Origin of the sequence: Pantoea sp. EKM101V, from assembly GCF_011800325.1 — a bacterium.
Classification (GTDB): domain Bacteria; phylum Pseudomonadota; class Gammaproteobacteria; order Enterobacterales; family Enterobacteriaceae; genus Pantoea; species Pantoea anthophila.
Window position 1 is genome coordinate 1 of the sequence record NZ_JAALFP010000020.1, and the last position, 40930, is coordinate 40930.

The 40930-nt window shown below is 56.8% G+C and carries 36 protein-coding genes and 3 tRNA genes; 26 read left to right on the top strand and 13 right to left on the bottom strand.

The window, feature by feature from the left end; genetic code table 11:
- Position 1: 1 nt before the first annotated feature.
- Positions 2-77 (bottom strand) — tRNA-Val (locus HFD92_RS20850).
- A 271-nt stretch (positions 78-348) separates the two neighbouring features.
- On the opposite strand from HFD92_RS20850, the gene gltX reads away from it, so the two are divergent.
- Positions 349-1764, top strand: a complete 1416-nt coding sequence (gene gltX / locus HFD92_RS20855) for a glutamate--tRNA ligase (protein WP_009088861.1) — start codon at positions 349-351, stop codon at positions 1762-1764.
- Positions 1765-1799: 35 nt separating this feature from the next.
- On the opposite strand, the gene HFD92_RS20860 is transcribed toward gltX, so the two are convergent.
- Together HFD92_RS20860 and HFD92_RS20865 are read right to left on the bottom strand one after the other, a co-directional pair.
- A complete protein-coding gene (locus HFD92_RS20860) occupies positions 1800-2153 on the bottom strand; it encodes a YfeC-like transcriptional regulator (RefSeq protein ID WP_009088863.1) in 354 nt (117 codons plus the stop codon).
- 111 nt (positions 2154-2264) lie between these two features.
- Positions 2265-3053 (bottom strand): formate/nitrite transporter family protein, encoded by a 789-nt coding sequence (locus HFD92_RS20865; protein ID WP_009088865.1) that lies wholly within the window; start codon positions 3051-3053, stop codon positions 2265-2267.
- Between the two features lie 359 nt (positions 3054-3412).
- On the opposite strand from HFD92_RS20865, the gene HFD92_RS20870 reads away from it, so the two are divergent.
- A tRNA-Ala gene (locus HFD92_RS20870) sits at positions 3413-3488 on the top strand.
- Positions 3489-3532: 44 nt separating this feature from the next.
- A tRNA-Ala gene (locus tag HFD92_RS20875) sits at positions 3533-3608 on the top strand.
- 281 nt (positions 3609-3889) lie between these two features.
- Here HFD92_RS20875 and HFD92_RS20880 read toward each other — a convergent pair.
- A complete protein-coding gene (locus HFD92_RS20880) occupies positions 3890-5080 on the bottom strand; it encodes a NupC/NupG family nucleoside CNT transporter (RefSeq protein WP_009088868.1) in 1191 nt (396 codons plus the stop codon).
- A 369-nt stretch (positions 5081-5449) separates the two neighbouring features.
- On the opposite strand from HFD92_RS20880, the gene HFD92_RS20885 reads away from it, so the two are divergent.
- A complete protein-coding gene (locus tag HFD92_RS20885) occupies positions 5450-6691 on the top strand; it encodes an Nramp family divalent metal transporter (protein ID WP_009088870.1) in 1242 nt (413 codons plus the stop codon).
- Positions 6692-6736: 45 nt separating this feature from the next.
- On the opposite strand, the gene HFD92_RS20890 is transcribed toward HFD92_RS20885, so the two are convergent.
- Both HFD92_RS20890 and mgrA read right to left on the bottom strand, forming a co-directional pair.
- Positions 6737-7141: a DUF2502 domain-containing protein gene (locus HFD92_RS20890; RefSeq protein WP_009088875.1), complete on the bottom strand. Its 405-nt coding sequence runs from the start codon at positions 7139-7141 to the stop codon at positions 6737-6739.
- Between the two features lie 170 nt (positions 7142-7311).
- On the bottom strand, positions 7312-8301 hold the full coding sequence (gene mgrA / locus HFD92_RS20895; RefSeq protein ID WP_150028918.1) for an L-glyceraldehyde 3-phosphate reductase: 990 nt from the start codon (positions 8299-8301) through the stop codon (positions 7312-7314).
- 219 nt (positions 8302-8520) lie between these two features.
- Here mgrA and ipdC point away from each other — a divergent pair, with 219 nt between their 5' ends.
- Together ipdC and glk are read left to right on the top strand one after the other, a co-directional pair.
- Positions 8521-10173: an indolepyruvate decarboxylase gene (gene ipdC / locus HFD92_RS20900; protein WP_167429634.1), complete on the top strand. Its 1653-nt coding sequence runs from the start codon at positions 8521-8523 to the stop codon at positions 10171-10173.
- A 160-nt stretch (positions 10174-10333) separates the two neighbouring features.
- Positions 10334-11299 (top strand): glucokinase, encoded by a 966-nt coding sequence (glk, locus tag HFD92_RS20905; RefSeq protein ID WP_009088878.1) that lies wholly within the window; start codon positions 10334-10336, stop codon positions 11297-11299.
- A gap of 123 nt (positions 11300-11422) precedes the next feature.
- Here the strand turns inward: glk and HFD92_RS20910 are convergent, their stop codons facing one another.
- On the bottom strand, positions 11423-12151 hold the full coding sequence (locus HFD92_RS20910) for a LytTR family DNA-binding domain-containing protein (RefSeq protein WP_009088880.1): 729 nt from the start codon (positions 12149-12151) through the stop codon (positions 11423-11425).
- Positions 12148-13818: a sensor histidine kinase gene (locus HFD92_RS20915; RefSeq protein ID WP_009088882.1), complete on the bottom strand. Its 1671-nt coding sequence runs from the start codon at positions 13816-13818 to the stop codon at positions 12148-12150. Before HFD92_RS20915 ends, HFD92_RS20910 begins: the two co-directional genes overlap by 4 nt.
- Before the next feature lie 278 nt (positions 13819-14096).
- On the opposite strand from HFD92_RS20915, the gene HFD92_RS20920 reads away from it, so the two are divergent.
- Together HFD92_RS20920 and alaC are read left to right on the top strand one after the other, a co-directional pair.
- Positions 14097-14621, top strand: coding sequence for a GNAT family N-acetyltransferase (locus tag HFD92_RS20920; RefSeq protein WP_033736493.1), 525 nt, complete (start codon positions 14097-14099; stop codon positions 14619-14621).
- A gap of 117 nt (positions 14622-14738) precedes the next feature.
- Positions 14739-15974, top strand: coding sequence for an alanine transaminase (gene alaC, locus HFD92_RS20925; protein ID WP_009088884.1), 1236 nt, complete (start codon positions 14739-14741; stop codon positions 15972-15974).
- A 51-nt stretch (positions 15975-16025) separates the two neighbouring features.
- On the opposite strand, the gene ypdK is transcribed toward alaC, so the two are convergent.
- The 3 genes from ypdK to HFD92_RS20940 all read right to left on the bottom strand — a co-directional run bounded on the left by ypdK (position 16026) and on the right by HFD92_RS20940 (position 18931).
- Positions 16026-16100, bottom strand: a complete 75-nt coding sequence (gene ypdK / locus HFD92_RS20930; RefSeq protein WP_099257831.1) for a membrane protein YpdK — start codon at positions 16098-16100, stop codon at positions 16026-16028.
- Positions 16101-16301: 201 nt separating this feature from the next.
- The gene (locus HFD92_RS20935; protein WP_167429635.1) at positions 16302-17330 is read right to left on the bottom strand and encodes an HlyD family secretion protein; all 1029 of its coding nucleotides are present in this window, start codon (positions 17328-17330) and stop codon (positions 16302-16304) included.
- 2 nt (positions 17331-17332) lie between these two features.
- Complete coding sequence (locus HFD92_RS20940; RefSeq protein WP_140922707.1) at positions 17333-18931, bottom strand: MFS transporter; 1599 nt, start codon at positions 18929-18931, stop codon at positions 17333-17335.
- A 149-nt stretch (positions 18932-19080) separates the two neighbouring features.
- Between HFD92_RS20940 and HFD92_RS20945 the strand changes: the two genes are divergently transcribed.
- The 5 genes from HFD92_RS20945 to HFD92_RS20965 all read left to right on the top strand — a co-directional run bounded on the left by HFD92_RS20945 (position 19081) and on the right by HFD92_RS20965 (position 23075).
- The gene (locus HFD92_RS20945; protein ID WP_046102323.1) at positions 19081-19866 is read left to right on the top strand and encodes an IclR family transcriptional regulator; all 786 of its coding nucleotides are present in this window, start codon (positions 19081-19083) and stop codon (positions 19864-19866) included.
- A gap of 7 nt (positions 19867-19873) precedes the next feature.
- Positions 19874-20326, top strand: coding sequence for a universal stress protein (locus HFD92_RS20950; protein ID WP_009088890.1), 453 nt, complete (start codon positions 19874-19876; stop codon positions 20324-20326).
- A 9-nt stretch (positions 20327-20335) separates the two neighbouring features.
- A complete protein-coding gene (locus HFD92_RS20955) occupies positions 20336-21142 on the top strand; it encodes a hypothetical protein (protein WP_009088891.1) in 807 nt (268 codons plus the stop codon).
- Between the two features lie 265 nt (positions 21143-21407).
- Positions 21408-21689: a lipoprotein gene (locus HFD92_RS20960; RefSeq protein ID WP_009088892.1), complete on the top strand. Its 282-nt coding sequence runs from the start codon at positions 21408-21410 to the stop codon at positions 21687-21689.
- A gap of 510 nt (positions 21690-22199) precedes the next feature.
- Positions 22200-23075 (top strand): SMP-30/gluconolactonase/LRE family protein, encoded by an 876-nt coding sequence (locus HFD92_RS20965; protein ID WP_009088893.1) that lies wholly within the window; start codon positions 22200-22202, stop codon positions 23073-23075.
- Positions 23076-23110: 35 nt separating this feature from the next.
- On the opposite strand, the gene HFD92_RS20970 is transcribed toward HFD92_RS20965, so the two are convergent.
- Positions 23111-24337, bottom strand: coding sequence for an OFA family MFS transporter (locus HFD92_RS20970; RefSeq protein WP_033736497.1), 1227 nt, complete (start codon positions 24335-24337; stop codon positions 23111-23113).
- A gap of 285 nt (positions 24338-24622) precedes the next feature.
- Here HFD92_RS20970 and HFD92_RS20975 point away from each other — a divergent pair, with 285 nt between their 5' ends.
- On the top strand, positions 24623-24856 hold the full coding sequence (locus tag HFD92_RS20975) for a hypothetical protein (protein WP_058958160.1): 234 nt from the start codon (positions 24623-24625) through the stop codon (positions 24854-24856).
- 36 nt (positions 24857-24892) lie between these two features.
- Here HFD92_RS20975 and HFD92_RS20980 read toward each other — a convergent pair whose 3' ends face one another.
- The gene (locus HFD92_RS20980; protein WP_167429636.1) at positions 24893-25792 is read right to left on the bottom strand and encodes a DMT family transporter; all 900 of its coding nucleotides are present in this window, start codon (positions 25790-25792) and stop codon (positions 24893-24895) included.
- Between the two features lie 178 nt (positions 25793-25970).
- Between HFD92_RS20980 and HFD92_RS20985 the strand changes: the two genes are divergently transcribed.
- The 12 genes from HFD92_RS20985 to HFD92_RS21040 all read left to right on the top strand — a co-directional run.
- Positions 25971-26840, top strand: a complete 870-nt coding sequence (locus tag HFD92_RS20985) for a helix-turn-helix domain-containing protein (protein WP_167429637.1) — start codon at positions 25971-25973, stop codon at positions 26838-26840.
- 608 nt (positions 26841-27448) lie between these two features.
- On the top strand, positions 27449-27946 hold the full coding sequence (gene tssB, locus HFD92_RS20990; RefSeq protein ID WP_140029675.1) for a type VI secretion system contractile sheath small subunit: 498 nt from the start codon (positions 27449-27451) through the stop codon (positions 27944-27946).
- 33 nt (positions 27947-27979) lie between these two features.
- The gene (tssC, locus tag HFD92_RS20995) at positions 27980-29527 is read left to right on the top strand and encodes a type VI secretion system contractile sheath large subunit (protein WP_167429638.1); all 1548 of its coding nucleotides are present in this window, start codon (positions 27980-27982) and stop codon (positions 29525-29527) included.
- A 17-nt stretch (positions 29528-29544) separates the two neighbouring features.
- Positions 29545-30885, top strand: a complete 1341-nt coding sequence (gene tssK, locus HFD92_RS21000; RefSeq protein WP_167429639.1) for a type VI secretion system baseplate subunit TssK — start codon at positions 29545-29547, stop codon at positions 30883-30885.
- A complete protein-coding gene (gene tssL / locus HFD92_RS21005) occupies positions 30882-31571 on the top strand; it encodes a type VI secretion system protein TssL, short form (protein WP_167429640.1) in 690 nt (229 codons plus the stop codon). Before tssK ends, tssL begins: the two co-directional genes overlap by 4 nt.
- Positions 31568-33280 (top strand): OmpA family protein, encoded by a 1713-nt coding sequence (locus HFD92_RS21010; protein WP_167429641.1) that lies wholly within the window; start codon positions 31568-31570, stop codon positions 33278-33280. Before tssL ends, HFD92_RS21010 begins: the two co-directional genes overlap by 4 nt.
- A gap of 4 nt (positions 33281-33284) precedes the next feature.
- Positions 33285-33776, top strand: a complete 492-nt coding sequence (hcp, locus tag HFD92_RS21015; RefSeq protein WP_167429642.1) for a type VI secretion system effector Hcp — start codon at positions 33285-33287, stop codon at positions 33774-33776.
- Positions 33777-33939: 163 nt separating this feature from the next.
- Positions 33940-36594 carry a type VI secretion system ATPase TssH gene (gene tssH, locus HFD92_RS21020; protein WP_167429643.1) on the top strand — a complete coding sequence of 885 codons (2655 nt, stop codon included), beginning with the start codon at positions 33940-33942 and terminating at the stop codon, positions 36592-36594.
- Positions 36591-38969, top strand: a complete 2379-nt coding sequence (locus HFD92_RS21025) for a type VI secretion system Vgr family protein (RefSeq protein WP_167429644.1) — start codon at positions 36591-36593, stop codon at positions 38967-38969. Before tssH ends, HFD92_RS21025 begins: the two co-directional genes overlap by 4 nt.
- The gene (locus HFD92_RS21030; RefSeq protein ID WP_167429645.1) at positions 38970-39755 is read left to right on the top strand and encodes a DUF4123 domain-containing protein; all 786 of its coding nucleotides are present in this window, start codon (positions 38970-38972) and stop codon (positions 39753-39755) included.
- A 57-nt stretch (positions 39756-39812) separates the two neighbouring features.
- Positions 39813-40346 (top strand): DUF3304 domain-containing protein, encoded by a 534-nt coding sequence (locus HFD92_RS21035; protein ID WP_167429646.1) that lies wholly within the window; start codon positions 39813-39815, stop codon positions 40344-40346.
- A gap of 108 nt (positions 40347-40454) precedes the next feature.
- Positions 40455-40930 (top strand): DUF3304 domain-containing protein (locus tag HFD92_RS21040; protein ID WP_167429647.1); only part of this gene is annotated, 476 nt, incomplete at its 3' end.

Here is a 40930-nt window from a genome sequence, read left to right on the forward strand (position 1 = left end):
GTGGTGGGTGATGACGGGTTCGAACCGCCGACCCCCTCCTTGTAAGGGAGATGCTCTACCAACTGAGCTAATCACCCCCGCTGTGTGGAGTCGCATTATAGGGATAGTTGATTTTGAGTCAACGCTTTTTAAAACATAAATGTTCGTTCGGTTTATTTTTAAACATCCTGTCGCGCTTTTAGCCAATATGCTGGTTTTACTGGCAGAAAAGCGCCTTTTCACGGCCGGCAACCGGCTGGCATCCATTGAGGATTCATGGGCAGATGCTAGAATGTGCCCACTGTTTTTCGCGTCTAACCTGTTTTTTGTCATCCAGACAACGAACCCGCGCATCTAAGGCAATACTCAATGAAAATCAAAACACGCTTCGCGCCCAGCCCGACCGGCTACTTACATGTCGGTGGCGCTCGTACCGCACTTTACTCCTGGCTTTTTGCCCGTCATAACCAGGGCGAGTTTGTGCTGCGCATCGAAGACACCGATCTGGAGCGCTCCACGCCGGAAGCCATTGAAGCCATCATGGATGGGATGAACTGGCTGAGCCTCGACTGGAATGAAGGCCCTTACTACCAGACTAAACGTTTTGATCGCTACAACGCGGTCATTGATGAAATGCTGGAAGCGGGCACCGCCTATAAATGCTACTGCTCTAAAGAGCGTCTGGAAGCGCTGCGTGAAGCGCAGATGGCCAATAATGAAAAGCCGCGTTATGACGGCCGCTGCCGTGACAGCCATGAACATCATGCCGATGATGAGCCCTGCGTCGTGCGCTTCCGCAATCCGCAGGAAGGCTCGGTCATCTTTGACGACCAGATCCGTGGCCCGATTGAGTTCAGCAACCAGGAGCTGGATGACCTGATCATCCGTCGTACCGACGGGTCGCCAACTTACAACTTCTGCGTCGTCGTGGATGACTGGGATATGGGTATCACCCACGTTATTCGCGGTGAAGACCACATCAATAACACGCCACGCCAGATCAACATCCTTAAAGCGATTGGTGCACAGGTTCCGGTCTATGCGCACGTTTCGATGATCCTGGGCGATGACGGTAAAAAACTCTCCAAACGTCACGGTGCGGTAGGGGTTATGCAGTATCGTGATGATGGCTACCTGCCGGAAGCGCTGCTGAACTACCTGGTGCGTCTTGGCTGGTCACACGGCGATCAGGAAATTTTCAGCGTAGCTGAAATGACCGAGCTGTTTACCCTGGATGCGGTCAGCAAGTCTGCCAGTGCGTTCAATACTGAGAAACTGCAGTGGCTGAACCATCACTATATTAACGCGCTGCCGCCTGAATATGTGGCGACCCATCTGCAGTGGCATATTGAACAGCAGAACATTGATACCCGCACCGGCCCGGAACTGGCGAAGCTGGTGGGTCTGCTGGGCGAACGCTGCAAGACGCTGAAAGAGATGGCGGAATCGTGCCGCTACTTCTATGAAGACTTTACCGAATTTGATGCGGATGCCGCGAAGAAACATCTTCGTCCGGTGGCGCGTCAGCCGCTGGAAGTGGTGCGCGATAAGCTGGCCGCAATTGCTGAGTGGAACGCTGAAAACGTGCATCAGGCTATTCAGAGTACGGCAGATGAGCTGGAAGTCGGGATGGGCAAAGTCGGTATGCCGCTGCGTGTTGCGGTGACCGGTGCTGGTCAGTCTCCGGGTCTGGATGTCACCGTGGAGGCGATTGGCCGCAGCCGCAGCGTGGCGCGCATTGAGCAGGCTCTGGCCTTTATCAGTGAGCGGGAAGCGCAGGCTTAATTCACACAGCCGGAAGCATCACGCTTCCGGTTTCTTTACTCCTGGCTGATGCCCAGTCGCTGCAGAACGCCTTTTATCCCTTCACGTAAGATTAACGCAGTGAACTGATCCTGCTCTTCCTGACTCATTTGCTGGACGGAACTTATTAATAACGCAGGTAACGAATTGGCTGCGGCACCGTAGGTTGCCACCGGTTCGTGGAGATTGCGGGTAGACTGTATAAAACTTTTCACACGCTCATCAATATGGATGAGACGCGCTTTGCCGCCTTGCACACCGGGCTTCGGTGTCGTCGTCCAGTTCTCACGCTTAATCCATTTATTCACCGTTTGCCGACTGTAACCCGTTTCTGCAGCCAGCTCTTCGGGAGTAAGCCATTCCTTTTTCACGATGCTATCCCTGTTAAATACATTAGCGGTACATATTACAGCAAAACCTAACGCGTGAAAGTAACTGAAGCAGAAATTGCCTTTTGTCGCTCGACAAAAGGCAAAAGAGGATTATTGCGGGTTGCTGGCAGGTTCAGCGGCAGGACGGAAGGCAAGGAAGTAGGCCAGGCCGACGAAGACGGCGCCCCCAACGGCATTACCTGCGAAGACGGCAACGAAGTTAGGGAAGTATTCCGCCCAGCTCAGCTGACCGGCAAAAATGGCGGCCGGAATAATGAACATGTTCGCGACGACGTGCTGGAAGCCGATGGCCACAAACGCCATGATCGGGAACCACATGCCAAAGATTTTGCCCACCACATCTTTACTGGCAAACGCCAGCCAGACCGCCAGGCAGACCAGCCAGTTGCAGCCGATGCCGGAAATAAAGGCGTGCAGGAAATCGGCGTGAACTTTTGCCGAGGCGATGGCTACGGTCTTCTTCAGATAATCGCCTTCGGTCATGCCCAGGATGTGGCCAAAGAACCAGGCGACAGCCACGCTGCCAAGGAAGTTAGCCAGGGTTACCCAGAACCAGTTGCGCGCCACGCTCATAAAGCTGATGCGGCGGGCGAACCAGGCGACAGGCAGGGTCATCATATTACCGGTCAGCAGCTCACCACCGGCCAGTACCGTCAGAATCAAACCGACCGGGAAAACGGCTGCGCCGAGCAGGCCGCCAAAGGAGCCCCAGTCTGCAGGCAGGGAGTTGATGACATGAAGATCCAGCAGGAAGCCGGTCGCGATAAACGCGCCCGCCAAAAAGCCGAGAATCAGAAGGATGCTGACAGGCACACGGCTTTTAGCCACGCCTGCCTGGATCGCCAGTTGTGCGATTTCTTTAGGTGTATGCAGCGACATAGTATCTCAGTAGTTTTTTATGAATAATGGGACGATAAACGCCTGGTGGACGCGCGGCGCGCGGGAGAGGGTCCCGGCATCCGCTAAATTAGCGGGCTAAGTTTTGCATGCGTAAAAGATGAAGACAAGAAAATTCCTATAACATATTTAACCATGAATTAACCTGACCTCAGGGTAAATAACAGCCGTTGTCGCCGTATGAGGTCAGCGTCACGGTTTTCCGCTGCGCCATGCTGCTGAAACTTCGCAGGTTGCCGCCTTTTTCAGCGATCAAACCGAGAATGTGATTTTGCCGTTGACACCCCGGGGGCGGTTTCATATTATGCCGTCCGTCGCTTAACACGACAGTTTTTCGGTTCGGGGCTATAGCTCAGCTGGGAGAGCGCCTGCATGGCATGCAGGAGGTCAGCGGTTCGATCCCGCTTAGCTCCACCAAACTTCTTCCCAAAAGTTTGGTACTGAAAAATGATTCCAGATGTGGGGGTATAGCTCAGCTGGGAGAGCGCTTGCATGGCATGCAAGAGGTCAGCGGTTCGATCCCGCTTATCTCCACCATTTTCTGACACATCGCTGTCAACATCCTTTCTGTAGTACGTATTCTTCGCCTTTTCTGCGAGTCTCACTTTCTGTTGCTGTTTCTCCCGCTTTGCTATCGTTAACGCTTTCGGCCATCAGGGTTGTTTTACGCCATGCTGCTGCCTCTGCACGGCTGTTAAACAAAGAGGACAGGCCTGAGCAGGCAGGCGGAAGGCGAGCGAAGGAGATAAGTTAAAGCGATGCAGGGAAGAGAAGGGTAAAGCAGAAGAGAAGGGCGAGACCGGCTCGCCCTCTGAAACTTAAAACGCCAGCACCAGCCCGGCGATAGCGGCGGAGAGCACGCTGACCAGCGTAGAGCCGTACAGCAGCTTCAGGCCAAAGCGGGAGACCACGTTGCCCTGTTCTTCGTTCAGGCCTTTAATCGCACCGGCCACGATGCCGATGGATGAGAAGTTAGCAAACGACACCAGGAACACCGACAGGATACCTTCTGAGTTTGGCGACAGCTGACCCGCAATTTTCTGCAGATCCATCATGGCAACAAACTCATTGGAGACCAGCTTGGTCGCCATAATACTGCCAACCTGCAACGCTTCACCGGACGGCACACCCATCATCCACGCAAACGGATAGAAGACAAAGCCAAGCACGCCCTGGAAGGTGACGCCGAAGATGAGGTCAAACAGCGCATTCAGGCCTGAAATCAGCGCGATAAAACCAATCAGCATGGCCGCAACGATAATCGCGACGCGGAACCCCGCCAGAATATATTCACCCAGCATCTCAAAGAAGCTCTGACCCTTGTGCAGATCCTGCAACTGGAGGTCTTCTTCGTTCTCAACGCGATAAGGGTTAATCAGCGACAGCACAATGAAGGTGCTGAACATGTTGAGCACCAGCGCCGCGACCACATACTTTGGCTGCAGCATGGTCATGTAGGCACCGACGATAGACATCGAGACGGTCGACATCGCGGTTGCTGCCATGGTGTACATGCGGCGGTTAGACATTTTGCCGAGGATATCTTTATAGGCAATGAAGTTTTCTGACTGTCCCAGAATCAGAGAACTCACGGCGTTGAAAGATTCCAGTTTTCCCATGCCGTTCACTTTCGACAGCACGGTGCCGATACCGCGAATCACCCACGGCAGGATACGGAAATGCTGCAGAATGCCGATCAGCGCAGAGATAAAGACGATAGGGCAGAGGACGTTCAGGAAGAAGAAGGCCAGACCTTTGTCGTTCATGTTGCCAAAGACAAAGTTGGTTCCCTGGGCAGCATACTTCAGCAGATGGTCAAAGAAGCCTGCGAAACCTTTGACGAAGCCCAGTCCCGCTTCTGAGTTCAGGAAGAACCAGGCGAGGACTATTTCAATCACTAGTAGCTGTATGATGTAGCGGATGCGAATGCTTTTACGATCGTGACTGACCAGCAGGGAGAGTATCCCGACCACCACCAGTGCTAAAATAAACTGCAAAATATGGGACATAGTTGCTCCAAATTTGAGGAGGATTGTATTTTGCTGCGTATTCTATGTAACGCGTTACTTAAAAACGAGATCTGAACCACAATATAAGTATTCGCTATCGCTATATTTTCCAGAAAAGTTTCCGTGATCACGTCCTGTTTACAAATCATTTACCTCTTATAACCACATAATTATTGTCTATATTTTACACAGAGCGTAAAGTGACATGCTTGCTCACATTTTTAGCAGTCACTTCCTTTGCTGTAATGTATAGCAATGGCTATACTTTATAGCAGTATCTATTACACCGATAACAATAAACGAATTTCACTTGCTCATGCCAACCCCTAAGCTGCCGGGGCAGGCACATGTTCAGACAGGGTACCGGATATGTTTGAAAGTCGTACCGCCGAGCGCGCCGCTCGCGGAGTCAGAAAAGTCAAACTCGCACTGCTGGGGCCCGCCTTTATCGCCGCTATCGGCTATATCGATCCGGGCAACTTTGCGACCAATATTCAGGCGGGCGCCGCTTACGGCTATAAGCTGCTGTGGGTCGTGGTGTGGGCAAACGTCATGGCCATGCTGATCCAGCTGATGTCCGCCAAGCTGGGTATCGCCACCGGTAAAAACCTCGCTGAACATATCCGCGATCGTTTTCCCCGGCCCGCCGTCTGGTTCTACTGGGTGCAGGCAGAAATTATCGCGATGGCGACCGACCTGGCGGAGTTTATCGGGGCCGCGCTGGGGTTCAAACTGCTGCTCGGCATCTCGCTGATGCAGGGCGCAGTGCTGACCGGTGTCGCCACGTTCCTGATCCTGATGCTGCAGAGCCGGGGGCAAAAGCCGCTGGAGCTGGTGATAGGAGGGCTGCTGCTGTTTGTGGCGGCGGCCTATATCGTCGAACTCTTCTTCTCTCAGCCTGACGTTAAAGAGCTGGTGACCGGGATGGCACTGCCCGCGCTGCCGACATCCGATGCCGTCTTCCTGGCGGCCGGTGTGCTGGGCGCCACCATCATGCCGCACGTTATCTATCTGCACTCTGCCCTGACGCAGGGTAAAAGTGAGGACAGCAAAAGTCAGCGTTACTCCTCGACCAAGCTGGACGTGGCCATTGCGATGACGATTGCCGGATTCGTCAATCTGGCGATGATGGCGACTGCGGCAGCCGCCTTTCACTTCAGCGGTCACAGTAAAATTGCGGAACTCGATCAGGCCTACCTGACGCTGCAACCGCTGCTGGGTCAGGCAGCGGCGACGGTCTTCGGTCTGAGTCTGGTCGCCGCGGGATTATCCTCGACCGTGGTGGGCACCCTGGCGGGACAGGTGGTGATGCAGGGCTTTATCCGCTTCCATATTCCGCTCTGGTTACGCCGCACCATCACCATGCTGCCCTCGTTTATTGTCATCGCGGCAGGCTGGGACCCAACCCGGGTTCTGGTGATGAGTCAGGTGCTGCTGAGTTTCGGAATTGCACTGGCGCTGATCCCGCTGCTGGCTTTTACCGGCAATCGCGAGCTGATGGGGGAGGATATGGTTAACTCCCGCCTGATGCAGAACACCGGCCGCCTGATTGTGCTGCTGGTGATTACGCTGAACCTCTATTTGCTGGTGGGAGAGGCGCTGGGACTGTAACGCGCCCGACAGATAAAAAACGCCCGGTTATGCCGGGCGTTTTGTTTAGTGACGGTCGTGGCCGTGCGGGCCCGGTCCGTGAGGCCCGAACCCATGCGGCCCCGGACCACGACGGTCATGATGATCCCAGTCACGATCGCGGCGATGCTGATGTTCCCAGCGACGCTCACGGTCGCGCTCATGCCAGCGACGTTCACGCTCCCACTGCTGATGACGCCGCCACTCTTCGTGGCGCCACCAGCGGCGTTCATTATAAGAATAACGATCGTTCCACCAGCGCGGTTCACGCCAGCGACCGCCATCCCAGTAGTAGCCACGGCGATCGCGGTCACCCAGGTTCAGGGTTACGCCGGGGGCCAGTGTAATTGAGGCTCCAGAGGCCTGGGCGGTCTGGTGTGCCAGTGGCGACAACAGGGCCAGCAGGGCAGCAAATATCAGGGCTCTTTTCATTTTTTTCTCCTCATCAACAGTCTGATGCTGTTGCGGCGCAGTCTGTGCCTGCGGATTGCTGTTGTTACCCTATCATTGTGTCGGAAGATTGTGAGGAAATTGGGGAGAGAAAGGGGATTGAGACAATTCTGGCCCTGAAACTGCCCGGTGAGCACCGGGCAGGGCAGGGATCACATCAGGGCCGCGTCAATGGCTGCCAGCTCGTCGTCGCTGAATTCACGGCGGGCCAGCATCGCCACGGCATCATCAATCTGCGCCGTTTTACTGGCACCAATCAGTACCGAGGTGACGCGCTCATCGCGCAGCACCCACGCCAGCGCCATCTGCGCCAGCTTCTGCCCGCGCTGCTGCGCCAGGGTATTCAGCCTGCGCACCCGCGCCATTTTCTCCTCCGTCAGCTGGTTCTCATCCAGGAAGCGGCTGCCGCTGGCCACACGCGAATCGGCCGGGATGCCCTGCAGATAGCGATCGGTGAGGACGCCACCCGCGAGCGGGGAAAAGGCGATACAGCCGACGCCCGCCTCGCCGAGCGTCTGAATAAGTCCCTGCTCCGGTGTGCGTTCAAACATCGAATAGCGCGGCTGGTGGATCAGACAGGGCGTGCCGAGATCGCGCAGGATCGCTATCGCGTCAGCCGCGAGCCCGGCCGGATAGTTCGAGAGGGCGGCGTAGAGCGCTTTGCCCTGACGCACCACATGATCCAGCGCGCGCATCGTCTCCTCCAGCGGGGTGTCCGGATCGGGGCGGTGATGATAGAAAATATCTACATACTCCAGTCCCATTCGTTTCAGGCTCTGGTCCAGACTGGCGACCAGATACTTACGCGATCCCCAGTCGCCATAAGGCCCCTGCCACATGGTGTAACCCGCTTTAGTGGAAATAATCAGCTCATCGCGGTGGGCCCGAAAATCTTCCCGCAGAAGCCGGCCGAAGTTCTCCTCTGCCGAGCCGGGCGGCGGACCATAGTTATTCGCTAAGTCGAAGTGCGTAATGCCACGGTCAAAGGCATGGCGCAGCAGTTCACGGCTGTTATCGACGCGGGTGCTGTCACCAAAGTTATGCCACAGCCCCAGCGAAATGGCGGGCAGCTTAATGCCGCTGCGGCCGCTGCGCCGGTATTCCATCTGCTGATAACGGTCGGGATGGGGGAAAGAGGACATTCAGCGCTCCTGAGTAAAAACGAGAAGATATGCCAAAAGTCTATCAGTGTATACGGTTACACTTAGTGGCAATGCGCACCAGTTCGCAATTTTACAGAATATTCCGCCAGCGTAACGCCCGCTTTCCGCACATTGCGGCGGCTGAAAGCCACCCCTTATCTCGCTAATTTCAACGGCTGTCAGATACTTAAGCCGACTCTTCCCTGAAAGGAATGCGCGATGTCTACATTTACCGTTGGCGATTACCTGCTAAGCCGTCTGCAGGAGATTGGTATAGAGCATCTGTTTGGTGTGCCGGGCGACTATAACCTCCAGTTTCTTGATCGGGTCATTGCCCATCCCACCCTCAGCTGGGTGGGGTGCGCCAATGAACTTAACGCAGCCTATGCGGCGGATGGTTATGCGCGCTGCAACGGCGCAGGGGCACTACTGACCACCTTTGGTGTCGGCGAGCTGAGCGCAATCAACGGCGTCGCAGGCAGCTATGCTGAATATCTGCCGGTCATCCACATCGTGGGTGCGCCTGCGACAGGCGCACAGTCGCAGGGTGACTGCGTTCACCATTCGCTGGGCGATGGCGATTTTCAGCATTTCATTCGCATGGCCGGGGAGGTCAGCGCCGCAACCGCCCGGCTTACCGCGGACAACGCCACGGCTGAGATTGACCGGGTGATAACCGATGCGTTGCAGGCTCGTCGTCCGGGTTATCTTTCGCTGGCGGTTGACGTCGCGGCGACGGAAGTCCCGCCGCCCGCCCGGCCGCTGATTATCCGGCAAACCTCTTCGCCCGACGTCCGCCGTGCTTTCCGCGCTGCGGCGGAGCGGATGCTGGCTACGGCGCAGCGCGTGTCACTGCTGGCGGATTTCCTTGCGCTGCGCTGGCAGCAGCAGGCGGCACTGGCCGCGCTGCGTGAACAGCGTGCGATACCCTGCGCCACGCTGCTGATGGGTAAAGGCGTACTGGATGAACAGCAGCCGGGGTACGTCGGCACCTATGCCGGTGAGGCGAGCGCCGGACAGGTGCGTGAACAGATTGAGCAGGTGGACGTGGCGATCTGCGTCGGCGTCCGTTTTACCGATACGATCACCGCGGGCTTCACGCAGCAGTTCGCCCCGGAGAAATGTATTGACCTGCAGCCGCACAGCGCCCGCGCAGGCTCGGAACAGTTTGCGCCGCTGTCGATGGCCGATGCGTTAAGCGAGCTCCAGTCGCTGTTCGCGCAATATGGGCAGCAGTGGCAGAGTGGCGACACGCCCACCGTCGCGCAGCCCGAAGCGCCAGCGGCGATCATCAGTCAGCAGGCGTTCTGGCAGGCCATGCAGTCATTCCTGCAACCCGGCGACCTGATTCTGGCCGAACAGGGAACGGCAGCCTTTGGTGCAGCGGCCCTGCGACTGCCTTCACAGGCACAGCTGGTGGTGCAGCCATTGTGGGGCTCGATCGGCTATACTCTCCCGGCAGCCTTTGGCGCGCAGACGGCCGCGCCGGATCGCCGGGTTATCCTGATCATCGGTGACGGCTCGGCGCAGCTGACCATTCAGGAACTGGGCTCAATGCTGCGCGACCAGCAGTCGCTGATTATCTTTCTGCTGAATAATGAAGGTTATACCGTCGAAAGAGCGATTCACGGTGCAACTCAACGTTATAATGATATTGCAAAGTGGAACTGGACCGCCTTACCGCACGCTTTCAGCCTGCAGGGCCAGGCGCAGAGCTGGCGCATCAGTGAAACGGTGCAGTTAAACGAGGTGATGGCGCGGCTCTCACGGCCTCAATGGCTGTCGCTGGTTGAGGTGGTGATGCCGAAAGACGATCTGCCGCCGCTGTTACGAAAAGTCACGGCCTGCCTGAATCAACGCAACGGTGGCTAAGATTCAGATAGTTGCCGCTGTGCAGGGTTGACTATCGCGGTTAGGCTGTAGCACACCTGAGTAAGACGCTCACCAATCGCACCGGTGAGCGTTGTTGTTTTATGGGCAGAATTTTATAGTGTCCTCCAACTCTTAAGACCCCAAGCGGAGCAACAGAAGAATGACAACCTATGCCTTGGTCGGCGATGTCGGCGGGACTAACGCGCGCCTCGCCCTGTGTGAGGTGGAAAGCGGCAGCATCTCCCAGGCCAAAACATTCTCAACATCAGACTACGACAGCCTCGAAGCTGTCATCCGCCACTATCTTGATGAACAACAGCAGGATGTTAAAGATGGCTGTATTGCCATTGCCTGCCCGATTACCGATGACTGGGTTGAAATGACCAACCATGACTGGGCGTTTTCGACGCGCAAGCTCAAAGAGAACATCGGTTTTGAACACCTGGAAATCATTAACGACTTCACGGCAGTCTCAATGGCGATCCCGATGCTGACCGCTGACAACGTGATTCAGTTCGGCGGAACTGAACCGGTAAAAGATAAACCTATTGCGATTTATGGTGCCGGAACCGGGTTAGGCGTCAGCCATCTGGTGCATGTGGACAAGCGCTGGGTAAGCCTGCCGGGCGAGGGCGGCCATGTCGATCTGGCGGCCAACAGCGAAGAAGAAGATCAGATTCTGGAAGTGCTGCGCGAAGAGCTCGGCCATGTTTCCGCCGAGCGCGTTTTGTCGGGTGCCGGTCTGGTTAACCTCTATCGCGCGATTGTTAAAGTGGACAAGCGCGTGCCGGAGAACCTGAAGCCGAAAGATGTCAGCCAGCGTGCGCTGGATGACAGCTGCACCGACTGCCGTCGTGCGCTGTCGATGTTCTGCGTCATCATGGGCCGTTTTGGCGGCAATCTGGCGCTGAATCTCGGCACCTTCGGGGGCGTCTACATAGCAGGGGGCATCGTGCCTCGCTTCCTGGAGTTCTTTAAGGCGTCGGGGTTCCGCGCCGCCTTCGAAGACAAAGGGCGTTTCCGTGACTATGTGGCCAGCATCCCGGTCTATATGATTACGCACGATCAGCCTGGCCTGCTGGGCGCGGGCGCGCATCTGCGTCAGACCCTGGGTCGCGAAATCTGATTCGGCTTCCGCTCGTGCACGGCATCTGACTGGGCACGAGCGGATTCCCGGCTTGATCGGGGCGGGCTCAGGCACGCCTTATCTGCTTTACGACTCCCTTCCCGGACACGCTTTTCCCCGGCGTCAGAGCCGCATTAACTGTCGAAACAGCTTGACCTTGCTGCGACTGACCGGCACCTGAAACTCCAGATCGCGCAGTTTCAGCAGATAGGTATTGTTAAACCAGGGTTCGATTTCGCGAATTTTGTTCAGGCTGACGCAGTAAGAGCGATGGCAGCGGAAAAACTGCTGCTCCGGCAGGCGGGAACAGAACTCGGTAATGTTCATCGACATCACATAGGATTCACGCCGGGTGTAGACGAACGTCAGCTTCTCATGTGCCTCAACGTAGTAAATATCATTCACGTCTGTGACGATGATGCGCTCATCTTTGACCAGATTGACCGTCTGCGGGGCGGGTGTGGCACTGAGGTGGCTGACCGCCTGCTGCGCCTGTGCCGTGGCTTCAAGCTTGTTCAGCATGGTGACAATCCGTGATTCCTGATAGGGCTTGAGAATGTAGTCAAACGCCTCCAGTTCAAACGCCTCCACCGCATGCTCTTTCCAGGCGGTAATAAAAACAATCAGCGGCTTGTGGGCAAACTGATGGATGTTCTGCGCCAGCAGCATGCCATCCAGTGAAGGAATGTTGATGTCGAGAAAGATCACATCCACCCGATGCTGTTGCAGATACTTCAGCACGTCGAGGCCGTCATCAAAGCAGGCTTCAATTTCGATTTTGCTGTGATGCTGGATCATCCAGCTCAGCTCCTGCTGCGCCAGGAATTCATCTTCCACAATAATGGCTTTCATAACAGATTCTCCGCCAGCCGCTGGCCGTTTTTACTGAGCGTAAAAGAGATTTCCGTGCCCGGCTCATGCCGCACAATGCACAATCCCTGACCGGACAGCAGTTTCACCCGGTGATGTACGTTGAGCAGGCCGATTTTATTGCCGGGCATGTCGTTGCGCGCCACCCGGGCCATCACCTCCTCGCTGATCCCCTTGCCGGTATCCCGCACCGAAATCCGCACCTGGTCGCCCTGATCCCGCACGCTCAGCGTCACCACGCCTTTGCCTTTACAGGGCTGGATACCGTGCACAATGGCATTCTCCACCAGCGGCTGAATCAGCAGGCTGGGCAGCAGAAAGTGCAGATCTTCATCGACGTCATAAATCATCGTCAGCTTGTCGCCAAACCGTGCCTGTTCAATGGCAATGTAATCTTTGACCTGCCACAGCTCTTTGCGGATGTCGATTAGCTCATCGTCGTTCAGCTCCAGGTTGTAGCGCAGATAGCGCGATAGGTTAATTACCAGCTGGCGGGCGGTATCGGGATTGAGCCGGATGGAGGAGGAGATCGCGTTCAGGGCATTAAACAGAAAATGGGGATTTATTTTGCTTTGCAGCGCGCGCAGTTCCGCTTTATTGGCCATTTCGCGCAGCTGCTCGGCGCGCGACACCTCCAGCTGCGTAGAGATAATCTGTGACAGACCGATCGCCATCTCTTTCAGCGAGCCGGTAATACGATGCGCACGACGGTAGTAGATTTTCAGCGTGCCGGTGACCTTGCCCTTTTCCCACAGCGGAATCACAATCATGGAGTGAATGTCTTTGGTGCGATGGGCTTCATCATTGTTTTTGATAATAATTTTACCGCTGGCGATCGACTGCGCGGTGGTAGGACTGATACCGTCATCCCCGTGCTGATAATTATGTTCGCCATAGCCAACATAGGCCAGAATCTGCTTTTTATCGGTCATCGCCACCGCATCGGCTTTGATTTCCCGCCGGATAATGTCACAGATGTTGCGCAGTGAGTCGCTGTTAACCTGACGAAACAGCGGCAGCGTTTTATTGGCGATCTCCAGCGCCAGCTTGGCCTGACGCGCGGCAATCGCCTCTTTTTCCCCTTCAACGCTCTGCACCAGCAACACAATCAGGCCGATGCTGGAGGCGCCGAGGATCATCGGCAGGGCGATTTCGGACACTATCGCCAGGCCGAGCGATGTGGGGCGCGCCCACAAGACAATCAGCACCATCGTCAGGGCTTCACACAGCATCCCGCCGACGATACCGGCACGCCAGCGATGCTCTTTCAGGACCCGCCGGTTAATGCCACCCGCCACAACACCGGCAATGATGCTGGTAATCAGACAGGGAACGGAGGTCACGCCGTGGATATCGATCAGAAAGCGGTGCAGGCCGGCGATGATGCCGGTGGCGATGCCGACCCAGGGACCAAACAGAATGCCGCCCGCCATCACGGCGATCACCCGCACGTTCAGCAGCGACCCATCCACATTGACCCCCGACCAGGTGCTGAACAGGGCAAACAGGGAGAAGATCGCGGTGACCGCTATCTTCTCTGCGCGGGTATGTTCATCTTTCTGCAGCAACTGACGAAACGGACGGGTGCGCGTCAGGAAAAACAGGCAGATCAGCATCAGGGCGGCGCGGTCAAAAACGGCCAGCAACATCGTGAAGTGGGAGGGCACAGGCGGCTCGTCGGCAAGGGAAAGTGACCCTATGATAAAAAATGTGATCGCGAACCGCCAGCCTCCTGGTGAATCGTGCCGGGCATTCCTGCTGCAGGTCAATTTTTAAGGGAATGCAGCTAAAAGAGGAAAGTCTGAGCGCAATAAAGGGGAACAGTTTTCCCGCCGGTTAACGCTGGTCGCTGGAAGGCCGTTTTGCTATGTTGCGCGATAACGCGTGCCAGCGATCGCCGGTAAACCGCATTACCCGGGAGCAGCAGATGCAACTTGTCACCACCCGTTTAACCCTCACCCGACTACAGCCAGAAGACTGGCAGCTGTTTCGCGCCGTCCATGAAGATCGCGACACCATGGCCTGGGTGAGTGAAATCCCTGATGAGGCGGATATCCGCCAGCGTTTCACGTCGCGTCTGGCACCCTGGCAGCCCGGGAGCTTTCATATGCTCTGTCTGGTTGCGCGGCGGCGGGATAACGGGGAGCCGATTGGCCTGTTTGGCTGTAGCCCGGAGTGGGAGCCGCATCGGCAGGCAGAAGTGGGCTACATGCTGCTGCATCGCTACTGCGGTCAGGGATTTGGCAGCGAGGCGCTGGCGGCCCTGTGCCAGTTTTTACTGGAGGCTGATTTCCATAAACTTAAGGCGCTGGTGGTGGAAGGTAACTGGGCCTCGCGCCGTATTCTTGAGAAGAACGGTTTTCAGCTGGAGGGGACGCTGCGGGATAATTATCTGCTGAACGGCTGTTGGGTGAACGACTGGCTGCTGGGACGACTGAATCCGCAGCAATAAAAATATTTTCTGCCATGCTCGACAAAATGATCCTCACCACGTTATGTTCATAACGGGTCACCGCAGTGACCCGCGTCGCTCGGACGGTCCGGGCGCTTACGTAATCCAGAGGACACTATGGCTGATAACAGCACACCCCGTCGTTTCTCGCGTATTGAACGTTTACCCCCTTACGTTTTTAATATCACCGCTGAACTGAAGATGGCTGCGCGCCGGCGCGGCGAAGATATCATCGACTTTTCAATGGGCAATCCCGATGGTCCGACCCCACCGCACATCGTCGAAAAGCTCTGCCAGGTGGCACAGCGTGATGACACACACGGTTACTCGACTTCCCGCGGCATTCCGCGTCTGCGCCGGGCCATTTCCCGCTGGTACGCCGATCGCTACCAGGTCGAAATCGATCCGGAATCGGAGGCGATTGTCACTATCGGTTCTAAAGAGGGGCTGGCGCATCTGATGCTGGCAACGCTGGACCACGGCGACACCGTGCTGGTGCCGAACCCCAGCTATCCGATTCATATCTACGGCGCGGTGATTGCGGGTGCGCAGGTGCGGTCAGTGCCGCTGGTGGCGGGCGTTGACTTCTTCAACGAGCTGGAACGCGCCATCCGCGAGAGTTATCCCAAGCCAAAAATGATGATCCTCGGCTTCCCGTCCAACCCCACCGCCCAGTGTGTGGAACTCGACTTTTTCGAACGGGTCATTGCGCTGGCGAAACAGTACAACGTGCTGGTGATCCACGATCTGGCCTACGCCGACATCGTTTACGACGGCTGGAAAGCGCCGTCAATCATGCAGGTGCCGGGGGCGCGTGATGTCGCCGTGGAATTCTTTACCCTGTCGAAAAGCTACAACATGGCAGGCTGGCGCATCGGTTTCATGGTGGGCAACAAAGAGCTGGTTGCCGCACTGGCGCGTATCAAAAGCTACCACGACTACGGCACGTTCACACCGCTCCAGGTGGCGGCGATTGCTGCGCTGGAGGGCGATCAGCAGTGCGTGCGCGACATCGCCGAGCAGTACAAACGCCGTCGCGATGTGCTGGTAAAAGGCCTGCATGAAGCGGGCTGGATGGTGGAGAATCCGAAAGCGTCTATGTACGTCTGGGCAAAAATTCCGGACCACTATGCGCATCTGGGATCGCTGGAATTTGCCAAACATCTGCTGCAGGAGGCAAAAGTCTGTGTCTCACCTGGTATCGGATTTGGCGACTACGGTGATACGCACGTGCGTTTTGCGCTGATTGAAAACAGCGATCGCATACGTCAGGCGGTGCGGGGGATAAAAGCGATGTTTCGTGCCGACGGCGTGTTGCCGGGCAGCATGAAACTGCAGGAAGAAGAACGCTGACAGCCAGCAAGGGCGACGTTAACGTCGCCCTCTGGCGGCACTGTCACGCCGTTACTTCAGCAGCAGAACGAAGGTTCCGAACCAAAGTAATGCGAAAAAAGAAATTCCCATCAAGGCATATTTCACAAAGCAACTCCTCTGAGCGGTTACGATGATGGCGATCCCAAACCAGTGCAACGCGAACAGATGTGGAAAAGAGAGCGCCATAAGCGGCAGGGTCTTCTCTTGTCCGGGTCGATCTGAATAACTCAGAACAGGATCGAGCGCTAATTTACGCGTAATCCTGCCCAAATGAAATAGGTCCGTTCTGAGATATTGCTCACAATATTACGGTACGTCGATGTCCGGGATCGCAGACATGCCGACACGCAACTGGGCCAGATTAGGTTGGTCACTATCCAGCACAATTTTGACCGGCAAACGCTGAACCACTTTAGTGTAGTTGCCGGTAGCGTTATCGGGAGAGATAGCGGAAAAAGTTGCGCCGGTTGCCGGTGCAATGCTGTCCACATGGCCGGTGAACGTCCTGCCAGGCAGGGCATCTACCCGAATCTGCACCCGCTGACCGGGACGCACATCGCTGAGCTGCGTCTCAAGATAGTTCGCGGTCACATAGGTTTGCTGCAGCGGGACCACCGCCAGCAGACGGGTTCCGGCGGAGACATAGGCGCCTGTCCGCACCGCACGCTGACCGACCATGCCGTCCACCGGGGCGACAATACGCGTGTAGGAGAGATTCAGCCGGGCCTGATCGACGCTGGCCTTCGCGGCAGCCACATCCGCTTCCGCCGACCGCACCGCTGCCTGGAGTACCCCCACCTGTTTAACGGCTGACGCCAGCGCGGCCTGACTCTGGTGAACCGCCGCCAGGGCTGAGCGCTGAGTTGAGCTCGCTTTTTGCTGATCGTCGGCTGCAACGGTGCCGCTCTTGTAGAGGCGGTTGTAGCGTTCCGCGCTCTGACCGGCATACTGTGCTGACGCCTGACTGGCCGCTACGCTGGCTTTTTGCTGATCGATCACGGACTGCTGCTGTTCAAGCTGCGCCTGACTGCTGAGCAGCTTCGCCTGGCTCACCTGCAGGTCAGCGGTGGCGCTCTCCAGCGCCACGCGATAGTCACGATCGTCCAGCGTGGCCAGCAGCTGGCCTGCTTTAACCTGCTGATTATCCTGAACCTGCACGCTGCTGATATAGCCCGGGACTTTCGGCGCCACCAGCGTGTAATCGGCATTGATGTAAGCATCGTTGGTGCGGTGATCGTTGCCGTTCATCAGTGACCAGACGACAAAGGCCATGACCAGCAAAATCACCAGCAGCAGAGTCAGCAGCAGGGTTCTTTTCATTTCAAAAGCACGCATATTCAGTTATTCCGGGAAGGGGGTTGAATCAGAGTCTGCGGCGGCCAGACCCGTTTTGGCAGGATGGCGGTCAGCACCAGCAGGCAGGCGGCAAAGCCTGTCAGCATCAGCCAGCTGTCGCTCAGGCCCAGCACCGTTGCCTGATGCCGCACCAGGGTGGCGAATCCACTCAGATTCGCGCTGGTACTGATGCTGCCGTCAGGCAACAGCGGCAGGCTGCTGCTGGCCTGAGCGGCAGTCGGGGCGGTCATCAGCCAGCTGCGGCTGGCCGCCTGGTCAATCAGCACGCTGGAGTGAAACTGCTCGCGGTGAGTCAGGAATACTTCAACCAGTGTGGAGGCTGCGATGCTGGAAAAGCCGCGCACCGTATTAAACATCGCCGAGGCAAAGGGGCCTTCGGGTGGCGCCACGACGCTGGTGGCGCTCATCAGAATCGGCAGAATGATCATGGGTTGTCCGAACGCCTGCAGGATCTGCAGCAGCCAGAAATTCTGTCGCGCCCAGTCGCTGGTGATCTGTGTCCCCAGCAGACAGGCAACCACCAGCAGACCAACGCCCGCTGTCAGCATCCAGCGGCAGTCGACCCGGCGAATATTCAGCAGGGCGGCAATCAGCGGCGCGATCAGCAGCTGCGGCAGGCCGACCGTCAGCGCCAGCGGGGCAAACTCCAGGGTGCGAAATCCGCTGACCTGAGCGAAATAGGCGGAGGGCAGGGCAGAACCTGACAGTCCCAGGATCAGCACGCAGGCCAGGCCCAGCAAGCCGTGCGCCAGATTGGGCCGCCGGAGCATCTGCAGCTTAAACAGCGGCAGCGGGTGAAACCACTCGTTAATCAGAAAGACCAGCAGCAGCGGCAGAGCCGTCAGCAGCATCCCGGTAATCAGCGGCGAATTGAGCCAGTCGAGGCGCTCCCCCTGGGTCAGCACCAGCACCAGCAGCGCCACCCCACTGCAGCCGGTCACCATGCCGAACAGATCGATCTGCTGAAAGCGTTCGGGACGCAGTGGATCCTGCGGGATCCCGCGGCTGATCAGCAGCATGGCAATCAGCATGCCGGGCACCACCTGCCAGAAGACCATCATCCAGCTGACGTGATCGGTCCACAACGCGGCGAGCGAGGCCGCCATGTTGGGACCGAACGTCGCGGTCAGGGCATAACCTGCCAGGCCAAAGAGTTTAAACGGGGGCGGCAGAAAGCGCAGGGCAACCGTCATCAGCATTGGCGGTAATGCGCCGCCAAAAAGTCCCTGCAGAACGCGCAGGCTGATAAACAGCGTTGGGTCAGGCACCAGCGGCAGCAGAATGCCGGTCAGCATAAATCCCGCTGACACGCCGAGCGTGAAGCGTCGCAGCGACAGCGTGACGGCGAACCAGGGCGCAATCATCATGGCAGCGACTTCGGCCGCCTGATAACCGGAAATAATCCAGCTACCCTGATCGACACTGATACCGATTGCGGCACGAATATCGGCCAGCGCAATATCACTGACGCGATCGTTCAGTCCGGAGGTCAGGGCGGCGATCAGGACACCGACTAAACCCAGCGCCAGACGCAGCGTAAAAGGGTGGGGGGCCGGCACAGCGGCGGACCTGGCGTTCATAGCAGGCGATCTCGTTATTATGATGCAGTGTATTGCGATGTGATACAGCCGGTAATATTACATCCCGGTATGCTGTATTGCAATGTGGTACAGGCTGTAAAAAGTGCGGCAATCGGGTTACAGTAAGGCAGCTCAAACAGGACGACGCTATGGCACATCACCCCTCCAGCCGCGAGGATGAAAAAACGGGCGGTATACAGGTCATCGCCCGTGCGGCAAAAATTCTTAATGCGCTGGGCCAGCAGCCGGGCGGCATGAGCCTCGGCGAGATCGCGCAGGCGGTCGAACTGCCGCGTTCAACGGTGCAGCGCATTGTCGCCGCGCTCGACAGCGCAGAGCTGGTGCGCAGCAGCGGGGCGGGCGGACTGCGGCTGGGGCCGGCACTGCTGAAACTCATCTCCAGCGTCCATACCGATGTCGTAGATCTGGTCAGCCCGCTGCTGGAAAAACTCTCCTCCGATACCAACGAAACCGTCTCACTGGCACGCGCCAGCGGCAGCCAGCTGGCGATTGTTCATCACGTGGTGGCATCGCGTGAGCTTCGTGTCGTTCCGCATATGGGACTTAATCTGCCGCTTTACAGCACATCCGGGGGGCGGGCACTGCTGGCGCTCGAGTGTGACAAAGATGTGCGAACCATTGTCGGCGATGAGTGGCAGGAGTTAACGGATATGACCGTGAAAACCCTGCCGCAGTTGCTGCAGCTGCTCGGGGAGGTTCGCGAAACCGGCATTGCCGTGGATCGGGGTGAAACGCTGGAAGGGGTCTCTACCATGGCGTTTGCGCTGGATACGCTGTTTGGTCGTTTTTCTGTCTCTTTGCTGGTGCCCTCTGCACGTTTTCTGCGACACGAAGCCCGCTTTCGTGACGAGATGCTGAAGTGTAAAGAGGCACTGGTACGTGAAATCGGCAAAGTTGCCGCGATAGAAGGATAAGCATCTGATGAAAACCCTGCTGATGGCCATTGATCACTCTCCGGTAGCGGAGAAAGTGGTCGCCTTAACCATTGAAGAAGCGCTGGCACATCGTGCGGAAGTGGTGGTGCTGTGCTGTATAGATCCTGCCTACTCCGCCTGCAATCAGCCGATGGAAATCGACGCAGGTGAAGATCCGGCCGATTTTGTGGCCGCGCAGGATGAGCAGAACACTGCGGAGCTGGTGGTGCGCCATGCGCTGGCACCGCTGCTGCGCGCCGGCATTACGGCCCGAGGCATGATTCTGGCCGGTGACGCGGCAGAGTCTATCGTTGCCCAGTCGCAGCAGCTCAAGGCCAGCATGATCATTATGGGGCGTCGCCATCTCTCCTCTTTTAACCGGTTATTGAAAGGCTCCGTCAGCGCGTCGGTCATTGAACGTGCGCACTGTCCGGTGCTGATCGATGTGCGTAAGGATTAATCCCGCCGCATGAATGGGCTGCTTTTTATTACGCTGGCGGCGTTTGCGCTGCTGGCGCTGATCATTATTGTTCTGATCAAAACGACCCGGCTGCGTTTGTGGCAGGGGCTGGTTCTCTTTCTGCTGCCGCTGATACTGGCGAATCTGGTCTGGTTCAGCTGGGTCGCCCCGCATCGGTTGCAGGCCAGCCAGCATGAGCAGGCGGTGAAGCAGCTGGCAACAATGCCGGGCTACCGGGTGCTGCAGACGCAGGAACCGGCGCTGTGGCTGCTGCTGACCCAGGAACTGACCCGCCGCATCCGGGCCGGAGAACCGGCTGAGCAGGCGACGGGCGAACTGCGCGGCTGGCTGATCGAGGTGATTAATCAGCGGCTGATGCGCGGAACGGATCAGGCGGTTGTTAACTATATCCGCGTCTCAGTCGAAGAGATGAAGGCGCTGAACAGACTCGACCCGGGCCTCTGCTTCCGTTATCTCTATCCGCAGGTGAGCGGAGGCATCAATTTGCTGACCACGCTGCCACCTTCCCTGAATCGCAAGGAGGCGGATGCGATGGAACAGCTGCTGCTGAACAGTCCTCCGCCCGATCAGCCACTGGATAAGCCGCTGGCACAGGCGGATCTGCAGAACATCGTCGGTCGCCTCTATCAGCAGTGGGGCGAAAAGCTGCAGCAGCTGAATATGCCTGCCGACACGGCGGTAGACCGTTCATCGCTGTGTGCCATGTCTATCGATCTCTACAGTGCCATTCTGGCATTACCTGACAAGCGCGCCGCTAATCTGTTACGTAGAATGATTGCCCTGACCGGTCAGTAACGGATGGCCGGAAGCGGGCAAAAAAAAGCCCGCTAAGCGCGGGCAGGGAAGAGAGGAACAGATTCTTATTTTGGGATTTCCTGGTGTGGTGCAGTCTTTCGTTGGGTCTGACTGCATCCTGTCATGTCTGGTACGATAGTGCTAGCCGTTTAATCGTATCGCATTAATTGGCAAAATCTTCTAAGGTTTCGATTTTTCGCGCATTAATCCTATGGATGCGTGACAGGCCGCGTCATACACTGCGCGGCAAAGTGAGGACAACGAAATGAAAAAATTAATTACCGGCGCACTGGCGCTTATTCTGCTGAGTGGATGTACCTCCAGCAAACCCGGGGCATTTGAACGTGTTGACGAAGATCCCAGCTCAAATACCGTTCAGTATCGGTTTGACCCGCTGAAGGTCAATCGTGATGCGATGGATATTGACCTGGCGAATTACTGCAGCAACAAAGGATTTGATAAAGTGGAGGCGCTGCCGGCACAGGAAAGTCATATTCCGGGGCTGAAGAAAGCGTGGTTCCAGTGTAATTACGCTATAAAAAGCTAAATAAAAAAGGGCGGGATAATTATCCCGCCCTGACGATTTTATATTTTTATTTTATGCTGTGTGACATCTTTGCCCGTTAATGGCGATGGTGACCGCCATGATACCCTCCGTGATGACCTCCGTAATAGCCTCCGTGATACCCGCCACCTCCATGGTGCCAGCCGTTGTCGTGCCTCGGGCTGATGATACAACCGCTTAATAAGGTCATCAGCGTTACCACCGAAGCGACTTTAATTAATCTCTTCATCGGAAGCGTCTCCTCTTTTCCAATGACTATGACATTACGACGGAAAAGTGGAGTGAGAATGCAGGCTTTGTAGAGTTAGTTAAACAGATATGACGGAATATTTCAGCGCGGTCTTTTCTGCGGCGGCTGAAAATAAAGAAATCAGAATGGGCTGAATAATAAACACTATCAGAGAGAATCTTCTTAAAATCAAGCGAAAATAATTCTCATCTGACCGTTTTTATCACTACATTATTAGCAGGTCAGTTTAACGGGAGAAAAACATGGCACATGAAGTAAGACATATTCTGGCATTACAGGCTGAGCTGGGCGAATGTCCGCTCTGGTCAGTGGAAGAACAGGTGTTGTGGAGTGTTGATATTCTGGCACCGGCGATTCACCGTTTCGACCCGGCCAGCGGTGAACTGCAGACTTTTCCGCAGGCGGAAGAGGTAGGCTGCATTGGTCTGCGCGAGCAGGGTGGACTGATCGCCGCCTTGCGTAATGGTGTCTGGCTGCTGGACGCACAGGGCCGGCCTGAAAAAAAGATTGCCGAAAATCCGGGTGACGCGCCGTTAAGCCGGTTCAATGATGGACGCGTCGATCCCTGGGGCAATTTCTGGTGTGGCAGCCTGTGGGAGCCGCAGGATAAAAATGGCGGCCTGCTTTGCCGCGTCACGCCCGACCTGACGCTGGAGGTGAAAGCGCGCGACATCAAAATCTCTAACGGGCTGGCTTTCTCCCCCGATCGGCGCTGGATGTATCACAGTGACACGCCGAACGAGACCCTCTATCGCTATCCTTTAGATGAGCAGGGTGAACCGGGCGAGCGTACGGTATTCCGGCGCTTCGATGCGAAGGGGGGACTACCGGATGGTGCTGCGGTGGATAGCGAAGGGTTTTACTGGTCAGCCCAGTTCGATGGCGGACGTGTGGTGCGTATCGACCCGCAGAGCAGTGAAATCGTCGATGAGATCCTGCTGCCGGTGAAGTGGCCAACCATGGTGGCCTTTGGCGGCGCCGACCTTAAAACGCTGTTTATCACCAGCTCACGGGAAGATCGAACGGAGGAGGAGCTGGCGCGCTATCCCCTGTCGGGCGATCTCTTTGCTGTGGACGTGGCCGTGGCGGGTGTGGCAGAGCCGCGTTTCCGCGGCTGAGGATGATTGGGCCGTGGCAACACGGCCCGACAGGATCAGTGGCGCTGCAATACCGGTGCTGGCGCAACCGTACGCTGTGGCAGACGGATAGTGAGTGACAGGAACAGGGAGATGACCAGCAGCGTCATAATCAGGCTGAATGTCACCGTGAAACCGCCAAACAGTGAGGCAACCAGTGAGCCCAGTACGCTGCCGATGCCAAAGCCGAGATAGAGCAGGCCATAGTTTTTGGTCAGGTTATTAAGGCCGAAGAAGTCACTGACCAGCGAAGGAAATACCGTGATGGTTCCGCCAAAGCTGAAGGCCACACAGGCGAGTGACAGGAAGAAAGTGCTCTCATTCATCCGGGTGAAAAGCAGCACGCTCATCCCGATCAGCGACACGATCTGCGCCAGCGAAATCACCCGGATGCGCATCATCCGGTCGGACAGCACGCCCAGCACCAGACGGCCGCTCAGGTTAGCGATGGCGATCACGGTGACGGCACTGGCGGCAGTCTGGGTGGTCAGATGCACCAGGCCTTCACCGATGTCTTTAGCCACCCCGATAACATAGAGACCACTCATGCAGGCGGTCAGGAACATCAGCGCCAGCATCCAGTACTGCGGCATACGCACCGATTGTGCCAGCGTATAATCACGCGCCTGTTGCTGACCTCGCTGGCTGCTGCTGTTTTCCTGCAGAGGCGCATCGCGCATCAGCAAAGCCCCCAGGATAATCATCGACATGGCCAGCACGCCCCAGATCATAAAGGTCTGCTCCAGACCCACCGAGGCCAGCAGAGCGCCGCAGATGAACTTGAATCCAAGACTGCCCAGGCCATATGCGCCAATGGCACAGGCAGAGATCATCCCTTTGCGCTCCGGGAACCACTTCACGCAGTTTGACAGCGTCATCAGGTAACCCGCCCCATCGGCCAGACCCACCAGCAACCCGGCGCTGAAATAGAGCATCATCAGGTTATCAGCCTGCGCGGTCAGCCAGAAGCCGACCGCCATTAGCACACCGGCTCCGATCGTGACGCGGCGTACGCCAAAACGTTCCTGTAATTTACCGGCCAGTGACGAGGCAATTGCCAGCCCCAGACTCAGCAGGCCAAACGAAAAAGCCACCTGACTGATCGGTGCATTCAGCTTGTGGGAGAGCTGGCCGTTGAAAAGACTCCATGTGTAGACTGACCCCAGCGCGAACTGAGTGATTACGGTGCCGAACAATGTAAGCCAGCGGGAACGCTGGTATGAAGCCTGCTGCGTCTGGTTCATCATTTATCTCTCCCGTCCGGGAATCTGGAAACTGCGGTCAGAATAAAGCAGTAACGCGCGCGCAGGCGTAGCAAACGCATGAACGGAACGGATCAGGGAATGAAATGCCATCCAGCGGGTATGAATGGCATTGTGCACTCTCTTTGAGGTCGCGCTGAAGGTAACCAAAGCGGCAACCTGATGAGTAAGCGTAATGAGCGGTAAGATAATGTTTCACACTGCTGTTTCTGTAAGCAGGTTTCTGGATCTTTTGCCAGGATAGGGGTTCACTCAACAGGAGGAAATATGAAAGACCGGACATATGAATCCACTACCAGTGAAGACGAAGTCTGCTGCATCATCGGTCAGGCCGTGGTTGAACTCAGTACAGAACAGCAGCCTGTGACGAAATCGACGCTGGCACTCAAGCTGCTGTCGATGGCTGACCGTGACAGTGACGATGAGCGTGTTCTGCTCTACTGGATTGCGCGCAAAGCGATCAATCAGCCGCAGCAACTCCTCCCGCAGTCGTGGGCATAACAGCCAGCCCATGCGGGCACTACGCCCGCATCTCTGTCAGACGGTCGCCCGGCTAACGCTGAGCGGCCAGCGGGCAAACATCACGACATTGCCCAGCAAAATCATGACAAGGCCAGGGATGGCACTGGCGTGCCACTCATATCCCTCATAGCGGGTTGACAGTGCCAGCGCGACCAGCGGAAACAGCACCGTCGTATAGGCCGCCCGGCTGGCACCGATGCGACCCACCAGCGTAAAGTACGCACCAAACCCCATCACCGATCCCACAATCGCCAGATAGCTTACCGCGCCTGTCCACTGCGCGTTCCACGTCGGCTGCAGAGAAACACCCTGAAGCAGTGAAACCAGCGCCATCATTAACGCGCCGTACAACATGCCATAGCTGTTGGTGGTCAGCACGTCACGATGCAGACGCTGATGCCGCTGACTGATCATATTGCCGAATGAGAATCCCAGCGTGCCCAGCGCACTTAATCCAATGCCCCATAGCAGGCCCGCAGAGGTCTCTGTGTTGCGCAGATCGTGCCAGAACAGCGCCACAATGCCTGCCATACCCAGCACCATAGCCGGAAGCAGTCGCGCAGAAGGGCGCTGACGGAAAAATATCCAGCTGTTAATGGCGTTATAGATCACCGCCATGGAGAAGATGACCGACTCCAGACCACTGCTGATATATCCCGAAGCGTAATAGAAACAGACAAAATTGAAGCCAAACACGCAGCAGCCCTGCAGCAGGCAGAAGAGATGATCGCGCAGGGTCAGCTTATCCAGCCGCTTCATCAGCTTAAGCAGAAGCAGCATCACCACCGAGGCCAGTAAAAAACGCCAGAAAACCGCGACGGTCACCGCGCTGGCGCCCGCAGACTGTTGCGCATAAATCGCAATCCAGGTTGTGCCCCAGATCACCACCACAGAAAGATATAAAAACAGGTTCATGGCCTGAATCTCCACGTTAAAACGCGGAGTCTGCACCGGTACGGCAATCAGGTCTTACAGCGGATTGCGCGGAGTTTGCAAAATCTTGCGCATTTTTCTGTGTCGTCCCGATGTGACCTGTTTTCTGTCCCGCGTTGTCCGTAAACTGGCGCTCTGTTCAACCTGAAATGCGACCCCGATGCCTGTTTATCAGACTTTTGAAATGCTGCAGCGCCATAAAGCACAACTGCGTGATCAGGTGCAGCTTCACAGCGGCATTCAGCTGGCCGCCTGGTTTAACAGTGGCGATCGTGTCACCAACTTCAGCGATCACCACACGCTGAGCCTCTATGTCGCGGGGGGATATGACACCTGGCACAAAACTGCGCATGGCTGGCGCAACGGTGGGGCACCGGATCGCTTCTGTCTGATGCCTGCCGGCACCGAGTCGACCTGGGACCTGCGGGCCGATCTCGCCTTTGTCCATCTCTACTGCAGTGAGACGCAGCTGCGACAACTGGCTGAGCGGGTATGGGATCGCAGCCCGGCACAGTTAACCCTGCATGAGAAAATCTTTTCTGCTGACGACCGTATCACGCAGCTTTACCGGCACTTTCTGCTGAGCTGCGACTGGCAGCAGCCTGCCAGTCAGGTGATGCTGAGCAGCGCCTCCACCTTACTGCTGACCCACCTGTTGCAGCACTACAGCGACGTGCAGTGGCAGCTGCCCCAGGTGCGGGGCGGCCTGGCACCGGCGGTGTTACGGCGGGTGCTGGACTTTATTGAAACGCATCTCGACCAGCCTTTAACCCTGGCGGTGCTGGCCCAGGAAGCGGCGCTCAGCGAGTTTCACTTTGCCCGCATGTTCCGGCACACCACCGGCGCAGCGCCACACCAGTTTGTGATGCAGCGTCGGATGGCACGCGCATATGCTTTGCTGGCACGTCCCGATCTGACACTGACCGAAATTGCCTTTCAGTGTGGTTTTCACTCTTCCGCGCATTTCAGCCATCGGTTCCGCCAGGTTTATGGCATGACGCCCTCTGCCTGCCGTCGGGCGCAGAGCTGAAGGCAGTTTTAAAAACGTTTTAAATGACATCCGGCCGCGTTTTAAAGAGTGCGTGAATCGGTATCTTCTGGTGGCAAAAATCACCGCGCTGGCTGGCTGGCTGTGAGGGCGGGTTTAAATCTATTCTCACCAGCGGTTCCTGCAATTATCGCATTAAATCAGACACGCTTTATCTTAATAAAAACTCAATGTCATTCTGAACATATTTCTTAGGAATATTCCACAGCTTCTCCTGTCAGCCCGCGTTATAACGTCCGGCGTTTTTGCCCGCCTTTATTTTTTCTGTTCCAGAATGGTTCTTCTGTCAGTCAATGACTCTTTTTAATGTGGCTGTATTGATTCAAATCAATGCCATAACCATTTACGAGCAATTTTTCGTTCGTTTTCACTGCAACGACATAAATGTTTATTTAATTGCTCACTTCTGGCTCAAGTCGCTGGTGTGATGACAATTGTCGCTATTAAAATTCAGCAGAAAATTCTTAATAAATTGAGTAATTAGTGTAATGATCTTAATATTTGATCTTATCTCGATCATTATTCTATTATCTTGCGTCTATAGCTTTAGTCTGAAAAATCCATGTAGCGATAATCTGAGGGATGGTGAGATGTCGGATAGTTTCCAGAGTGAAGTGCCGAAGGCACGTATTAATTTGAAACTCGATTTGCATACGGGGGGCGCAAGCAAGAAAACGGAACTCCCCCTGAAATTACTGGTGGCAGGTGACTTCAGCCATGGTCAGGAATCTGCACCCCTGTCTGAGCGTAAGAAAGTTAATCTCAACAAAAATAACTTTGACGCAGTGCTTTCCGAATATTCCCCAAACGTCAATCTGACCGTTAAAAACACACTTGCCGGTGATGGCAGTGAGGAAAATATCACGCTGACATTCCAGAGCATGAAGGATTTCACCCCGGAACAGGTTTCACGGCAAATACCCCAGCTGAAAGCCATGCTTTCCATGCGCAATTTACTTCGCGATTTAAAAGCCAACCTGCTGGACAACCAGGCATTCCGAAAAGAGCTGGAAAAGATTCTGCTCGATCCGGCATTGAGCGCAGAACTCAGAGCCGAACTCTCCGCCCTGGCCCCGAAACAGCCATAACGATCACGATGCTTTAACGGATTAATAAGGAAGATGCTGATGTCTGTAAAAAATGAGAATGCTGCGGGTGGCGAGAGTGTCGTGCTGGAACGTCCTGCTGCCGGTGGGGTATATGCCTCTCTGTTTGAAAAAATCAACCTGAACCCGGTGTCTGAACTGAGTGCGCTGGACATCTGGCAGGACGCGCAGGCGATGTCAGATGCGACCGCGGATGAGCGTCTGACTGCCGGGATGCAGGTGTTTCTGGAATGCCTGACAAAGTCGGGCTCAAAAGTCGAAAAGCTCGACAAAAACCTGATTGACCACCATATCGCAGAACTGGACTATCAGATCAGCCGCCAGCTTGATGCCGTGATGCATAGCGAAGAATTCCAGGCAGTGGAAAGCCTGTGGCGCGGCGTGAAATCACTGGTTGATAAAACCGATTTCCGTCAGAACGTGAAGGTTGAACTGCTGGATATGTCAAAAGAAGAGCTGCGTCAGGACTTCGAAGACAGCCCGGAAATCATCCAGAGCGGATTGTATAAGCAAACCTATATTGAAGAGTATGATACACCGGGTGGCGAACCGATTGCCGCGCTGATTTCCGCTTACGAGTTTGATGCGTCTGCGCAGGATGTCGCGCTGCTGCGCAGCATCTCCAAAGTCTCTGCCGCAGCACATATGCCGTTTATCGGCTCGGCTGGCCCGAAATTCTTCCTGAAAGATTCGATGGAAGAAGTGGCTGCTATCAAGGATATCGGTAACTACTTTGATCGCGCGGAGTACATCAAGTGGAAATCCTTTCGCGAGACGGATGACTCCCGCTACATCGGTCTGGTCATGCCGCGTGTGCTGGGCCGTCTGCCCTATGGCCCGGACACCGTGCCTGTTCGCAGCTTCAATTATGTTGAGGAAGTGAAAGGCCCGGATCACGACAAATATCTCTGGACCAACGCCTCTTTTGCCTTTGCGGCAAACATGGTGCGCAGTTTTATCAATAACGGCTGGTGTGTACAGATTCGGGGCCCGCAGGCCGGTGGTGCGGTTCAGGATCTGCCTATTCATCTGTATGACCTTGGCACCGGCAATCAGGTGAAAATTCCGTCTGAGGTCATGATCCCGGAAACCCGCGAATTTGAATTTGCCAACCTGGGTTTCATTCCGCTGTCATATTACAAAAACCGCGACTATGCGTGCTTTTTCTCGGCGAACTCCACTCAAAAACCTGCGCTGTATGATACGGCAGATGCGACGGCCAACAGCCGTATCAATGCACGTCTGCCCTACATCTTCCTGCTGTCGCGTATTGCCCACTATCTGAAGCTGATTCAGCGTGAAAACATCGGTACCACCAAAGACCGTCGTCTGCTGGAGCTGGAGCTGAATACCTGGGTGCGCAGTCTGGTCACGGAAATGACCGACCCGGGCGACGAGCTGCAGGCCTCTCACCCGCTGCGGGACGCCAGAGTGGTGGTGGAAGACATTGAGGATAACCCCGGCTTCTTCCGCGTGAAGCTCTATGCCGTGCCGCACTTCCAGGTGGAAGGGATGGACGTCAACCTCTCACTGGTTTCTCAGATGCCTAAGGCCAAATCGTAAGCTAAGGCAGGAAGCCAATGAAAACGGAACAGCCGTTATGGGGCCGGGGGCAGATGATCTCACCCCAGCACTTCCAGCAGCAGGCCGCGTATGCGGCCTGGTCAGCGGAATGCATCGCCCGACTGGGGCTCTCCCATCCCTGGGGGGTGATTGAGGCAACTTTTGAACCTGACGCATTAAAACTGGGCCGCCTGCAGGCCAGTCATCTGCACATCCGCTTTCCCGACGGCACGCTGGTCGACACGAATAGGGGGGATGACCTGCCACCGGTGCTGGCGCTTGAAGGGGAGTCCCGGGATGTCGGGGTGGTTCTGGCGCTTCCGCTGATGCGGGCAAATGGGGGCAACTGTCTTAAGCCTGATGAGGTAGCCGATCGCCCGGTTCGATATCGTCAATGCTGGCGGGATGTTCGCAACCTCTTTGGGGAAGATACCCGTCAGATTGCGGTGATGCAGCCCGCGCTGACGCTGCGTTTTGCTCATCAGAACAACAGTGATTACCTGACCTGCCCGGTCGCCCGCCTGCAGCAGGATTCGCAGGGCCGCTGGACACGCGATGATGCATGGCTGCCCCCGTTGCTCGCTCTGCAGGGCAGCCGCTGGCTGGTGAATCAGCTGGAGCAGCTGATGACACAGCTCCGCGCCCGTCTGAGTCGCCTGATGGCGATGCGCCGGGAAAGTAACGAGCGCATGGCGGATTTTGCCGTAGCCGACGTGTCACTCTTCTGGCTGCTCAATGCCCTGAACAGTGCCGAGCCGGTACTGGGTCAGTTTCAGCGCCACCCGCAAAGTCCACCGGAGCGTCTGTACCCGGAACTGGCGCGGCTGGCGGGCAGTCTGCTGACCTTCTCGCTGGAGCATCAGGTGAGCGCGATTCCGTCCTGGCAGCATGAGCAACTGAATCACGTATTCCCGCCGCTGTTTGATTTGCTGAGTGATCTGCTGGAAGCCAGCCTGCCGTCACGGGTGGTGGCAATTGAGCTTGAACAGGATCCCCGGCTTCACGTCTGGCAGGCTCGTCTGCATGACCCCCGTCTGCGTGAAGGGGCGGATTACTACCTCTCCGTGCGTTCACCGATACCGGTGGGACAACTGCAGGAACAGTTCCCGCGCCAGTGTAAGGTCGGCACGCCTGATCATGTCAGAAGTATCGTCAATTCGTCGCGGGTAGGTATTCCTCTGACGCCCTTGCGTCATGTGCCAGCCGCCATTCCGCTGCGTCTGGAAAATCAGTATTTCAGCCTTGATGTTTCTCATCCTCTGGCCACTGAAATGCTTCAGAGCGGCACCTGTATGTTTTACGTGCCGGGCATGCTCGGCGAGCCTGAACTTGAACTCTTTGCGGTACTGAGAACATGAGTAAGCCTGAACGCGGTGTTGCCACATCTATCGATATTGATGCTCTCCTGCAGAATACCTGGCTACAGGTGATCAGCCTGCGTTACGGCCCGATATTTCAGGAGGGAGAAGGGCGCATGTTATGGGAGCGCTGCATTGCTGATGTCGAACGGGTCCAGCGCGAACTTAAAGCGAGCGACCTTGATGAAGCCAGCTGTCAGCATATTCTCACGGCACAGTGTGCGCTGCTTGATGAGGCGGTCAAAGGTCGCGGTGTGGAGGATGATGCCTGTGTGCAGTGGTATGGCATTCCCCTGCAGGGTTACTTCCTTGGCACCATGGACGCGGGTGACACGCTGTGCGATCGGATGCGCGCAGTGCTGCGTGACCCATCGCCCGAACGGGCCGTCCTGACCTGCTTCCAGCGGGTCATGATGCTGGGATTCCTGGGCAGCTTTCGTGCTCTGAACGATCCGGAGCGTCAGAAACTTGTCAGCGCACTGAGTGAACGGGTCTCACCGTTCAGCTATCCCAATACGCTTCCGGTTCTGGCAGAAAGTGGTGCCAGACGGGGGATGGGGCGCTGGCTGGACGCATGGCCCGTGCGTATCGGCCTGAGCGTCGTGGTGGTGGCCGCACTCTGGTGGGGACTGGATCACTGGCTGGATCAGATGCTGCAGAGCCTGTTGCCGGGAGCCGTGAAATGAGTCCTGCACAACAGCGCGCGCTTGCACTGTGGGCCGCCCTGCTGAGTGCCGTGGTCTGCCTGGATTTCCTGCCGGTATCCCGACTGGTTTCCGTGCTCCTTCTGCTTACCGTTCTGGGGGGTATCCTGGCGTTCCGCAAGGTCGCCAGTCGTCGTGCGGAGCATGACGTTACCCTGCATCTGGATGACCTCCCGGAAGCCTCCTGGCGTCAGCCTGTGGTGCTGTTCTGTGGCGATCTGCCGCTGACATGCCGACAGCCGTCACCGGTGTTCACTGTTACGCAGGGATGCTGGATCCGCGTGGCGGATCATCAGGATCTGGTTCAGGTCGCTCAACAGGTTCTGTCGCTGCGGCCTGACTGGGGTCGCCAGCTATCGGTGATGGTCAGCGTCTGTCCGCAGAAACATGCCGACAGCGAAGCGCTGACCCGTCGTCTGCTGGCCCTGCGCTGGCAAATCAGCCAGTTGCGTAAAAAAACGGGTCATTGTGTGCCACTGGTTCTGAAGGGGCAGATTGGCAGCGCGATGACGGATGATCTGCTCTGGCAGGCGGCTATCCCGGGTGAAGGCGTGAGGGTCTGGCGGGCGTCTTCAGCGCCGGGTTCACTCGCTGAATGGATCACCACCGGTGGGTCGCCAGCGATGCAGCAGCAGGTGCTGATAAACAGCCTGATAGCGTGGTTTCAGCAGCATGTCACTGCGCGCTTTATGGATGAGCATCCCGATGTTCCGGTCATCGCACCTGTTGCGGTGTTGTGGGGAATGGGACCGATCCTTGCCGGCAGTCTGGCCACATCTGCCTGGACTGCATGGCTAGCCCGTCACACTGCGATCCAGCAGGTTGCGGGCTGGCAGCCGGTGGGAACGGACAATACGGTGGTTGCCCCCTTCCCGGATTTTATTCTGCCGCTGCTCCCTGAAGGACGCGGCCTGACGCCACGTGGGCGAGCCTGGCGTTATGCGCTCGGGATTTTCACGCTGGCCGCCGTTGCTGCCCTGCTCAGCAGTAGCTGGAACAATCGCCAGCTGCTGCAGCGTGTGAGCTTCGATATTGCCCGCTATGACCGTATCCCGATGCAGGATTTCGGCCCCAAAGCCGATGCCGTGACTGTCCTGCGTGACGATGCGGCAGAGCTGGATGACCAGGCGCGCAATGGCGTACCGGCTCGGATGAGCCTGGGTCTCTATCAGGGAGATCGTCTGCGAATGCCGGTGCTGGAGGCGATCCGTTCGTATGTGCCGCCACCGCCGCCGCCTGAACCGCAGCCGGAACCTGAACCGGTACCCAAAATTATCCGTCTCGACAGCATGTCGCTGTTTGATTCCGGCAAATCTGCGTTGAAAGCGGGCTCCACCAGAATGCTGGTGAACTCACTGGTCGGCATCAAAGCGAAGCCGGGCTGGCTGATTGTCGTGTCCGGCCATACAGACAACACCGGTAACCCAAAACTGAATCAGACGCTGTCACTTGAGCGTGCCGCAGCGGTACGCGACTGGATGCGTGACACCGGTGACGTACCGGAAAGCTGTTTTGCGGTGCAGGGCTATGGCGCAAGCCGTCCGATCGCTACCAATGACACCCCGGAGGGGCGTGCGCTCAACCGCCGTGTCGAAATCAGTCTGGTACCGCAGGCCAGTGCCTGTCAGATACCGGGCCACACCCAGGCGTCATCGCAGGATGATGACGCATCACTACACAATGGAGAGTAATTTCATGGCAATTCCTGTTTATCTCTGGCTGAAAGACGACGGCGGCGCGGACATCAAAGGGTCCGTGGACGTTCAGGATCGAGACGGCAGCATTGAAGTGGTTGCACAGCAGCATAACCTCTACATCCCGACCGACAACAACACCGGCAAGCTGACCGGCACCCGTATTCACACCCCGTTCCTGTTTACCAAGGAGATCGACTCCTCCAGCCCCTACCTGTACAAGGCAGTGACCACCGGGCAGACCCTCAAGTCTGCTGAATTCAAATGGTACAGGATCAACGACGCGGGCCAGGAAGTGGAGTACTTCAACACCAAGCTTGAGAACGTGAAAGTCGTGAAAGTGAACCCGGTGATGCACGACATCAAAAACCCGGCTTTCGAGAAGCACAATCATCTTGAGCAGATTGAACTGCGCTACGAAAAAATCACCTGGACCTACAAAGACGGCAACATCATTCATTCCGACTCCTGGAACGAACGCGCCACCGCATAAGTCACGAGCGGGCAGAGCTTCTCTGTCCGCTCTTTTTGCTGAGCGTCTGCCTGTGCGGGCGCTCAGCAAAAAACATCACATCCCGGAAACAGACCTCATGGGCCTCGGTAACGGCCAGGGGCGGTAGCGTGCCTGAACGGTCCTCAACAGTGAGCAAGCAAATATGGAAAACCCGGCAATCCTTCTTCGACGTCTCAACCCTTACTGCGCCCGCGCGATGGAAGGGGCAGCCTCCCTGTGTCTGATTCGCGCCCATGCTGAAATCCTGCCGGAGCACTGGCTGCTGAAACTGCTGGAGCAGGGGGAAGGCGATCTCACCGTGCTGGCCCGCCGCTATGAGTGGAATATGGACGCCATCTGGCAGGATTTGCTTGCCTGGCTGGATAAGCAGCCGCGCTCAGTACGCCAGCGTCCGCAGTTGTCTGACGCCATTCAGACATTGCTGCAGCAAGCCTGGCTGATTGCTTCTCTGAACGGTGAGGAACAAATCCGCAGCGTTCATCTGCTGATGGCGCTGGCAGATAAACAGAAACTGGTGCGCTGTGACGGGCTGTGGCCACTCCTGACTCTGGGCCAGAGTCAGCTGGAACGTCTGCGTCCGCTGCTCGATGCACAGTCGGACGAACGCCCGGAACTGCAGCAGGAAGCGGAACTTGCGCAGAGCCACAGCGGCGGGATGGAATTTGTCGGCCGTCCGGTAGGTGCCGAGCTGAAAGAAGGCGAGCTGAGCCCGGCGCTGCAGAACGCGCTGGATAAATTTACGCTCGACGTCACCGCCAAAGCGAAAGAGGGCAAAATCGACCCGGTGTTTGGCCGTGATACGGAAATCCGCCAGATGGTGGACATTCTCTCGCGCCGTCGCAAGAACAACCCGATTCTGGTGGGCGAACCGGGCGTGGGGAAAACCGCGCTGGTGGAAGGACTGGCGCTGCGTATAGCCGAAGGTAACGTGCCGGAATCTCTCAGGCCGGTTGTTCTGCGTACCCTGGATTTGGGTCTACTGCAGGCGGGCGCGGGCGTGAAAGGCGAGTTCGAACAGCGTCTGAAAAACGTCATCGACGCGGTACAGCAGTCTCCGCTACCGATTCTGCTGTTTATCGACGAAGCCCACACCATTATCGGTGCCGGTAATCAGGCGGGGGGCGCAGATGCGGCCAATCTGCTGAAACCGGCACTGGCGCGTGGCGAACTGCGTACCCTCGCCGCGACTACCTGGAGCGAGTACAAACAGTACTTCGAGCGCGATGCCGCGCTGGAGCGTCGCTTTCAGATGGTGAAGGTCGACGAGCCGGATGATGAGACCGCCTGCCTGATGCTGCGCGGTCTCAAATCCCGCTATGCCGAGCACCACAATGTGCATATCACCGATGATGCGGTCCGTGCTGCGGTCGCGCTCTCCCGCCGTTATCTGACCGGTCGCCAGCTGCCGGACAAAGCGGTCGATTTGCTCGACACCGCCGCCGCCCGCGTGCGCATGAGCCTTGATACCGTTCCGGAGCAGCTGACCCGCATTCGCGCGCAGATTACTTCGCTTGAAATGGAGAAGCAGGCACTGCTGGAAGATATTGCTTTTGGCAGTCAGAGCCACAGCGAGCGTCTGACTCTTATCGGGCAGGAAGAAGTACAACTGATCCTCAAACTTGATGAGCTGGAAACCCGGCACGGTCAGGAGCTGAAAGTCGCAGAGCAGTTGCTGCAAAGCCGCCAGGACCTCTCCCGTCAGGGCGAAACTCACGCGCTGCAACAGCAACTGAACGGAATGCAGCACAGCAATCCACTGCTCTCGATCGATGTGGACGTGCGCACCGTTGCCACCGTCATTGCCGACTGGACAGGCGTGCCGCTCTCTTCGCTGATGAAAGACGAACAGACCGAACTCCTAAGCCTGGAGAAGGAAATCGGCAAACGCGTGGTTGGCCAGGATGTGGCGCTGACTGCCATCGCCCGGCGTCTGCGAGCGGCGAAAACCGGCCTTACGTCCGGGGACGGTCCGCAGGGCGTATTTCTGCTGGTTGGCCCGAGTGGCGTCGGTAAGACTGAAACCGCGCTGGCGCTGGCGGATGTGCTGTACGGCGGCGAGAAGTCACTCATCACCATTAACCTGTCCGAGTACCAGGAGCCGCACACGGTGTCGCAGCTGAAAGGCTCACCGCCGGGCTACGTCGGCTACGGCCAGGGTGGCATCCTCACCGAAGCAGTACGCAAGCGTCCCTACAGCGTGGTGCTGCTCGACGAAGTGGAAAAGGCACACCGTGAGGTGATGAATCTGTTCTATCAGGTCTTCGACCGCGGCTTTATGCGCGACGGCGAAGGCCGCGAAATCGACTTCCGTAATACCGTTATCCTGATGACCTCGAACCTCGGCAGCGACCCTTTGATGCAGCTGCTGGATGAGCAGCCGGAGGCCACCGAAAGCGACCTGCACGAACTGCTGCGCCCGATCCTGCGTGACCACTTCCAGCCGGCGCTGCTTGCCCGCTTCCAGACCGTGATCTATCGACCGCTGGCCGAAGCGGCCATGCGTATCATCGTGGAAATGAAGCTCGACCAGGTCAGCAAGCGCCTGAACCGTCACTACGGCCTGACCACCCATATTGATGGCAGCCTGTATGACGCGCTGACCGCCGCCTGCCTGCTGCCGGATACCGGCGCACGCAACGTCGACAGCCTGCTCAACCAGCAGATTCTGCCGGTGCTGAGCCAGCAACTGCTGACCCACATGGCCGCGAAGCAGAAACCACACACCCTGACGCTCGGCTGGAGCGACGAAGACGGTATCTCGCTGGACTTTAACCGGGCTGAGGGAGAGAACGTATGAGCAGCAATCCCCCGATCAGATTCAGCCACAATCACCACCTGCTGGCGGTCAAAGGCTGTACGGCGGAACCTGACGTGCTGGCCTTTGAGGGCGATGAGGCCTTAAGTAAACCGTTCAGCTACCGCATTGAATTCACAAGCTCTGACCATGCCATCAGCAAAGAGATGATGCTGATGAAAACCGGCTCGCTGACGCTGCAGGCCCCGGTGGACCAGGGTTGCGGCATCAGAGTGCAGCAGGCCGTGCGCACCCTTCAGGGAGTAGTGACCGGCTTTGAACGCCTCAGCACATCAAAAGATGAAACCCATTATGCCCTGACGCTCCGGCCACGCCTGGCGCTGCTTGACCGTTCGCACCAGAACGCCATCTATCAGGACATGTCGGTCCCGCAGATTGTGGAAAAAATCCTGCGCGAGCGTCACAACATGCGCGGGCAGGATTTTCTGTTCTCGCTGTCAAAAGAGTACCCGCGCCGTGAGCAGGTGATGCAGTACGGTGAGGACGACCTGCACTTTATCTCCCGCCTGCTGGGTGAGGTGGGTATCTGGTTTCGCTTCACCACCGACACGCGTCTGAACATCGACGTGGTGGAGTTTTACGACAGCCAGCAGGGGTATGAGAAAGGCCTGACCCTGCCGTCAGTCCCGCCGTCGGGCCAGCACTCAAAGGGGGTGGATTCGGTCTGGGGCATGGCGTGCCACCACAACGTGGTGCAGAAGCAGGTCAGCACCCGTGACTACAACTACCGTCAGGCCACGGAAGACATGAACACGCAGGTGGACGCGACGCAGGGCGACAGCACTACCTGTGGCGATGCCTACCACTGGGGGGACAACTACCTTACCCGGGGTGATGCATACGACCGCAATCCCGCCCCGGAGTCCGGGGCGTTTTATGCCCGCATTCGTCATGAGCGCTACCTGAATGGCCAGACCCGGACGCAGGGCATTACCAGCTGTCCAACGCTCTTTCCGGGCCAGGTGCTGAAAGTCACCGGCGGGTACGAAGTGGCAGAGGTGTTCAGCGCGGGTGTGGTCATCACGGCGATGCGCACGCATGCCCGTCGTGACAAGGACTTTGCCGTTGATTTTGACGGCATTCCTGATAACACCGATTTTGGTTTCCGCCCTGAGCCTGGCTCACGTCCGGTGATGGCCGGGACGCTGCCGGCCCGCATCACCAGTACCACTGAAAATGACACCTACGGCCACATCGACAAAGACGGTCGTTACCGCGTCAATATGCTGTTTGACCGTGACAGCTGGGAGACCGGATTTGAGAGCCTTTGGGTGCGCCAGTCCCGCCCGTACGCAGGGGATACGTATGGCCTGCACCTGCCGCTGCTGGCAGGAACCGAAGTGGCGATTGGCTTTGAGGACGGTAACCCGGACCGGCCGTACATTGCCGGCGTGCTGCACGACTCGGCGCACGGCGACCACGTCACCATCCGCAACTACAGACGTAACGTCCTGCGGACGCCTGCGAACAACAAAATCCGCCTCGATGATGAGCGCGGGAAAGAGCATATTAAGGTCAGCACGGAGTACGGCGGCAAGAGTCAGCTCAATCTCGGGCATCTCGTCGACAGCGAGAAACAGCAGCGCGGCGAGGGGTTTGAGCTCAGGACGGACAGCTGGGGGGCGATACGGGCGCAGAAGGGGATTTTTATCTCGGCGGACGGGCAGGCGAAGGCGCAGGGCGACGTTCTGGCGATGGAGCAAGCGATCAGCCTGTTAAACGGTGCGGTAAATCAGGTTGCAGAATGGGGAGGGCTTGCAAGAACCCACCAAAACTGTGCACCGGATACACAACCTCTTCAGGCGCTTGTTTCAGGAGCCTGTGAACTTAAAGAACCGACTTTGTTGATGTCTGCGCCGAAAGGGATTGCTGCCGTCACGCCGGAAGCGGCAGTGCTGCACACTGGCAAGGGCCTGTATCTGCAAAGCCTGGGGGAGGTTGATCTTAGCGCGGCGCAGCGTTACTCCGTCAATGCCAGCCAGGCTATCTCTATTCTGGCTCATCAGGAAGGTATGCGTCTGGTCTCTGCCAAAGGCCCGCTGGCGGTGGAATCCCATGCGGATACGCTGTCGCTCACATCGATGAAGGATGTCACGGTGCAGTCCACCCAGGGGCACCTGCAACTGACGGCAAAGAATGGGATCACGCTTGCCTGCGGGGGCGCTTACATCAAGCTCACGCCACAGGGCGAAATCAGCGTGCATGGTCCAGGCCTGTTAAGCCTCAAAGGGCAACATAAATTACAGGGCCCGGCGAGTGAAGATTATCCGCTGCCAGAATTGCCTTCGTCCGTGTGCAAAGAGTGTCTGAAAAAGGCGCAGCGGCTGGCTCAGGGCTTTGTGCCAAGGGAGGCATAAGTGAATACGACCCCTGTTACCGACTGGGTGAATCTGCTTCAGCAAACCTGCGCTGATATAAAAATGACCCACCTTGATTTTATTCTCGACCAGTGCGGTATTGATTTTTCCATTATCCCTGTACTACGGGATTTTTCACCGCCTCTGGTATGGGAGTCTCTCTACCAGGGCTTGCCGGAAGATGCCCTGACTGAAGAGTCGCCGCTGTTGATCAGGATCTCTTTAAACGATCCTCATCAGAAGCAGTGGTTCAATGAGCTGGCTCTGAAAGTACAAAAGACGGCCCCGCTGATGGTGCTCTGTTCTCCCTGGCCTTTCACTGCTCTGGCTGAATGGTTAACTGCCTGCACCGATGCGACACATGAGGGACGTGCAGGGCTGTTCAGATACTTTGATGCCCGTATTTTCCCTTATCTGTTCTCTCATATTCTGGAACCTGATCAGCAGGCTCAGTTGCAGCGCCCGGCGTTGTTCTGGAGTTGGCTGGATCTTGACGAAAAGCCGGGATTGCTGATGGGGCAGGGAGCACAGCCCGCCATCAACGAGAAGTGCCAGAACATCGCTTTGAGCGATAGCCAGTTTGAAGCTCTGATGTGCATCTGCGATGCCAGGCTGATGCTTCGCTATCGTGACGTTCCCGATACGGGATTTGCTTCGCAGGTTGAACGGTTTACGGCCTGTTTCATCGGCATGCTTTCAGCCACCGCCAAAGGGATGATACTGGATAAAGAGCGCGAGGATTGGGTGATTAAGAACCTGATCGTACGGTCCTCAGCAGAAGTCTGAAAGTGGGTTCATGAGGCAGTTCGCCTTCCGGAGAGGCTGCCATACAAGGAATGTAAAATGAAAATAAGACATTACCTCGTGGTACTGGGTGCCCTGCTGCTGGCGGGCTGCAGCCAGCCGGCGGCGAATGCGGAAACCCGGAGTGGCGGTGGTGGAACCATTGTTGCCATCAACCACACCAGATGGGCGATCAACCATTTCAGTGTCGACGGTCAGTCGGGAATAGACATCATCGGGCCGTATCAGGGCGGCGGGGGCGGCTGCTGCTATGGCGTGCCGGCGAAGTGGCGGCCGGGTATGACGGTGAGGGTGAACTGGGAAACTGGCGAAGCATCAACAAAAGGGTTTCCAGGATTCGCTGATTCAAAAAAATACAGAGAATGGCGAGATAAAATTAAGGCCCAGAATAAGCAGCACAGCGCAGTAGTACCGGTTCCGGACTATACGGAACAGGAAACCTGCGGGATCACGTTACATTTTCTGCCCTGTGATGAGGTGAAAGTGACGACCAGCTGTGCCAACTATGGTCACCCGGAACACCCGATCAAAGAGCCCCTTAAGATGCCGGAGCCCAAAGTCTGTCCGCAATAATCACCAGCCTGACCTTTATTCCCCTTCAGTAATGCTCAGCCATGTCATCCCTGAAAGTCATGGCAAAGCAGGGCGCAGTACCGTGTTAATTCATCTAAGGAATGCAAAATGAAAATACGATTTTACCTCGTGATACCGGGTGCCCTGCTGCTGGCGGGCTGCAGTCAGCCTGTGGCGAAGGCTGAAATCCGGAGTGGCGGTGGTGGAACCATCGTTGCCATCAACCACACCAGATGGGCAATCAACCATTTCAGCGTCGACGGTCAGTCGGGGATAGACATCATTGGGCCGTATCAGGGCGGCGGGGGCGGCTGCTGCTATGGTGTGCCGGCGAAGTGGCGGCCGGGAATGAAGGTGAAAGTCGACTGGGAAAGTGGCGAAGCGTCCACAGATGATTTCCCTGGGTACCAGGATAGGGCTAAGTATCTGGCCTGGGAAAAGAAAATTGACGAAAGTAATCGAAATCATAGCAAAATTGTGCCAGTTCCGGACTATACGGGACAGGAAACCTGCGGGATCACGGTGCACTTTATGCCCTGCGATGAGGTGAAAGTGACCACCAGCTGCGTGAGCCCCGGCCGGCC

Excerpts from the sequence above, each read along its gene's own strand:
- HFD92_RS20945 (WP_046102323.1), top strand. The coding sequence starts at position 19,081 with ATGGCACATCACCCCTCCAGCCGCGAGGATGAAAAAACGGGCGGTATA.
- tssK (WP_167429639.1), top strand. The coding sequence starts at position 29,545 with ATGAAAACGGAACAGCCGTTATGGGGCCGGGGGCAGATGATCTCACCC.
- mgrA (WP_150028918.1), bottom strand. The coding sequence starts at position 8,301 with ATGTCCTCTTTCCCCCATCCCGACCGTTATCAGCAGATGGAATACCGG.
- HFD92_RS20880 (WP_009088868.1), bottom strand. The coding sequence starts at position 5,080 with ATGTCCCATATTTTGCAGTTTATTTTAGCACTGGTGGTGGTCGGGATA.
- HFD92_RS20975 (WP_058958160.1), top strand. The coding sequence starts at position 24,623 with ATGAAAGACCGGACATATGAATCCACTACCAGTGAAGACGAAGTCTGC.
- HFD92_RS21025 (WP_167429644.1), top strand. The coding sequence starts at position 36,591 with ATGAGCAGCAATCCCCCGATCAGATTCAGCCACAATCACCACCTGCTG.
- alaC (WP_009088884.1), top strand. The coding sequence starts at position 14,739 with ATGGCTGATAACAGCACACCCCGTCGTTTCTCGCGTATTGAACGTTTA.
- HFD92_RS20970 (WP_033736497.1), bottom strand. The coding sequence starts at position 24,337 with ATGAACCAGACGCAGCAGGCTTCATACCAGCGTTCCCGCTGGCTTACA.
- HFD92_RS20940 (WP_140922707.1), bottom strand. The coding sequence starts at position 18,931 with ATGAACGCCAGGTCCGCCGCTGTGCCGGCCCCCCACCCTTTTACGCTG.
- HFD92_RS21010 (WP_167429641.1), top strand. The coding sequence starts at position 31,568 with ATGAGTCCTGCACAACAGCGCGCGCTTGCACTGTGGGCCGCCCTGCTG.
- HFD92_RS21035 (WP_167429646.1), top strand. The coding sequence starts at position 39,813 with ATGAAAATAAGACATTACCTCGTGGTACTGGGTGCCCTGCTGCTGGCG.
- tssB (WP_140029675.1), top strand. The coding sequence starts at position 27,449 with ATGTCGGATAGTTTCCAGAGTGAAGTGCCGAAGGCACGTATTAATTTG.
- HFD92_RS20955 (WP_009088891.1), top strand. The coding sequence starts at position 20,336 with ATGAATGGGCTGCTTTTTATTACGCTGGCGGCGTTTGCGCTGCTGGCG.
- HFD92_RS20865 (WP_009088865.1), bottom strand. The coding sequence starts at position 3,053 with ATGTCGCTGCATACACCTAAAGAAATCGCACAACTGGCGATCCAGGCA.
- gltX (WP_009088861.1), top strand. The coding sequence starts at position 349 with ATGAAAATCAAAACACGCTTCGCGCCCAGCCCGACCGGCTACTTACAT.
- tssL (WP_167429640.1), top strand. The coding sequence starts at position 30,882 with ATGAGTAAGCCTGAACGCGGTGTTGCCACATCTATCGATATTGATGCT.
- glk (WP_009088878.1), top strand. The coding sequence starts at position 10,334 with ATGACAACCTATGCCTTGGTCGGCGATGTCGGCGGGACTAACGCGCGC.
- ipdC (WP_167429634.1), top strand. The coding sequence starts at position 8,521 with ATGTCTACATTTACCGTTGGCGATTACCTGCTAAGCCGTCTGCAGGAG.
- HFD92_RS20885 (WP_009088870.1), top strand. The coding sequence starts at position 5,450 with ATGTTTGAAAGTCGTACCGCCGAGCGCGCCGCTCGCGGAGTCAGAAAA.
- HFD92_RS20890 (WP_009088875.1), bottom strand. The coding sequence starts at position 7,141 with ATGAAAAGAGCCCTGATATTTGCTGCCCTGCTGGCCCTGTTGTCGCCA.
- HFD92_RS20980 (WP_167429636.1), bottom strand. The coding sequence starts at position 25,792 with ATGAACCTGTTTTTATATCTTTCTGTGGTGGTGATCTGGGGCACAACC.
- HFD92_RS20915 (WP_009088882.1), bottom strand. The coding sequence starts at position 13,818 with ATGTTGCTGGCCGTTTTTGACCGCGCCGCCCTGATGCTGATCTGCCTG.
- tssC (WP_167429638.1), top strand. The coding sequence starts at position 27,980 with ATGCTGATGTCTGTAAAAAATGAGAATGCTGCGGGTGGCGAGAGTGTC.
- HFD92_RS20935 (WP_167429635.1), bottom strand. The coding sequence starts at position 17,330 with ATGCGTGCTTTTGAAATGAAAAGAACCCTGCTGCTGACTCTGCTGCTG.
- HFD92_RS20910 (WP_009088880.1), bottom strand. The coding sequence starts at position 12,151 with ATGAAAGCCATTATTGTGGAAGATGAATTCCTGGCGCAGCAGGAGCTG.
- HFD92_RS20950 (WP_009088890.1), top strand. The coding sequence starts at position 19,874 with ATGAAAACCCTGCTGATGGCCATTGATCACTCTCCGGTAGCGGAGAAA.
- HFD92_RS20965 (WP_009088893.1), top strand. The coding sequence starts at position 22,200 with ATGGCACATGAAGTAAGACATATTCTGGCATTACAGGCTGAGCTGGGC.
- hcp (WP_167429642.1), top strand. The coding sequence starts at position 33,285 with ATGGCAATTCCTGTTTATCTCTGGCTGAAAGACGACGGCGGCGCGGAC.
- HFD92_RS20960 (WP_009088892.1), top strand. The coding sequence starts at position 21,408 with ATGAAAAAATTAATTACCGGCGCACTGGCGCTTATTCTGCTGAGTGGA.
- tssH (WP_167429643.1), top strand. The coding sequence starts at position 33,940 with ATGGAAAACCCGGCAATCCTTCTTCGACGTCTCAACCCTTACTGCGCC.
- HFD92_RS20920 (WP_033736493.1), top strand. The coding sequence starts at position 14,097 with ATGCAACTTGTCACCACCCGTTTAACCCTCACCCGACTACAGCCAGAA.
- HFD92_RS20985 (WP_167429637.1), top strand. The coding sequence starts at position 25,971 with ATGCCTGTTTATCAGACTTTTGAAATGCTGCAGCGCCATAAAGCACAA.